The organism is Streptomyces sediminimaris (assembly GCF_047049295.1).
Lineage (GTDB): Bacteria > Actinomycetota > Actinomycetes > Streptomycetales > Streptomycetaceae > Streptomyces > Streptomyces sediminimaris.
This window is the reverse complement of sequence record NZ_JBJWOT010000004.1, coordinates 55620-109773: the sequence shown is the minus strand read 5'-3', so window position 1 is coordinate 109773 and position 54154 is coordinate 55620. Positions and strand designations below refer to the sequence as shown.

The following is a 54154-nucleotide window of genomic DNA, read 5'->3' as shown; positions in this document are numbered from 1 at the left end:
CGCGCCCGCCGTGTACACGAGCCATGCGCACGCGAGAAGCAGCAATTCCATTGCTTTCCCCTCACGGTCTGCGACCGGGGGAGTGAACTCGGGCCCTCGTGCGCGTACGTACGCGTGTAGGGCCGGGTCGAGTTCATCTCTCCCCCGGGTGAATGAATGGGTGAACGATTACCGTGTGTGACGAACAGTGATCTGCTGGAGGGTGTCGCTCACGTCCCGCCAGGCGCGGTTGGCGACCACCGGATCGACCCTCTGCAGGACGCCGCGCAGCCGGTCCAGCCGCTTGGTCGCGCCCTCCTTGGGCGACCGTTTGTCGGCCCGTTTGATCTCGTCGGTCCAGTACGCGGAACCGCGTGTCGAGTGGCTGTCGGTGGTCCGCTGGAGGATGTCGACGACTTCCTTCCAGACGCGGTCGGCGACCGCCGGCTCGGCGTCGTTCAGCAGTCCGCGCAGCCGGTCTATCCGCCGGGTCGCGCCCGCCTTGGGCGACCGCTCATCCGCCCGCCTTATCTGTTTTGTCCAGTACGCGGTTCCGCCCACGCTTCCGTGATCCTCCGTTCGATCGAGGTGGACATAGAGGGCTTAAACGGCCGGTCGGCTCGCAGACTGCGAGGCCTGATCACCCGGCCGCTGTTGGTGCTGGTCACCCCCCGATTCACCTTCCTGACGGGCAGGTTGGGTGAGAGGGTGGGACCCGGCGCTTCGGCGCCTTCACCGTGTCCCCGAGGTGTTGACGTCATCTCGGGGGCCGGTGGAACCGTCGAAGCAGTTCGTGCAGGTCGCTACGCGGCCATGTAGCCGCCGGCGAGGAGCTCGGCGGCCTCCTGGCGGTACCGCGAAGCGGTGTCGGTGGACGACACGGCCATCTCCCGCTGAATGTCGGCGAGCGGCACCTGATCGGCGTTGCCACCTGCGGCGATAACCATCCGGGCGACCTTGCGGACCGCCCGCTCGCGCGGCGTCAGCTTCGCGTCGTCCTCGATTTCGATCGCGCGCCGCTCAACTTCGGCGGCGGTGAGCCGCGTTTCGGCGGCGGCCTTCGCAGCTTCGGCCTCGCGCTGCCCGGCTTCCTCGGTGTTGGCCCGGGCAGCCGCCGCGCGCTCTTCTTCCTCCGCTGCCAGCCGGTCGCGTTCGGCGGCGCTGCGCCGCGTTTCGGCGGCGGCCAACTCCGCTTCGGCGGCGGCCTGGTCGGCTTCGTTCTTGCGCTGGCGGGCCTCGGCGATGGTCGCCGTCTCGATCGCCTGAGCCTCCGCCGCGGCGACCCGGTCGGCCTCCTCCACGGCCCTCCGCTTCTCGGCGGCCTGCTCCTCCAGTTCGGCCGCGCGCAGGTCGGCGGCGGCCTTCGCCTCACGCGCCTCGGACTCCTGGCGCTCCGCCTCCGCCTGCCGGGCCCGGGCCTCGAGGATGACGGCGGTCTCCAGCTCCTGCTCCTCCCGCTGAGCGGCCCGCTCAGCGGCGCTGACCTGGGCACGAGCGTGTGCACGGGCCTGGCCCATCTCGCCCTCCACCCGGGCGCGGGTGGCTTCGAGCTGGCCCTCGGCCTCCAGACGCCGGCCTTCGGCCTGCTTCTGCTCGATCTCCCGGCGGGTGGCCGCCTCCAGGCGCCGGCGCTCGGCTTCCTCCGCCCGCTTCTCGGCTTCGCGTTCCTGCTGCTCGGGCAGCGCGAGCGCCTCGGAGACGGTGTAGCCGTAGGCAGCCATCTTCATCGGCAGCCGCTCGTCCTCGGTCGCCTTGCTCAGGTCGCCGTTGTGCTTGCGCGTGAGCCACTGCTTGTAGGCGATGAGCTCCTGCTCGCGCCGGACCATCTCCGGGTAGCTGGTGACCCCGTTCAGCCTCATCCGGCGGTAGAACTTCGGGGTGGCGAGCGGGGAGAGGATGAAGCGGTGCAGCGGGATCCGGTCGGTCGCGGTTCCTGCCTCCAGCCTGGCCTTTTGGATGATCAGGCGGCGGGCGGCCTCCACCCCGACCACGAAGAGGACAGGCATGACGCCGTGCGAGGCGGCCTTGACCAGATCGGCTGTGATCTGGCCCTGCGAGCTGGCGTTGAACCAGATCGTCGCGCCTGTCATGCAGTGCGCGGCCAGCCGCAGCAGCGGCCACGGGGTGCCCTTGCGGATCAGGTAGAGGTCCAGCGCGAGGAACGCGATGATCGACGCGTCCACGCCGACCGGGAACCAGGGCGCGAGGCGTTCGCTGAATCCCCAGCTCAGGGCGACCTTTGCCAAGGTGCTGTAGGACATGGCGAAGCCGATGCCACCGACCACCGTGCCGCCGATCGCGGCGACCAAGGACAGGGTGGTCATCAGGCGGTCGCGCTTGGGCTTGATCGGGTTCCGCTCTTCCGTGCCCGAAACGGTCCCGCGTGCATCCGAAACGAAATCGGCTGTCTCCGAAGCGGGGGTCGGCGAGTGCGAAACGGGGGTCTCGTGTGCCGCCTTCTGCGGCACTTCGGTGATGGTCATGATGGCCTCCGGAAGGGGCGGTTCAGGGTGTGCTCGAAACGGTGAGGGCTGCTCCCGAAACGGCAGTCGCCGGAGCCGAAACGAGCTCCGGGGTGCCAAGGCGCCCCCGAAACCGGGCTATGACGAGAGGCCATCCCGCCCGGGGCGGGCGAGGGTTCCGGGGTGCGTCGGCAAGCGGGTGCGAAACAGCCCGCAGTTTCTGGAGGGCGGGCACGAAGCTCAGGCTTCGGTGGGGAACTGCACTCCGGGCCGGGCACGAAAGGGTCTTGCCGGGACAGCAGGACGGTCGGCCTCCCACAGGGGAGGCCGACCGTGGAGCGCGGGATCGGGGGAACGTCCCTGCGGCTCCCTGCCGTCCCCGCCCAGGTGGTCTGGCGGGGGCGACAGGCAACACAGGGAGGCAGGTCAGCTCTGGCCGTCGGGGCGCTGCTCAGTGGGCCGGTCGGTGCCGAAGAACTGCCGGAGGAACGGCTGCTTCGGGTTGGCGACCAGGACCGTCGCGGCGCCGACGACCAGGACCAGGCCGAGGACAAGGGCGAGCACGATCGGCATGACGAGACCCTTCGTGGTCGGGATAGGGAAGCCGGGTCCGGAACGGGGGGATGGTCGTACCGGACCCGGCGGCACGAGGCCGGCCTCCCACGGAGGAGGCCGGCCGTGGAGCGCGAGATCGGGGGAAATCCCTGCTGCTCCCTGCCGTTCCCGGCGACTCGGATCGCCGGGAACGACGGGCAACTCAGGGGGACGTGCTCAACCGGCCCGCCACAGGCCGTCCTTGCCGCGGCAGTACCGCTGCGACGTGAACGTCGGGCCGAGTTCGTTCTCGCCGCTCACCTCGATCGTGGTGACATCGCCGCTGGTACCCCGGCCCACAGTGCCGCCGAGCCGCATGGCGCGACGACGCAGCTGGTCGTCGGTGAGCCCGTCGTTGTTGACCTCGGCCCAGTACCGCTGCTCGGGTGTGGGGGTGCGCTCGGCGGACCGGAGGCTCCCGAAGAGCTGCTGGAAGAACGGCTGCTTCGGGTTGGCGGCCAGCACGAGCGCGGTGCCGCCGAACACGACCAGGACGAGGAGGGGGACGTTCGGCATGACAGATGCCCTTCCGTGGTCGGATCGCCGTGGAGCCGCGATCAGAGAACTGCCGCCCAAGTCGAGGCGTACTCGTCGATCTCGGCCTCGGTGACCGAGAGCTTCACTGCGGCGGCCCGGAGGTTCGAGCAGAGCTGGAGGAAGTCCTCGGGCGGCTCGACCTTCTCGCGGCGCATTGCCGCGCACCGGCCGGTCGCCATGGCCGCGAGCAGCCGAGCGTGATGCCGCTGTGCGGCGGCGCCGTCCAGACCCTGCTCATCCTCGGTGCCCGTCGGGTACAGGTGGCTGTCCGCGATCGGCCAGCTGACGACCTTGATGTGGTCGGGCTCGGTGGCGGCCATGCTCGTGGTGGCGCAGTCGCGGCGGGCGGCCTGCGCGGTGCCGAACGCCGCGATCGGCCGGCCCCGGTGGAGCAGCAGGTGCACCTGGCTGCGGTCCGGCCACGGCACCTGCACGGGCAGCGGGTACAGCGAGTACGGCATCGGCCCGGGCATCTCCGAGCAGCTGCGGTCCTGGCACCAGCCTTCCGGGGGAGCGCCGTCGGCGTGGGCCTGGCGCACGGCAGCCTCGCTCCAGCGGTGCACGGAACGGATCTGCCCCTGGTGGACGTAGACGTGCACGTAGGGAAGGTCCGCGCTCTCCCCGCTCTCGGCCCCGGCCGGAGGTGACTCCGGTTCGGCGGAGGCGGTGGGGGACGGGCTGTAGGGCTCGCCGCTGTGCAGCCGCTTCACGTCGAGACCGAGGCCCTGGGCGTGGCGGACGAGCGAGGCGGCGATGTCGAGGATGGCCTCCCGCTGCAGGGCGTCCGGCTGGGTGAGCGTCGCCGCGATCTCGGCCCCGGCCTGCCGGGCGTCCTCCAGGTCCTCGGCCGTACGCGCGGCGACGTCCTTCCCGCTCTGCGCGGTCTTCAACTTCTTGCGGAGGTCGGCGAGTTCGGTTTCGAGGCCGGGAATCCTCTCGGCCTTGGTCACCGCCTCCTGGAGACGACGGTGGGTGCTGCTCGTGATGACACGGAGCATGTTCTCCCCCTATATATCTGTGGCCGTGCCGTCCGGGCTGTCCGGCTCTCTTCGACCCCGTCCGTGCCGGCGCCAGGCCGGAACGGACGGGGGAGGCAGCCGTCAGACCGACGGGTGGTCTACAGGGACGTCGGCCCGGCCGTGCTCCGAGGTCAGGGCGAAGCGGTGCATCGCGGCGGCCGCGCCGGTCTTCCCGCTGCCGGGCGTGCCGCCGATGAGCCTGCTGGTGTCCGCGAAGCGGAAGGGGCCCGGAGCCAGCTGGCTGCCGGCCGAGCTGGGGACGGCGGGCGGGGGCGTGGGCCGGTGCGGGGCGATGACGCGGCCGTCGGGCAGCAGTTCACCGGTGTCCTCGAAAACGACGGATCCGTTGCACAGCAGGCTCCAGCCCTGCTCCGGGTGGCTGGAGACGACGCGGGCCGCCTCACGGTCGGGGCTGCTGGCGGGCGGGCAGAGCGGGGTGTGGTTGCACGGGGTGTTCTCGACCATCGGGGATCTCCCTGGGGATGTCGAAGGGGTGTGGGTTCGGGAACGGCCGCACCGCGCTCTAACGCGGCCTGGTCCCTGCGTTCTCCGCCGCCACCGGGCCAACGAGGGCTGGTCCGGTGGCGCCCGGGCAGCGCAGGGCTGCAGGTGGCGGGGCGGTCAGGCGCTGGCCTGCCGAGCGCGGTTCCGGGCCGCGCGCCGCTTCATGGCGCGACGCTCGTCCTCACTCAGGCCACCCCACACGCCCGAGTCCTCGCCGGACTCCAGGGCCCACTGGAGGCAGCGCTCCATGACCGGGCAGCGACGGCAGACGGCCTTGGCCTCCTCGATCTGCAGGAGCGCAGGCCCGGTGTTGCCGATCGGAAAGAACAACTCGGGGTCTTCCTCGCGGCAGACCGCGTTGTGCCGCCAGTCGACGCCGGCCTCGGAGGCGGGCATGTGGGCAGCGGACAGACCGACGAGGTCCTGGACGTTCTTCATGGGGCCCTCCGTTGAAATCGCAGACTCAGGCAGCCCCAGGAACATGGAGTTCCTGGGGCTGTTGGGGGATGGGGAGCGGACGGGCGGTGATCTCCGGCGCCGTCGGACGCGAGGGGGCTGCGCCCGAAGGAGCTGACCTTCCGCGCGCCCGCCCTCCCGTACGGCGGTGGTGCTACTCAGCTCGGCTGACGAGGCACCTGATCATCTTTTCGAAGGACGGCTCCGGCGACGGCTCGACGGACCAGCGGTCCGTGAGCGCGTCGAGGATGCCCAGGCCCCGGCCCGACTCCGCCTCGTCACTGTCCAGCGCGGCCTCACCGCGGTGCGGCCGACCCGGCACGGTGTCGTGGACGATCACCTCAATGCCCGGCGAACCGGCCACCGCGGCGTACACCTCGACGACCAGGCGGACGTCCGCGTCCGGGGCGCTCGCCCGCACCGCGTTGCCCACCAGTTCGGACACCAGGAGCTCCGCGGAGTCCGCGAGGTCCTGGTCCGCGCCGTGCGACGCCGGCATCGACCGGGTCAGCTTGCGGACACCGCTGACGGCCTCGCGGGACGCCGTCAGATCAGCGCGGAACCCGCGCTCGCGCTCACTCACCACCAGCCCGGGCGCCGGGGCGGGCCGCAACGGCCTCTCGTCCACGGCCACGGCGTGCAGGGTGCCGGTGCCGTAGACGGTGGCGGTCACCGCCTCCCACCCCTCTGGTCGTTCTCCCGGGCGCGGCGCAGCGCCTCGTCCTCCTGGCTCGGATTCCCGTCCCCCTGCGCACTGATCGGCCTGGGGGATGTCATCATGTTCTTCAACAAGGTCGTGTTCCTCTCGCGATGAACGACAAGCGACCGACAACGGCCCCGGGATGCGCCCCGGGGCCGTTCTCGTTACTCGGTTGTGGGCTGGGTTGGCCTTCCCTGGCGGAGGCCAACCCAGCAAGGGCTGCTGACCTGACAAGGCCCTGCTGCCCCCCGCCATCGCCGCACGTCACACGGGCGGCGATCACAGGTAACGCAGGTCCAACGGTGCTCGGCGATCAGACGAGAAGGCTCTCGCGCCGCTGGTAGCGGTCCAGCGCCAACTCGAAGTGGTACAGGATCGGTTCGCCCGTCTCGCAGTACTGCTCGCTCTGGCAAGACAGGCAGGAGTCCACGTGCTCGGCGGCGACCCGGATGCAGTCCGTGTAGTCGATGACCGCTTGTTCCGCGACCGTCGGCCCCGACGTGGGGGTCAGCTCCAGCCGCGTGACCGTGAGGTCCTTGCCGGCCAGATCCGTGAGGCGGTCCGTGAGCCGCTTGGCCAGCGCGTCCTTCGCCACCGGGTCCTTGACCGTGAGCTTGCCGCTCGACCCTCGGTAGCCGGTCTTCATCGCGGCCGGGAAGGTGACGTCGAGGGCGAAGTCGTATGTGCCGGGTTCGACGATTTTCATGGAGCCCCTCCGTGTCAGCGCGAGATGTGGACCGGTTCCAGCGGGACGCTGGTGTGGTCGTTCGGGGAGTCGGTGCCCACCGGGCGCTGCGCACGGACCTGGTCGGTACGCCGGACCGCGGGCCCCACGCGCCGCCAGTCCGTCGCCCGCCGGCTGGCGAGGCGACGATCGCGGCGACGCTCCCAGTTCTGCTCTTCCTGCTGCTCGCGGACCTGCTGGCGGACGATGTCCTCGCGGGTCTCTTCCGTCCACACCTTGCGCTCGGCCAGCTCGTAGCCCAGCGGGCAGAACTCGCCTCGCCGGCAGTCGTCGCACCCGACTCGGTGGCGGGCGACCGCACGCAGCGCACGCTCCAGCGCCGCCAACCCCGCCCGGCCCGCCTCGTGTTGGGCGAGGAGCACGGTCATCCGGCACTTCTTGCCACCCGAGCAGATCTTGCAGTCGACCTGGTGACGCGCGATCGCCTGACGCGCACGTTCAAGCGGCGTCTGGGTGGTACGGGGCAGGCGGTGGACTGCCGACCCCGAGGGCGGGGTCGGCTTGCTGAACTGCTGCTTACTCCGCCGCGCGCCAGCCTCAAGAGCGCCCTCGACCAGAGCGGCACCCCACTCCTCGACGGTCATGTCGAACTCGATGCGCCGCGCGCTTCCCAAGCACCGCTTCCCGGGCTCCGGGTAGTGCGGCGTCAGGAGACTGCGCTTGATCGAGTGCCAGGCCTCGCACTCCGGGCAACGGAGAGTCGGAACCTCGCCTTCGCGGAGGTTGACGTTCTGGGGCCGGAAGTCGCTGAGCCGGTACGGGGGGAGCTTGCTGACACGCAAGACGGGCTCCTTGGCGGGGGACTGACATGGGCTGCGTTCCCTGCCAACCAGGAGCCGCACAGCGGAAACCCGCAGGTCGGATCGTGGAGGACAGGCAGCGCAACTGCTGTCTTGGCTGCCCTGCTCAACCCCGTCGGGGGACATCGTGTCGACCTCGAAGGTCGGTCACCCCGGCGCCGCATGTAAGCGATGGCGAGCAGGCTGCGCTATTTGGATGTGGCATGAACTAGTTGAAGTAGATTGACTAGTCAATGCGTGATGAGACGATGCTGACACCGTCAGTAGGTGATCGTCAAGAGCAAAACCGAGATCAGATAGATTGACTACTCATTGCGCCCACCTGTAGATCTGTCCTATGGCAGTCAGCGGGAGGCCTCGAGCCCTCTACCAGCGCATCGCGGACAAGATCCGCACCGAGATCGCTCAGGGTATGCACGGACCAGGCGCACGGCTGCCGACAGAAGCCGAGATCGCGACCGAGTGGAACACCACTCGGTCGACTGCTGTTCAAGGGCTGAAAGTCCTGGTGAACGAGGGTCTGATCATCAGTGACCGTCCGCGCGGGTACTTCGTCCGCAGCCGCCGCCCCATGGTCTACCGCCCTCAAGCAGAGTTCTCGAAGCGGCCGCTGTCGCCCGAGATGGACGCATTCCTCTCCCAGATGACCGAGGACGGCCGGGAAGCCAGCCAGCACATCGAGGTACGAGTCATCACGCCGAGCCGTGAGATCCGCGAGCGGCTCCGGCTGCCCGAAGGGGAGCTCGTGGCTGTCCGGCGTCGTGTGCGGTTCGTTGACGGCATCCCGTACAACACCAACGACTCCCATTTCCCCCTGTCCCGGGTTCAGGACAGCGAGATCATGAACCCTGACGACATCGCCCGCGGCGCCAACACCGTTCTCGCCGAACTCGGCTACGAGCAGGTCCGCGCCTTGGACGAGATCCAGATCCGTATGCCGACTCCCGATGAGGCGGATCGGCTCCAACTTGGCCCTGGGACACCGGTCGCCGTACACGTCTGCACCGGCTACACCGAGGACGGCACGCCAGTACGCTCCGTCGTCAACGTGCTGCCGGGAGATCGTCACGTCATCACCTATGAACGCAGCCGCCCCTCGCTCGGCTCCGACCCTGTGATCCGCCCCGCCACGGAGGACGACCTGGGGACCGTCATCGACCTCTGGAACCACGCAGCCTCCTGGCTGCGAGACCGCGGAAGTGATCAGTGGCAGTACCCGCCCCGCGCTGAACGGATCCAGGAGAACATCGCCGCTGGCGAGTGCTGGATTGTCGAAGACGATGGCCTCCCCATCGCCACCGTCACGGTCGACGAACACGCAGACTCCGATTTCTGGAGACCCGATGAGGCTGCTGAACCGGCCCTGTACGTACATCGCATGGCCGTACGCCGCGACGTCAGCGGCCTGGAACTCGGCTCCGCCATGCTCGACTGGGCAAGCCGACTTGCCGCAGATCAAGGCAAGCAGTGGCTGCGTCTCGACGCCTGGCGGGACAACGGAGGCCTCCACGACTACTACAGCTCGCGCGGTTTCACTCATGTGCGAACCGTCGAAGCAACGGGCCGTCAAAGCGGCGCTCTCTTCCAGCGACCCGCAGGCGAAGAGCGCGGAATCGGCCCCAAGCTGACCCTCCGCGGATGAACCACGGACCTTCAGCCATGAGAGCAGGGGCCTGCCCTCATGCAAGGGCAGAGCAGCTCGACGCTCCCGAATCATGCGACGCCGCATTGCAGCTCGGTCATGGCGCCCTCCCGGAGCAGAAGTTGCTTGTTGCGGCTGGATACGCCGTCAGCTCAGGTGTAGGCCCCGGTTCCGGTTTCTTCTACGGTTGGCATGTAGCCAAACCCAGTTGGCTACATAGGACACATCCGGGGGGAGTGACGTGGGACAGCGGCCGGCCGAGTTAACGCCGGAGAAGTCGCCGTGGCACCGCTGGGGTGCAGAGCTGCGAGGCATGCGTGAGGCCCGCGGACTGTCTCTGGAACAGCTCGGTCAACGAGTCCACGCCACACGCTCGTACCTTTCGAAGCTCGAGCGGGGACAGCAAGCTCCGTCGCGTCAGATCGCGGCGGCTTGCGACCGCGAGCTGGACGTGTGCGGCGCGATCTTGCGTGCCTGGGAACAGGCTGATGCCGAGGTACGTGGTGTTTCCACGCCTCGTGTCCATGTGTCCAATCCGGCCCACCATGTTTCCAAAATGCCTTCGGACCTGGTCACCGCCGTAGCCGAGCAGGCAACGTCGGACGATGCGGGGATCTGTGTCCCCGCTCGTCTACGGGATGGATCGGTGGTATTCGTGGCGCTCGATCGACGCGACGTGTTGCGCGGCGGAGTGGGCATCGGTGCGGCGGCTGCATTCGGCGTGAGCACTCCGGCGGCCGCGGACCCAGGCACCGTGCCGGGGCTCGTTCGGAGGGCACGATCTGCGGCCGCGTACGGCGGCACGCCGGTTGAGCATCTGAAGCACCTGCGCCGACTGCTGATCGACAGCGACAACATGCTCGGGCCCGCACGGGCCCTCGAGGACGTTCGGGACTACATCGAGGTCATCAAGGAGCTACGCCGGGAGGCCAAAGGTGTCGACCGGCACGACCTTATGGAGCTCCAGACGCAGTTCGCGGAGTTCGCCAGCTGGCTCTACCAGGATCTGGGCGACTTCGACCATGCTCGCTTCTGGCTGGACCGGGCGTTCGACTGGAGCCACACGGTGGGAGACGGGGACCTGACCTCGTATGTCATGGCCCGTAAGGCTCAGTTGGCCGGTGAGACGCGCGACCTGGTCGACGTGATCGATCTGGCTGAGGCTGCTCAGCGGCTGGCGCGGCCGCGGTCCCGACTCGCGGCGGTCGCCCGGACATACGAGTCCTACGGACACGCGCTGCGCGGCGACGCCTCGGAGAGCCAACGTGCGATCGACGACGTCCACGGCGCCCTGGACCGTATCACCGGCGATCCGACCCCCTGGGGTGTATGGCTGAACTCCCAGTACGTGGAGGTGCACCGCGCGCAGAGCCTGGAGGCGCTGGGCAAGCACGACCAGGCCGCGGAAATCTTCATGTCGGCGATCACAGCGCTGCCTGAGGGATACCACCGCGACAGGGGGGTGTACCTGGCACGCGCAGCTGTGGCTCATGCCGGGGCCGGCGTTCCCGAACAGGCTGCCGCGGTTGGGCTTCAGGCCCTCACCGTGGCTGAAGACACCGGATCTGGTCGGATCTTCAAGGAACTCTCCCGCCTGGACTCGGCGCTCCTCCCGTGGCAGCGCCAGCCGGAAGTAGCCGAGTTCCGCTCGGCCTTCGACGCTGTGCTCCCGCACGAAGTCTGAAACGAAACGGAATGCGAATCTGATGACCACACGCCCCTACGTCCTCCTTTCCGCCGCCACGAGCGTCGATGGCTACCTGGACGACGCCACGCCCGAACGGCTGCGCCTGTCCAACGCCGAGGACTTCGACCGTGTCGATGAGGTACGCGCCTCGTGCGACGCGATACTCATCGGCGCGACCACAATGCGCAAGGACAACCCTCGTCTGCTCGTCAACAGCGAGGCCCGCCGTGCTCAGCGGGTCGCAGAGGGCAAGCCTGCGTACCCGTTGAAAGTCACAGTCACGAAGTCCGGCGACTTGGACGCCAACCTGAACTTCTGGCACCACGGGGGCGACAAGCTCGTGATCACCGTGGACAGCGCAGTGGACAAGGTTCGCGCGACGCTGGACGGACTGGCCGATGTGGTCAGCGTCGGACCGGAACTCGACTGGGAGCAGGCCCTCGATGAGCTCGGTCGCCGCGGAATCGGTCGGCTAATGGTGGAGGGCGGTGGCACCATCCACACCCAGCTCATGGCCCAGAACCTCGCGGACGAGGTGCATTTGGCTATTGCTCCGCTCCTGGTCGGCCAGCCGGAAGCGGCCCGCTTCCTGGGCCCGGCCGACTACCCAGGCGGCACGACCGCACGGATGAAGGTGCTGGAGGTCCGGTCGATCGACGACGTGGTGCTTATCCGCTACGCGCCCAAGGAGCGCGCCTGATTTTTGCAGCCGACCGAGGCCAGGCTCTCGGTCGACGCGGCCATCGCACGCGAGGCGCGAGCCTTGGTACTAGACGCCGAGGAACATGACCATGAGTTGTTGTCCGCAGCCGCAGTGTCTGTCGTTGCAGGAGTGCGTGGCCTCGGGCTTCAGCTTCTCGTTGATGACCGCCGAGAGGAACTCCCGCGGTGCTGGACGCCCCCGCCCTGTCATCAACGGTCAGTTCGTACCAGCGGCGAACGGAGCCACCAGGTGAGCCTGCGCGCGCTCGATCACATCAGGCTCCTGCCCGGTGGCGCCGTTCGGACGAACGGCGTCCAGTGCTGCGTGGAGCGTGGCCGAGTCGCGGTCCCAACGTTTCGGAGCGACCAGTTTGAGCCGCGGCGCCTCGGACGGGGGCATGACCTGACTCAGACAGTCGATCGCCGGCACCAGGCCGAGGTTGTGCGTGAACAGCAGGACGGGCTTGCTCGCGATGAGCGAGCGGAGTTCGAGGCGCGCGACGGGGCCAAGGACGTGTACGCGGCTCCCGAGACGTTTGGACCGGCCGATGACGACGAGCCCGTCGAGCTGGCCTGCGAACGAGTCCCAGTCGTACGAGTTCTCCTCGAATGCGGTGCGGTAGTGGAGGAGTTCGACACCGGCGGGCAGGTCTTCGGTGATGCGCTTCAGCAAGCGCGGCCAGTTCGAGTCGTTGACAGTCTTGGGGCCAGCGCTGACGTAAACACGAACCGGAGTGCCAGGGCAGCGCTCAGCAGCGATGCGCTTCATGGCCGCGACATAGCGGCGCCGCTGCTCAGGGCGAGCGAAGGTCTCCACGTCGAGGGGATCGTCGTGCCTGGGCGTCTGCGTCACATGCATACCGCTCATCATGCCCGGGTGACGCCTTGGCTGGGGAGCGGGGCAGGTCATCGGGGGGTTCTGGCGACCCGTCAGGAGACGGAATCCTATTGGCGACACGAGCGGTACCGGGGTGTCGCCGTGGGATCGCAGAGGGGTACCGTGTCCCTGAATAAGATCGATATGGACATGGTTAAGCCCCGCGAGGTGGAGCTCCGGGGCACGGCCGCAGACCTATCCAGGGAAGGTCTCGACACGGTGCAGGATACCCGTACCCACCGACAGGCACCCCCCGTGGCAGCGATGACTCGTGCGTCGCTCCGGCTGGGTGCCCACTCTGTCTTCCCGCGCCTATCCGGCTGCGGGCGTACCTCGGCCCCGGAAGGGGGCGGGATGAGGTAGTTGCGATGGCGGCGCCCGCTGAGCGGGTCTTCCAGCCGCCGGGACGCCCGGCCACCCAGGTGATTCGCCGTCACCTCGGCTGATGGCGTCCCATCTGCCACCAGGGAGTTTGCCGACCCCCTGAAGGGATTGCTCGTCCGGTAGCCGCCGGCCGAACAGTTCGATCTTGGTTCGGAGAGAACCGACGAAGCGCCAAAGAGCCCTTCGTTATGCCCACCTCGATATCGAAGCGAGGCACTCCCCAATGTTGCAGCATGCGCTGCCCTTTGTCAGCCCATCCATGCCCGATTGGCGCATATTGCGCCGTTGGACCGGTCACAGTTTCCCCATCGACCGCCCACTCCGCCATGTGAGCGGACTGGGACGCGGTCTTGTGCGCGCTTTTCCTGGGGCACCCAGGTGAGCGCCGTTGCTGTGCCGGTCGACCGCCAGTCGTCGGGGCGTCGTCGGCCGCATTCGGTTCCGGAGACCGCTGATCCGGTTGTGGAGCATGGGCCTGGGCATCCGCTGGCACTCGGCGGGGCTAGTCGCGCTCGTTCGGCGACCGGCGTGCGGCTTGTGCCTGTTCTGGAGGCAGGGGCATGAGCGGCGCTGCGGCATCGGCCGCGGTGCCGCCGGCGTTCCTCAACTCTCCCGTGGTCGACGCTCCGGACCTTCCCACGCCGCGGGAAGGTCTCCGGTTGCTGCCGGGTGGGGGTCTGAATGACGCGCTGCGGTTGGGTCGGGGGATGCGGCTGCGGTTGCTGGCCGCGATCCGGGCTCTGTTGGCGGATCCTTCTCTGGCTGGGCTCGGGGATGCTGCGCGGTTGGCGGCGGTGGTGCTGTACGCGAAGTCGCGGGCACCGGAGGGTCGCAAGGATGACCTCCTGTCGTACATCTGGGGGGCGGAGCTGGGCCGGTGGCTGGGCATGACGGAGTCGACGGTCCATCACGACGTGCTGCCCGTGCTGCGGGAGGCCGACGCCCTGCACACCAGGATGGTGATCAACGATGAGGGGCATCCGGTCGGGCTGGACTGCCTGGTCATGCCGCTGTGGCGTGCGCATCAGGACGTAGGAGCGGCGCATCCGCTGGCGCTGTCGAAGGTGGAGCTGGCGGTGCTGCTGCGCCTGCTGGAGGCGTTGTTCGGGCCGGGCTGGGCACCGGAGGGCAAGGAGGCGACGCCTCCGGGGCTGCTGGCCGGCCGTACGGGCAAGGGTGCGGCGACCGATCGGCTTGGGTTGCTGTTGATGGTTCTGAATACCCGGGCGTCGGGCTGGCTGCAGCTGTGTGGCGGCTCGGTGCGGAAGAAGGAGGGGCGTGGGGCGGCGACGCTGTCGCGGCTGCTGGGGTGCTCGCCGTCCGGTGCGCGGAAGGTGCTGGCGCGGCTGACGGAGGCCGGTGTGGTCTCCCGGGGGCGGAAGGCGACGGTGACGCGGATGAATGGTCGTGGCCGGGTCATGCTGCTGCCCATCGCTCGCGCGTACGGCCGGATTCCGACTCCTGTGAAGGCTGTCCAGAGCCCTGAGTCCGATTTTTCGCAGCGTCCCGATGGTGCAGGCGGAGATCTTGCTCCTGGCCAGGACGCGAATTCCCTTGGTACACCTGGGGTTTGTGGTGCCGAAGGGGCCGTGAAGGCGGGAGATCAGGAGCGTCCCGATGGTGCAGAGTTCCACGCAGACCACGCTTCTGTGGTTACTCCCGTCGTTCCTCTCCCGCTCTCTGGGGGCTTTTCCGGCGAAGGCCGTGGGGGTGAGGGCCGTCGGCCGGAGCGCGCGTGCGTGCGTGAAGACCAGGCCGTCAACAGCGAGGATTCCGCTGCCGAGGCAACGTCGGCGGTAGCCGAGGTAGGCCCGCTTCGCGGGGAAAAGCCTGACAAGTCCGCGGTCGAAGAGCACGGTGGGCAACATGCTGCCGGGGCCCCGGCCAGTGGCGGACCGAAGGCCGTGGCGGGTGGAAAGACGCGCCAGCAGGGGAGGGTGGACCTCCCCAAGGATCTTGGTCTGCGGGTTGCTCTGGGGCCGGTGGCGTGGCTGTGGGCGGGGCTGAACCGCTGGCAGCAGGACCAGGTCGTGGCGGCCGTGAACGCCGAGCTGGAGCGGCTGAAGGACCTGTTGATGCAGCCGGAGGGTGCGCCGCGGCTGCTGGCCGACCGGCTCACCGACCGCCTGGAGGAAGTCGGGGGCGAGGCGCGGGTGAGCAGCCCGTTCGGCTGGATCACGCGGCGGGGCCTGGTGCAGCGGCCGGCGTGCTCGGACGTGCGGTGCGACGACGGGATCCGGCTGGACACCGGCGGCGACTGCGACAACTGCGGGAACGTGATCCACATCCGCCGTGCTCGCCGGGTGCAGCTCGCGGCCGACATTGACCGGGAGCTGCCCGGCCTCGGTGTGGCGGAGCGCCGTCGGGTCCTCGAGGACCGGTTGCGTGAGTACGCCGTGGTGGAGGCGGAGGACTTCGTGCGGCGCCGTGAGCAGGCGTTGGCGGAGCGGGCCCGGCGGGAGGCGGCTCGTGCGGCTGCCCGGGAGCGGGGGGAGCGCGAGCGCGAGGAGGCGGCGGCCGCCGAAGCGGTGCGGCAGGAGCTGCCGTGCGGGGACTGCGGGCAGGGCCGGTCGGCCGGGCTGTGCGAGGCGTGCGGTCTTCGGCGCCGGACTGAGGCGGCGATCGTGGAGGCCGGGCTGGTCGCGGCGACCTGGGCGGCCGACCTGGACGATGCCGCCGACGTCGCCACGGTGGCCGCGCACGTCCGCTCGACGTTGGAAGCCGACATCGAGGCGACCCACCAGCAGTTCCTTGGGCTGATGGAGCCGGGCGAGCTGGAGGCGGACCCGGTCGCGGCGGCGTCCGTGCTCGCGTTCAACGCCTGCCAGACCGTGGAGCAGGCGCTGCCGGAGTACCGCAGCAGCGCGCTCCGCCGACTGGGCCACACTCCGGAGGCGGAGGAAGAAGCCCGCCGGGCGTACAGGACCGAGCAGAACCGCAGGTGGTTCCGCGCGAACCCGAACGGCGCGGACGCGGTCGCCGCCGCGACAACGGCAGCCGACGCCGCCCGGGAATGCACCGCCGAGTACCTGCTCACGGTGCGGCTAGAGCAACTGCGCGAGCGGACCGCGGACCGTACCGAGCAGCCGGCGGCCGCGCCGTGGTCGGCCCGGCTGACCGAGCTGGCCGCGCGCCCGCTGGACGGCGAGACCGCTGGGGCGGTGATCGCGTGACCGGAGAAATGAGCGGGGTCGACCTCGCCCGCCAGGCCCTGGCCGCAGCCCGGGAGGCGGCGAAGAAGAACGGCGGCAGCACCCAGAAGACGAAGCCGAAGCGGTCCCGGACGCAGGTGGTGCGGCGCGACGGCCGCGAACCGCTCGGGCTCGGCACGGCGATCACGATGATGATGACCGAGCGCGGCATGGTCGCCCCGGCCGCCGGCGGCAGCGTCCTCGCCCAGTTCGGCGACATCCTCGCCGCGACCGCGCCCGAACTAGCCGGTCACGTCCAGGCCGTCGCGTTCGACGCGGACACCGGCCGCCTCGACGTCGCCCCCGAGGCCCCCGCGTACGGCACGAAACTGCGCTGGAGTACGCCGAAGCTGATCGAGGCGGTCAACACGACGGTGCCGGACGCGAACGTGCGCACCCTCAACGTCCTCACGCCCACCGGCAAGGCCGGCCCCGCCACGGCGGCCGCCGACCCGGACCCGCGCCCGACCGAGCCCGCCGGACCGGTGCATACCCGGGAGACCGCCTCGGACGGCTACCACCAGGCGCTCGCCGCGCACCAGGCAGCCCGGCCCGATCGACACGTCGACCCGGCCATCGCCGAAGCCATCGAGTCACAGACCCGAGCCCTGCGCGAACAGAGCCGACGTGCGTTCCCCGATCCGGACCCGGGCTCGGTCGAGATCACCCAGGCCAAGCGCCGCCGCGAGGCCAAGGTCACGCACGCCCAGGCGCTACGCCGTGCCCGCGACGAGCGCGCCCAACGAGCCGGCACCACAGCTGGTGACCAGACTGCCGCTGACCGGCGTACTGCATGAACGCGCACACCAGGGCCGATTGTCAGTGGCGACCTCTACAGTTCCCAAAGTCCCGCCGGGCATGGCGAGTTGGTCCGTACGGGTGAGGAGCGACCGCGACTACAGCGGGCATTCCGCCCGCTCGACGGTTCAGCCCAGAGCCGGCCGAATCGGAGGCGCCCTCGCAGTCCGCAGCTGTTCCGTTCGTGCATGCGGAACGCGAACCAACCACCCGAACGAGTGACCGCGGTGCGTAGGGAGGGTGGCGTGGAGGACATCCCCACCCCATGCGGCAGGCGAACACACATCCAGAGAACGCTGATCCGGTTTGCATACCCTGCATCGTCACGGCGGTCCGGGCCGGCGACCAGGAGCGGACTGACGCCCTGATCCGCCGACTGGCGGCAGGCCCAGACCTCCAGGCGCCCTACGCCCTGAGGACAGCTCTCCTGGCCGACCCCGACCACACGCAGGCACACCAGTGCGGTACACCCGGGGCCAGCCACCAAGGAGTTCCGGGCCCTTCGGCGAGTCCGGCGCGCGAGCCACTCGCGTGCGGTTAATGGTGGTGCCAGTGGCGGTGGACTTGCTGGGCGTCTGCTTCGAGTACGTCGCGCAGGTCGTCGTCCGCGGGTACGTGGAATAGCTGCACTGGCGTGACTACCCGTCACAGAACGTCACAGATCGGCGGATACGGCACGGCTTCCACGCAGAGCTGGCTGCGGTGTCGGTCGCGGTGGACTTGCCGTACGTAAGCGTTGACGACGGATAGGTTCTTGGCCGATTGCTGCCCGTCGATGCGGGCCACGCCACGGCATGGGGGAGACTGCGTCAGTGCCCCGGCGGTGCGGGCTACGTCCGGCCGATGCTGCCCGCCGCCGGGGCCCCTCGCCTTGACGTGCGGGCTGCCCGAGCCTGCCGCCCCCCGGGCCCGGCTCTTCGGGGAGGGGTGGCGGGCTTGCGGGCCGGGTGCCGATCCGGCTCTACTTCGACCAAGTTCCCCAGCCCGTCGGCTGACGCGGGCACCATCCCGACGCGTCGTCCCGGCCGTCTGCAGCCCGGGTCGCCCACAGCCTCCGGTTCCGCCCGTCGTCAGCCGTGTCCTCGCGGAGCATGCCCTTCGTACGACGGCAGGTCGGCGGGCGCCCCGGCGGCGGGGACGAAGGACCACCCGAGAGCCTGCATGGTCTCCGACTCCCAGTCGTCGAAGAGCTGCGGCAAGTCGGCGGGGCGCCGGTCGGAGTCGCGGATCCAGGCGATGAGGGCAGTCGCGGCGGGGCGGCTGGCGTCGCAGATCGGGCACAGCTCCAGCCAGACCCCGGTCATCGCCGGCCCGTTCCAGTACAGGAGCAGATCCTGCGCACACCGAGAGCAGGGGGTCGGCTCCGTCTTCTCGGGCGTGCCCACGTGGGGCAGGCGGGCGAGGTCCTCATCGCTCATCGAGTCGAGTGACCCGTCGATGTTCATGAGGCGGCAGAAGGAGCCGTCGGGGCGAACGTAGTAGCGCCACGCAAACGTCACAGCAGGCCCCCTTGGTGCGGTTTCCGATCGAGGCGCCACGATGCGCTCAGATCCGGATCAACGTCAAGAGGCTGTGCGCCGGCGGACGGCCCGGACTGAGACCGTGCGCTCGGGGCGACGGCCTCGTTGGGCCTGTGGAAGTCGCCGCGATTCGGATGGAGTTGTGATGGGACGGGTGAAGGCGAACAAGCCCCGGCGGGAGCGGCCGGTGGATCTCGGGCAGGTTTCCGAGGAGCACGTCGAGGCGTCTGCTGGATGGATGGTCACGGCGGTCGATCAGGAGCAGGCCTCCGCGGCCGACATGCACGCGAATCTCCAGAACGGGCCGGGTGGATTCGCGAACTACGAGCGGATGACGGGCGATCAGTGGCAGGTGACCGTCATGGTGGTCGGGCGTCCTCCTGAAGACGCAGTACGGTGCACGGAGATCCCCACCCTTGAGAAGGCCTTCGACATCGCGAGGGATATGGCGGCCACACTGCTGCCGAGCGGAGCGGCCCTCCTGCACTGCCTGGACGGCAGCGCGGACGCGTGGATCCCCACCTATCTCGCCGCGTACGGGCACCTGCCCGCGGCCGGGGCATGGACGGCCGTGGCGGACGTCGGCGGCACGACCGCGGACCGCTCTCGTTCGTACATCTCCACCGCACGGTCATAGCACCGGACGTACGGTCCAGGAGTGCCTCCGCACTTCCCGCCTGAGCTGATGTAGTACGTCGAGGTCGTACTACGCGTCGGTGAACTGGATCTGACCGAACCAGGCCCGGAAGGCGTACGTGAGCGCGAGCATCCCGGGAGAGAAGAGGCTGGCCCACGCGACCCCCATCACGATGGGGTTGATGTTGGCTCTGTGGACGTCGCTGAACATCAGCCCGAACCCGACGGTCATGAGGAGGACCACGGGCGGGGCGATCAGGATGGCGGGGGCGGCGGGCAGTTGCCGGTGGCCGTAGAAGCTGCCGATGAACAGGTGCGCGCAGATGATCGACGGGGGCAGGAGCCAGAAGGTCGGCTCGCTGGCGTAGGGGGAGAAGTAGGCCACGTTGCCGGTGATGAAGGCCACGCAGGCCAGGTGTCCGAGGGCGACGGTAGTGAGGGCGATCCGGGCGGCCCGGCTCGTGATCGGGTGAACGACCTCGGTGGGCCGGGGTGCGGGCGTGCCGGCGGTGGCCGGGGCGACGGGGGTTCGATCAGGACCGTCGTCCCTGTCGGCCGTCTCCTCCCTATTCCCTTCTTGCTCGTCGTCGGCGTCCTCGTCCTCGTCCTGGTCCCAGTCGAGGTCGTCTTCGTCGGACGCGTCGCCGTCGCCGTCCAGGCCGTCTTCGTCCGGGCCGTCGTCGATTCCCGGTTCCTCTTCGGGCTCGTCCCGTGACGGTTGCTGCTGATCGAGGGAGTCGAAGTAGTCTCCCAGGCCGGTCTCGACCTGGGTGAGGGACGTGCTGACCAGGTTGGTGGCCCAAGTGTGGAGGTCAGGGTCGGCGTCCGGCTGCTGGGCGCGCTCGTCGAGGGCGTCCTGCAGACCGTGCAGCCAGTCCCGTGCGATGTCGGTATCGAGTTCGGCGGCGACCGTTTGGGCCGCGAGGGGCAGGAGCTTGTCGGGTGCGGCGGCGACCGCACGGGCCGCGCCGGCGGCGAGTACGGGCTGTGTGGGGGTGGCGCGGGCGAGGACGGTCAGGGCGCGGTGCTGCTGGTGTTCTTCGAGGTAGGGGTGGGGCAGCAGTCGTTCGATGAACTGCCCGCCGCTGGTGTCCTCGACGTCGGCGACGAGGGCCGCGCCGAGCAGGTCGGGGCCCATGGAGCCCCAGTGGGCTCCGTCGCCGGAGGGGTAGGCGGCGGTGAGGATGTCCTCGTACGCGGCCAGCAGGCGCCGGTCGTTGGGTGCGGCGTCGGGGAAGCCGGCGTGGTGGACGTCGAAGCCGGCGGTGACCGCGGCCTGCGCGTTGTGGAGTTTCGTGGCGCCGGTGACGGTCTGGACGGCGACGAGGGTGCGCATCAGCTTCTCGTCGAAGTGCTCGCCACGTGCTTCGACGATCCGTTTCCAGTAGCTGACCTCGTGGGCGATCAGAACGTCCATGGGGTTGTCGTAGCGGGCGAAGTCGTCGTGGAGGGAGGCAAGGACGTCGGCGAGGGCGGCCATGTGCAGGGAGATCACCGTGTCGTCGGCCGGTTCGGCGGCCGCGGTGAACACGGGGCCGGTGCTGGTGTCGGGGGTGTCCGGGAGCAGGGGAGAGGTGGCCCAGTCGTCGCCGAGGCCGGCGCTTCGCAGCGTGTGGATCCGTTCGGCGAAGGCGTGCTTGGCGGTGTCGAAGGCGTGCTCGGTGGTGGTCTCGGCGAGCGCGTCGGCCGGGTCGACGTCGACGGTGGCGCCGGTGCTCATCACGGCGGTGCCCTGGCGGGCGCGGCGCAGTGAGGGCCACCAGTTGTCGCGGCCGCGTGCCAGGAGCAGGACGCGTACGGGCTGGCTGGTGTCGCGGGCGGCGAGGACGTCGAGGACCTGGTCGACCTGGTCGCGGCGGGTCTCCGCGTAGTCGACGGCCAGGAGCAGCGGGTATTTGCTGGTGGCGAGCATGCGGTAGTGGGGCGGCTGCTGGAGGGGGTTGTCGGCGAGGAAGCCGCCAGTCCATCCACGGGCCGTGGGGCTGCCGGGGCGGGGCTGGCCCAGGCGGTGTATCAGCTCGGTGATCAGCCGGGTCTTGCCGATGCCGGCGATCCCGGTGACGGCGGTGACGTCGGTGGGGCGGCTCGTACGGCACCAGGCTTCGAGGGCGTCGAGCTGCGCCGTCATGCCGGTCAGCGGCACGACGGCGGAACGTGCGTTGAGCAGGTAGGAGGTGGACAGGCGAGGGTCGCGGACGTCGTCGAGGAGGAGGCGAAGGTCGGCGGGCTGCAGCTGGGGGGTCATGCCGGTCACCGCGGTGACGGTGTCGGTGAAGGCGGGAGAGGCGAACAGGCGGGCGGCGGGCATCAAGTGGAGCAGGCCGCCGTGCCGGAAGTCGGAGGCGAAGGTGGCCACCCCGACAAGCCGCTCGTTGCAGAAGGCTCCCGCACCGGACATGCCCTGCCACAACTCGGCCGAGTCCAGGGACGTGTTGGTCAGCTCGAAGCCGTAGTAGCCGCGCCGGGAGGAGGTGGCCGGCTTGATGTTCCCGTCGACGGCCAGGACCTCGTCGACGAACGCGTCCGGGAGTGTGGGGTGCGGTCTGCGCAGGGCCCGGGGGAAGCCGGTCATGGAGCACACCGGCCGCGCGTCCGGATAGTCGCAGGTCAGCTCACCGAAGCGGACGATGGGGAGGCTGGCCCCCAGCACCGTGCGGTCCGTCTGCAGCAGGACGGCGTCCAGGTCCGCGTCCGCCCACGCGATGGTCGCTTCGGCTGCCTGGCCGCGCTTGTCCCGGACGGTGACGGGCTCACGGTCTCCGCCCGGGCAGGCGACGTGGTAGGCAGTCAGGACCAGTCCCGGCGCGACCAGGACGCCCGAACCGAACGTCGGGACACGGGGGTTGATGACTTCGACCGTGCGTACTTCCACCAGGCTGCCCCTGCCCCGGGGCTACATGCCGCGAGGGGGAGCGGGCACCGGGTCCAGACCGCGACCCGTGTCGCCGATGAGTACGTCCCGGCCTGCCGGGCTCGCCTCGACCTGGAGGGTGACGGTCATCCGGTGCGTGGCGGTGCTCGCGCGTTCGCCGCGGGCATCGGCGGAGACGACGAACGCCTTCACCCCGCCGCCAGCCGAGGCGCTCTGCCGCAGTTCGATGCCGAGATCCAGCACGATGTCCTTGACCGTGAACCGGATCGGGGAGCCGTCCCCGTCCTGCTGCGCGGCCGCCAGCCCGGCGCGAACCGCCTTGATGGCCTCCGACAGCTCGGTGGGCTCTAACCCCATGTGTCCCCCTGATCACTAGGCCTGGTGGCCAGTCTGACGGGTGGCTCTCGGTCACGGAAGACGGTCTTGCGCCGAAGATCACCGCGCTGAACAGCAGGTCGACGAGGGGCAGGACGGGGACACCCGGTGGGCGAGGTGCCATGGACGGCCCCGCCCATCAGGCGTACCCCAGGGCGGGGCCGTCAGCGTTCAGGGCGGGCGTTTACCGCATCGCGGCGTAGTCCTGCGGTGCCTTGCGGAGGATCTCGACCATCTCGGCCTCGGTCAGTTTCCGGAAGGCCATCGCGGAGGAGTTCGCGATCTTCCGGAACAGGACGTCGGCGGGAATCGGCGGCAGGTCGGCGAAGAGCGGGTGATCCTCTGTGTCGGCGCCTTCGCAGAAGTCGCGGTGCAGCAGCCACACCGTCTCGGCGAACATGGGGTAGCTGGTCTCGTGCTTGCTCCACAGGCACCGCAGCGCGTCGCCGCCGAAGTCCCGGTTGATGAAGCCCCAGACGTACGACTTCTCGGCCGTCTTGTCCGGGTACTTGTCGTCGTTCAGGTATCGGACCCATTCGTTCAGGAGGTCCCAGCGCAGCGCGCTGACGATCACCCCGGTCGGTGCCTCGCTCGGTCGTAAGCCGGTGGCCAACTCATCATTGAAGGTCATCCGGCGACGGTAGCGAGAAGCACCGCCAGACCGCCACGACGCCCACGCGCCACCACGCGCCTCAGAGCTAGGCGGCGTGCCCGGGATTCGCGGCCGCGTCGTCGTTGCCTGCGGCCGCGGCAGCGACCTGATCGCGGACGTAGTCGGCCAGGGACCGCACCGTTGACGCATCGGGGAGCTCCCCGTGGCAGAAGCGCAGGTCGAGCCCTTCTTCCTTGAGGTCCCGCAGGGTGGTGAGTACTTCGATGTGGCTGAGGAGCCTCGTGCAGGCCTCGTCGGAGAGGACGGCCTCCACTGCGATCCCGGGAAGATGGCCGGCTGTCTCCTTCAGCTCCGCCGGGCCGAGCACCAGGCGGTGACCGTCCTGCAGGTGAGCGAACCAGGTGGGTGCCGGAGCGGCGCCGAGCTCGTCGAGATTGACGCCGGCGGCGGCGAGGGCTGAGCGTACGCGGTCGACCCGGGCGAGGAGGGCAGCGTCGGCCACCACCGGGGAAGCCGGGGCCGGATGCGGAGCGGGCAGAGCCGCTGCGCGGGGGCGACGGCGGCGGAGCTTGTCGAACATGCCCCGATCATGCCGTTGTGGTCGCGCCCAGGCCACTCTGTACGGTCCTGACCTGGTGTGATGGTGCCCACTGGCGGGCTGTCTGATTGTCGTCATCAGTGCTGGTCGGCATCTGCCAGGATGGAGGGCATGGCGGGAGATACGAAGACGCACGACGAACGCCTCCGGGATCTGGAGGCATCGGCGTTCCGTACGGGGCGAACCCTGGCCGAGCATGGGGAGCAGCTCGGAGAGATCCGCGAGCAGCAGACCACCGCGTTCGGGAACATCGACTCGCTCGCCAACGCCATCGGAGCTCCCGGGGACCGCACGATCGCTCAGAGGCTCGATGGCATCGAGGAGCAGCTGGGTGGCATGCAGCGCGTGTTGTTCGCTCTGGCCCGAGCTCAGGGCATCGACCCCGACGCTCCGGCCTGATCCTGGCACGTCCACTCCGTAGCGGCCGGTTGAGATGGAATGCGGCTGGGGAGCTGGTGGGTGTGTCATCGGCGGAGGGGACGAACGTGACCGCGGACAAGGAGCGCATCGGCTGGTCCGGCAAGGCGTGGCGTGCATGGGAGTCGCTGCGTGGCCGGGGCTGCTGGTATGTCGTGTTCTGGCCGAAGGGCGAACCGTACGACGACGAGACAGCGGTGGTGCTCCGTCGTGAGCGGTACCGGTGGCAGGCTTCCCGCTGGGTGCGGGACTTCGCTGGGGGTCTTCGTACGCCGATCCTGGTCACGCCGCACGACCAGGATCCGCAGTACGCGTCCCGGCGGCCGCTCTACCCCTACCCTGACAACCCTCTGAGGATGGACGACCAGCGCGTGGGCCCCATGCCCGGCAAGCCCGACGCCCCAGGAGCCTGAGACGGAGTCCCTCCGTAAGGGAGGCGTCCGCCTCCAGCGTTTGTCAGCTGGGCCGCCGGGAGCGGCGCACCTTCCGCAGCCACCGCCCCAGAGCCGAGTCACGGCCATCCTCCCCAAGCGCCGGGGGAGGGAAGGGCGGAAGTGGAGGAAGCGGGGGCTGTGCGGGACGCGGTGGCAGCGGGCCGGGCTCTGCTGCGGGCTCGACGGGATCCTTCGGACCGCGCTGTGACGCCTCCTGATGCTCCGGCTCCGGAGACGGTGCGGGTGGAGACGGCGGCGCGGGAGGTTCAGGCTCCGGCTCCGGCTTGGGAGGTACGGCGCGGGTTGGTTGTTGGGCCGGGCCGGCGGCATATCCGCCAAGAATGATCTCGGCCAGGTCTGGATGTTCAGTGCGGGGCGGCGGCGCGGCCGGGGCGGCGCGGTTGGCGCTACGGCCGGGTTCCGGCTTCGGTCGGTGGGGGCGGGGGATGGGTTTGGGGAGATCCACTGTGGTGCCGTCGGTGTCCCAACGGGCCGCTTGCCAGGGCTCGTTCACCCACAGCTGCAACTCGATCCAGCCCTTCCTCAGTGCCCGTGCCGGGTCGTCGGGGAAGAGCTTCCAGTAGCCGTATCCGAGGACCTGTCCCGACCTGGTGGTGGCGCCGATCCAGTCGGGCCGGTGGGAGCGCACGGCGACCTTCAGCTTTACCGGTTTGCCGTCGATGCGGACGGGGTTGCGCGCCACGTACATGACCACGTACGAGTCGTGGCTCTCGCCGACCGCATCCGCTGTGCTGACGGGTCCCCATACCGCGCGGGGGATCGTTTCGGCGGTGCCGTCGAGGAGCGCCTGGGCGAGCTGGTCGGCGTCGGCCCGGCCGCGGCAGAAGTCGTTCCATTCGATGTTGCGCGTGCCGTTCGGGGCGACGGCGGCGAACTCCGCGGCCACCTCGGGGGCCTGGTCGAAGTCCTGCAGGATCTGCACGATGCGGCGGGCTGAGGCGATTGCCTTCCCGGCCTGCTTGCTCGTCGCCCGCGGCCCCGATCCGCCCGTACGGCCGGGGCGGGCGGGCCCGCCCGGCTGGCCCTTGCCCTTCCCGCTCGTTCCAAGGTGGTCGAGCGGCGGGCAGAGCAGCCGCCACTGGCCGGCACGCCGCACCACAGTGCCGGCCGAGTTGTCGACGAGATTCTTGCCCCGCTGGTCGAGGTCGTACTTGCAGTCCGGCGTGTGCGGTTCGATCTTGAAAAAGTGGGAGGTGCGACCATCCGGGTCGTCGGCGTTGCCATGCCGGGCGCCCACTCGCGTTCCGCAGCCCCCGCACTTGAGGGGGATCACGTAGCGCGGATGCGGCTGGCGGTCGATCTCAGACGGCTCGTAGTCGTCACCCCGGGCGTCCTTGACCCACGGAATGCGCACCCCACGCTTCTTCTTCGCCACGCCAATCTCCCCACCAGCAGCTCACCTTGTGGTGCTCTCTCCTCGATCTTCCCCCCACCAGCCGGATCTGCTCGTCGACTTGGGCCCGGCCAGCACGATGCCGCAGGCCTCGACGGAGGTGCAGGCCAGTCGCTGCAGACATACGAGTGGCTCCGAACCGCGTGGTACGGGTTCGGAGCCACTCGTACGCCCGCTCTACGCAGTTGGGGTCCGGGTCGGCCCTGCCGCCGACAGGGGAGTGACGGCTGTGCCGTCGGCGAGGGCTGCACGGTGTCGGCGGGCGACCGAGTCGGCGCCCACCAGCAGCGCCCCCGGGGTGAAGTGCGGTGCGGCAAGGCGGAGGTCGAGCGCGGGCAGGTAGTTCCAACGGACGGCGGGGTGGGCGGAGTGCGCGTAGTGGTACAGGTCGCCGTACGGGAGCCAGGTGGAGGCGGCGATGGCGGCCAGTGCGCGGTTACGCGGATACAGGCGCAGGCAGCGACCGGCCTCGACTTCGGCGGGGCTGCCAGTGCGGTGGTCAGGATCGAACCAGGTGTGCTCCACCAGCAAGCTCAGCCAGGCGAGTTGCGGGTAGAGAAGCAGCCGCGGAACGAGGAGTCCGAACAGCAGGGCGGGCCAGCCCCCGGCCAGGTACGCGGCCGCGGCGAGAGCGGCCGGGACGGCGGCGCGGTGCCAGGCGCCCGGGCCGCGCAGGCCCGCCGCGATCCCGGCGACGGTGGAGTAGATGCCGCGCGGCGTGAGCGGGTGGATCAGCGCGGCCGCGAACTGGGGGCCGGTGGTGCCGGGGCGCAGGCCGGCTCGGCGGAGTTCGGCGAGGTTGGGATCGCTGTCCAGGGTGGCGTTGGGGTGGTGGTCGCGGACGTGACGGCGGCGGCGCACGGCGACGGGCCCGAGCGCGAGGGGGTGGTGGACGAAGGCTTCTGCGAGGAGCCGGTTGGCGCGGCCGGTCCGGGCGAGGACGCCGTGGACGGCGAAGTGGCTGATCTCCTGCAGGTGGCGGAACTGCACGGCGATGCCGGCCGCCGCGGCCGCGGTCAGGAGCGGCCCGTGGGCGGCGAGCATCCACCAGCCGATGACCTGCACCCACTGTCCCGTCAGCAGCAGGAGCGGCGTGAGGTTGCTGGCGCGGGTGCGCTGGAGGGCTATCAGCTCGGCGACGTCGGCGGCTTGGGGCCGGTCGCGGGCGAAGTGCACTCGGTCGGCCTGGCGGAGTACGACGCCGGCGGTGACCACAGCTAAGGCGAGCAGCATGACGTTCCCCGTGCGGACATGGGGCGGGCAGATCCCCGCCGATCGTCACGCACGGTACATCTAGTGAACTAGCTTTGGAGAGGTGCCCCACAGCGAAACGGCCTCCACCCCGGGCGGGGCGGAGGCCGTGCGGTGATCGGTGTTCGGTTGGGTTAGAGGGCGTCGACGGCGCGCGTGGCGCGCGCCTCGTCCCAGGAGCCGGCGTCCAGCATGGGCCGGGCGGTGCCCTCGTACGCCTGCAGGACGCGGGGTGCAGAGTCGGCGCCGGTACCCCAGACGCCTTCGAAGCGAGTGCGCCAGCGGTCGATGCCCTTGAAGTACACCGAGGAGCGGCCCTTGGTGTAGTCGGCGTCGCCCTGCTCTTCCTCGACCAGGACGGCGGCGCCGGCGAAGACGACGTAGTCGACAGCCTCATCCGCGCGCAGACGGTCGCGTACGGCGAGACCGCAGGTGACGCCGATGTCGCGGTGCCGGCCGATGAGCTCCAGGAGGGCCGACGCGAAGTCCTGCTTGAGCAGATCGTCGCGGTAGGCGATGAAGAGGCGGTTGATGGTGCCGCCAGCCTCGGTGAAGCGGCGGTTGGCAGCGAAGTACTCGCGGCGCAGATTCAGCAGCTGGGGGTTGGTGGTCAGGTCGGCGGCGAGGATCCGCTGCGGCTCGGAGTGCGCGTCGGTCAGGGTGGTGACCAGCAGCGCGGACAGGCGGGGGACCTCGCTGGCGTAGACGCGCAGGTGTCCGTCGGCGATCTCCCCGTAGTCGGATATGAGCTCGCGCTCGAGGTGGGCACGGACCAGGTCGTAGTACTGGGCGTCGTCCATGGCCTTGAGATTATTGGCCCGGCGCAGGTGGATGTAGGCCCGGCGCGTCCACAAATGACCGGCGGCCAGCACCAGGATGAGCACGCCCTGGACGACGAGCAGGACCTTGAGGTTGACGCGGTCGACGGCCCAGCCGATCACCGGTGTGACCAGTCCGGCGATGCCGATCACGGCGCCGAGCACGGGTGAGCCGAGCGCATTGGTGATCCTCGTCAGCGGGTCGCGCCGCTGGTCCGGCATGAAGGTCCTCCCCCTTTCGGCGGCCGCGGGGCCGCACCGTGTGTCCTGCCCGGCCAGCCCATGCGGCCGGGCGCTGTCAGGTGCCCGGCACGGCCAGGGCGAAGTCGTACTCGATGTCCCAACTCCCGGCCGGGACAAGGATGTCGGCGGTCTCCACCGCACGTCCGGTGGTGTCGTAGTAGGTGCGCTCGATGAGCGTGGCCTGCGCCCCGGTCGCGATGCCCAGCAGGTGGGCCTGCTCGCGGTCGGCCTGAACCGGGCGCGGCCGCTCGACGACCCGGGCAACGGTGATCCCCAGGTGCGCCATGCGCGCGACGACGCCCGCCCCGGCGAGGGGGCCGCCCTCCGGCAGGACGACCACGGTGCCGCCGGTGATCGCCATCGGCTCCCAGCTGGTCGCCAACATCACCGGATGCCGGTCGGTGAGGAACTCGTAGACGGTGCGCACGCACAGGTCGCCCGCCGGGATGCCGAGTCGGTCGGCGACGGCCGGGGGTGCAGGGACCTTGGCGGTGGAGTCCGCTTCCCAGGTGCCGGTGAACCCGGCCGGAGCGATCCCGGCCCGCCCCTCACCTGGGGGTGCGGTGCGGTGGAGGGTGCGGCGTACGGCGGGGGTGCGGACGTAGGTGCCCGAGCCGGCCCGGCCCTCCAGGAGGCCTTCGGAGATCAGCAGTTCCTGAGCACGGCGTACGACGTTCTCGCCGACGCCGCCGAGCTCGGCGCCGAGCTCGCCACGGGAGGGCAGTCGGTCGCCCGGGCTCCACGTGCCGTCGGCAATGCGGTCCCGCATGGCGGCCGCAACCTGCAGATACGGCGCGCCTGCTGAGCTGGAGTCAGCCATCGCTCCCCTCGGGCGCGTTGATCACCAGTACGCATTGACAACCTAGTCCACCAGCTGAAAGCTAGTTAACTAGAAGTGCTTTCTGTGATTTCTGTTGATCGAATGCGAGCCGACGTGGACCACGACCGCCCGAAGGCCGCGATCGACACCATCACCGCGCAGTTCGCCGCCCTCACCGGCACCGAGCCCCGCGTCATCCACGAGCCCGGGGCCATCCGCATCGAAACCGACGTCACCGAGACCGCGCAGCTCCACTGGGAGCAGCTGCTTGCCGTCCTCGACCTGGGCACCACCTTCGGGCTCAGCGACACCGATACCGGCCAGATCGCCTGGCTGCGCCTCGACGAAGGAGAAACCTTCCGCTGATGTCCGCCCGCGTCGCGCGTCCCGCCCAGCAGCCCTTCGCCAAAGGACACGGAGCCGGCAACGACTTCATCGTCCTGCCCGACCCCGACGGCCGCCTCACCCTGTCCGCCGCCGACGTGGTGAGCCTGTGCGACCGCCGCACCGGCATCGGCGCCGACGGCGTCCTGCGCGCCGTACGCTCCGCAGCCGACCCCGAAGCCGCCGCCATGGCCTCGGACACCGAATGGTTCATGGACTACCGCAACGCCGACGGCACCCCCGGGCAGATGTGCGGCAACGGCATCCGCGTCCTGGCCCGCTACCTCGTCGACGCCGGACACATCCAGCCCGGCACCCTCACCCTCGCCACCCGCTCCGGCCTGCGCACCGTGCACGTCGCGCACCGCACCGCGGACTACGACGGACCGGTCACCGTCGACATGGGACGGCCCCGCCTGCCCGGCCCGCCAGGCATCACCGTCTCCGCCGGCGCGCACTCTTGGCCGGCACTCCACGTCGACATGGGCAACCCCCACGCCGTCGCCTTCGTCGACGACCTCCGCCACCCCGGCGACCTCAGCTCGCCGCCCAACGTCACCCCGCCCGACGCCTACCCCCACGGCGTCACGGTCGAGTTCGTCGTCCGCCGCGGACCATACGACCTCGCCCTGCGCGTCCACGAACGCGGCGTCGGAGAAACCCGTGCCTGCGGAACCGGTGCCTGCGCCGCAGTCGCCGCCACCCTGCACACCGGAGCTCCAGCCGGCATCTACACCGTCGGCATGCCCGGCGGACAACTCCGCGTAGACGCCCTCGCTGACGGTTCCATGGAACTGACCGGTCCCGCCGCGATCGTCGCGTCCGGCACCGTACGCCTGTAGCCCGACGCGTCACCCCCGGCCGCCGTAGCCATCGCAGCAACACGTCGACCTCATAGGCCAGTTCAGCCAGCAGCTCGACAGCTGTCCAGCACGTGCTCCGTCTTCAGCCCGCTCACCAGCACCTCGTGACCCGCGCGGCCGGTGAACGAGTGGCAGTCCGGCCACGGGCTCCGGGGCCGCTTCGAGCCCGGAAAACCAATGTGATGATCTTGTCGGGTGAGCGATGAGCAGAAATCTGAAGTCCGGCGGGGTCGGCTGACCCGCTTCCTTACGCGACTGCGGAAAGAGGACCCGGCTCGTCCTCACCGCAGGCGGAGGCTGTCCTTGGCGGAAGCCGCCGAACGCGCTGCTGCCGATCTGGAGGGACGGTAGGCCCACGGTCTTTGACAAGGTACTTCTGAGCTGCACGAGAATGATCCACCGTGCGAGTCGGCGATCAGCGGGACCGCGGCACAGACGCGCCGATGGCGGCCGGGAGTAAGGGAGGGACGCGGAAGTGACAGCTCCGTGCCTTGACGAGGCCCTGCAGGTGGGCGACTACCTTCCGGTGGCCACGTACCGGGTGACGCCCGAGGACCATCGGCCCGGGGAGGGGTACGCGCGCATCGAGTGGCTGGAGCACATCCACGCCCCCTCCTTCTTCGACCCCGACTCCACGGACCTGTACACCAAGATGGCGGACACCCTCGTTGCCGTGTGCTGCCAAGGGCTCCCCGGACCGGTACTGCTTCGGCCGGGCGACCACCGGGTGCTCACCGAGGTGGACCCTGAGCGCCTCGCCTGGGACGCCGCACACCCCACCTGGTCGACCAACGCTCCGGTGTTCGTCGGCGGCCGGGTGCCGCAGGAAGTGCACTGGGGCCGAGGCGACCTTGCCGGCCCGGCCGGTGCGGTTCCCAAGAAGGCCGGTGTGCCGCCGGCCCGCCGGGCAGCCTTCTTCACTAAGCCGGCCAGCGCCCTGCGCGTCGGGGACTATCTGCAGACGCACGTGCGGTTCCCGGAACACGACATGGGGATCGACGAGGGCTACCAGCGCGTCGAGTGGATCGGCCATCTCACCGGCGAGCAGCTCGCCGGCCTCCTCACCGATCCCGCGTGGGCGAACGGCACCATCACCCTGGTCACCGTCCATGGGCTGGGCGGCATGCTCGTGCTGCCGGAGAAGGATGTCCACGTCCTGGTCCAGCCCAACGTCGAGCGCGCCGGCTCGGACAAGGAAGAGATCTGGCACGGCGGACCCCACTTCGAACTGGTCGGCGTCGTCGACCCCGACCCCGACGTCCAGCACGCCAAGGACGCCGACTACCGGCCTGTCGCACCCGACGACGAAGCCGACCTGTATCCCACCGTCTTCTCCACCCCCGAGAGCCGAACCCTCCACCTCGAAGGCGTCACCGCCGTGCGCGCGGTGCCGGCCGCCGCACTGCCCTGGCCACACGGCCTGTTCAAGTGCGAGTACGCCCAGCGCGGCAAGCGCATCGCGCGTACCTATCCCGGAGGGCACCACGAGAACCAGACCGCCCACGCCGAACTGTTCGCCGAACTCACCGAGAAAGAGTTCGCCGCCTGCCCCTACCACCAGGGCGACTGGCAGGCCATCGCCGAGGCCACGCTGGCCTACACCGAGGTCGACGAGGATGCAGAACCCGAACGGGCCGGCGAGCTCTACGAGATGGAGCACCTCAGCCCCCGGGACCGCGAGTGGGCCCAGGCCATGGTCGCCGACCACATCTGGTGGGATGAGGGAGACACCTCGCTCACCAACGGCCAGCACCGCCTGTGCGCGATGCGAGCGGCCGGCGTCGTACGCGTGCCGGTCTACGGCCGCCACCTCCCCGGCAACCAGCTCCCCGACGCGACGGACGCGCAGGAACACGCCCGCAGGACCGTCGAGACCTACTGGATCGGACGCCTCACCGAGCTGTGGGGATCAGGTCCGTGGACGGACCGCCTTGGCCCGCTCCTCGCGCGCCACCGGATTCTCCGGTGGGCGCTGCCGCGCCCGGACCGGCGACCGGAGTAACCGGCGGCGGATCATGCGGCGGCCGCGACCGGAGAAGTGCCTGCGCTCATTAATCGCTCCCATACCGGTGTCCGGGACTCCAAGATGTTCCTCATGACGAGTCGTAGCGTGTTCTCCCGTTCGCAACCGAGCCCGTGGACCGACAACTACGCGGTCCTCGGCGGGCGGCCCACCTCTTCCACTGGGGCCGCGCCTGAGCTGGAGACCGACGCGGAGCTCGCGTTCGCGTTCCGTACGGCCGCCGACCTTCTGGCCGAACGCTGGTACGACAACCGCGAGGACGACTCCCTGGTTCTGGTCGTGCTGTACAACTACCGCCACGCCCTCGAACTGGGGCTCAAGGTGGTGCTGCGCGCCCTGGTCGACAGCATCATGTTCGAAGTCGCGCCGGGGGAAGCGCCGCCCGAGGTCGTGGAGAAGGTCGGCAAGAAGCTCGCCCATACCCATCAGCTCAGCGTTTTGTCCGACTATCTCGTCCAGCTCGTGCCGATGTTTCGGATGCGCCTTCAGGGCGACGTCACCTCGCTGTGCGACGAGGTCCACGCCCTGGATCCGAGCGGGCAGGCACTGCGATACAGCATGGTCAAAGGACAGGGCGGGACGACGGTGCCGGCCCGCCCCGATCCCCTCTACGTCGACGTCCCGGAGTTCGCTCGCCGGGCAGGCGAGGCTTACACCGCGCTGGACGTTCTTCTTGATCAGATCACCAACGTGCAGGACTGGCAGGTGAATCTGGGTCCCGACTACGCGCGGGAGCGAACCTAGTCATCTGCGGGGACGGCGCAGGTTCTCCTGGGAGGACAGCAGCGCGAGGACCGCGTGCTCCTGGTGGTACTCGCGCCACCGCTCGGCCAGTTGGCGGTCGGCGAACTGGCCTCGTCCCGGGTTGCTCGACGTGGTCAGTTCGATCGCGTCCCATCCGCCGGCGTCTGCGGCGAACGCCTCGGCGAGATCCACGAATGACGGGCCCCGGTAGTAGCTGACGTGGGTGTCGGTGATGTCCAGCGTTTTCCCTGATTCGTCCGAGACCAGGGTGTTGGCCTCCGCACGGGACGTGAGGTAGGCGGTCGCATTGACCTCGGCTTCGACGCGCATCGCGGCCAAGACCTGCTGGCGGTAGCTCGGGGGCTTCAGGCAGGCCAGGTAGGAGAAGTCGATCCGGGTGCCGTCGGTACGGATCACCTCGAAGCCCGGGTAGGGGCCCTTGAGCGGTGGCGCGATCGCGAAGGCCTCCACGCCCACGCCGATCTTCGCGTCGGCCTCTTCGTGCAGGTCGAGGAGGTCCAGCAGGAGCAGGTGATCCTCCTCCTTGTCCACGATGCTGCCCACGCTGTAGCCGTACAGGACATCGCGGACAGCTTCCTGCGCCGCCTTCTTCGACGGGTACTCCCGGGATCCGATCCAGAACTTGGGCAACGGGTCCTCTCCTCTTCTGTGTGGGGCAGTGCTGCCCGTCCGCGCTCGGGTCTATTCGGTCTCGACGAGCTGGCCCGACGGGTTGACCCGGCACTGGAAGAGGTGGAAGGGGCCGCCGCGTTCGGACAAGGCGGTGGGGTGAGCGGTGAGCTGCAGGACCCGCTCGCGGTAGCGCCAGCCGTTCCCGTACTGCGCCTGCCGCACGCCGGCGGGGTTGGTCTCCCATTCGGCCAGGTGCTGGACCAGGGCCTCGAGCGTCGCGGCGTCCTGGGCCGTCGTGCTGGGGGAGTCGGGCGCCTCGTTCAGGACGGCGACGATGGTGTGTACGGTCTGGGCGCTGAGCCAGGTGGCCGGGTTGGCGTCGGCGGCGCTGGTCCGCAGCCGCACCAGGGTGTTCTCCAGCGGATCTGCTGTCCACGGCTTGCTGGTGGCGAGGGCCGGCTCCTCGGTCAGCCAGTGCAGCAGGACGGCGCACTCGTGGCCGTTGAGGCCGAGCCCTTCCACGCCGGCGAGCAGGGCGTGGAAGGCGCGCAGCAGGACGTCGCGGCGGCGCGGCTGCTGGCGGCGCTGAACCAGGCAGTGCCAGCACAGCCATCCGATCGGCACGTACGGGAGGTCCTCCGTGAACGGCGGGCGGCCGATCAACTCGCCCACGCTGTAGCCGTCGCCGCACAGTGCGCACGTGCCCGGCGCGCTCGCTCCCTTCACCGACCTGGGCCGGGGCAGCCGGCCGATGCCTCCCGGCCGGTCGACCCGGGTGACCCGCCGCAGGCGAGCGCGGTAGACGCGCCGGCCTTCCTGCTCGCAGATGCGGAGCTCCCGGAGAACCTCTCGCAGGTCGTGGTCGTCGGCGTCGTCGAGCCGGGGCAAGTTCAGCAGCTTGAGGACCCGCCCGTACAGGGTCTGAGGATCCTCGCCGACGGCCGCGGACAGCGCGTCGACGGCCTGGGCCGTCTGCTCACGGATTGCCGCCCCGGCCAGGGCGTCCGTCTCCTGGTCGCGGGGGAGGACGTGCTCGACGCCGAACAGGGTCATCTGGGGTGGGTCCGTCTCTCTCCGCGGGATCGTTCCCCGCACACCCTGCACCCGCCGCGGTGCCACCCCTGGGTGCCGTCACTCGATCGACGGATCCGGCGTCACCCGATTGGCTCAACCCGGGGCGAGGGCACGGAGTCGGCAGGTCCCGGTGCCACTCCGGTGCGGGTTCGCCAGTCGGAGTTCAGCTCGAAGACCATCCGGGCGATGTTCAGCCCGGTCTCGAAGGGCATGTCGTAGAAGCGCTCTCGATAGTGCGGCCTCCGGTGGACCATTCCGCCGATGTTCAGCGCGACGTGTTCCAGCGGCTGGGCATCGTCCACACCGGGCGACGCCCAGCCGGCCAGCAGTCCGTAGCCGTGAGGTTCCGCAGCCCTGCAATGCTCCACCACACGGTTGATCAAGTCGGTTGTGCGTCCGAACATGCAGTACTGGCGCGCTCCTTGGAACTCCAGGACGTAGATCCGGGCTGCTCGCGGGCGATCGGCTTCGACGTAGCCGGCCAGCTGCTGCTGGACACAGTCCTGGGCCAGGTGGCTGGCTTCCGGCAAGGGCGCCTGAGGGTACTCGGGCAGGGTGCCGGCGCGAAGTTCCGCCCGGGCCATCTCCACGAGGTCGGGCACATGCGGATGGATGGGCGGGAGCACCGGCGTGGTGAGCCGCACCCGCCGGAAGTCAACATCCAGTTCCAACGAGCCGCGATAGCCGGGCTCCCTGGGTCCGAACAGGACCTCCATAACGTTCTGAGCCTCAGTCACGAGGCCAGCATGTCGCAGGGATCTGACACGGACGCGCCGTCGTCTGCAGAGGAACCCGGTCAGTTCGAGGGGGCGTTGTCCGGCTTGTCGCCGTCGGCCGGCGGCGAGGTGGCCTTTCGCGGCCGGCCGCGGGGCTTTTCGGCAGGCCAGTGTTCCTTGAGCTGTTCCAGGAAGCCGTCCGGATCGGCGACCAGTGCGTTGAGGCACGCCACGACGAAGCCCTGCATCTCTTGGTTCCGTGCGCTCAGCGCCTGCGTGGCCTGCGCTTTGAGGGTGGCGTCGGGACGGACGTTCAGGACTGGGTCTCTGTGCCGGTCGCGTCGCTGAGGGGGCATACCAAGAACCTTTCCATAAGTGGCTTGCCACTTTCAAGGTATGGCGCTACCTTAGAAAGTGGCAAGCCACTTATTGGATGTGGAGGAACCTGCCCGTGAAGATCAGCGAACGCAGCAACCCCGCCCGCTACCAGGCCGCCCTGATCAGCGCGGCGCTCCGCTCGGGAGTCGCCCACGACGCGCCCGACGCCGACCTCGACCAGGCCGCCACCGCGGCGGGCCTGCGGCCCCCGGCGATCGCCGAATCGCGCGAGACCGTGCGCTACGCGCTGGAGTGCCCGGTGGACTTCATGGACGTCACCGACAGCCCGGACGCCGTCGTCGGCGGCAACGACATCGGGCAGGCCGTGTTCGACGCCGCCAGCGAGCTCCGCCCGCTGGTCGTCTTCGACGGCGATGGCCGCCCGGTCGTGATGGTGCCGCAGCGCGTTGAGGAGTCGGCGTGAGCGCCGGCGTCAGCCAGGCCGCCGGGGAGCGCGAGATCGCGTTCGCCCCGGCGTTCCCGGACGACCTGAAGGTGGAGACGGGCATCGGCTACCTCCAGCCGGGCGGCCTGGTCGTGCACACCGGCTGGTCCCGCCCGCACGACGGCGCCCCGAACGAGCGGAGCCAGATCCCCGCCTACGAGGGCAGCAGCGTCCAGTGCTGGAACATCTCCACGCCGGACGGATACCGCGCGAGCCGCTTCCCGTACCTGACCCGCCCGGACGCGGCCGCGGCGGCGGCGCGCATCGTGGCCGGCCTGCCCGGCGGGCTGTGGCCGTCCGGCGCCGACACCGCGGTGCTGCTGCCGCTCGCCCTGGAGGCATCCGGCATGCCGGACATGCTGCCCCTCACCCACAAGGGCAAGCTCAACTGGGGCTCCGGGCTCGGGGGTGACCTCGCCGACTTCTGGATGCCCGACACCCGGGCCGCGTACGAGCGGATGATCGAGGCCCACGGGCGGATCCCGAAGAACTGCCAGGCGTGTGCCAAGAGGGTGCGCGCGCAAAAGCGCCTCGGCTGGCTGCCCCGGACCAGTCACTGGCCCCAGTGGTCGGTGCAGGGCCACCGCGGACAGCTCGTCCGTCCGCACTGCTACTGCACCGCCTGCATGCGCATGGACGTGACCATGGGGACGTTCGGGCCGGGCGTCGACCAGGACGGCGAGACCGTCCCGGGCTCCATGGCCATCTACCCCTACAGCGCCGTCCCGGGCGTGGTCGACCCCGACATGGATCGCGGCGAGCGGCCCTTCGCCTGGTTCGCCTACTTCCTCAGCGAGGGCGGGTGCGTCGTCATCGACGAGCGCCCCAGCGTGAGGCTGTGGCCGGTGGGCGTACGGCACGACGACGCGCTGTTCTGCGAGACCGGAGTAACCGGAGAGTTCGGCGTCGACGCCGCCGCTGCTGACTCGTAGCACGGATCACGAAATTCGAGCGGCGACGCGGGCGGACGCCGGATCCCCTCCCGAGAGTGACCCGGCGTCCGCCCGCCCCGCAGCGCAAGGGCACCGATTCCTTCCCATCCACGGAGGCACTCTGATGATCACCGGAACCTCGTCGACGATGACCGGCCAGCCAGCCGCCCCCGTAACGGCGGGAAGCAGCGAGCCCGCGTCGTACCGGCTGCCCGCGTGGTACGACGAGCAGCACGCCCGCGAGAACGCCACCCGCTACCTGCCCCGCACCGAGGTGGAGGCGGCGATCCGCCGCTACCTGGAGGTGAAGCGCACCAGCGAGCTCCTGGGGAACATCCCGGGCAACGAGCTCAACACCGCGCAGTGGCGGGCCCTGTGGGACGCGGACGTCGAGCTCAACGACCTGTACACCCGGCTCGACCACGCGTGCGCCCTGATCTACCTGCCGGGCGGATACCGGCCGTCACACCTCGACCACTTGGCCGAGGCCTACCGGACGGGCGAGATCGTGCCGGTCCGTACGGTGCCGATGGTCGGGAACCTGCCCGTCGTCCACCACGCCTCCCTCGGCGTCTCGCAGAAGCCGCTGTCGCGGGTGCCGGAAGGAGAGCGCGTCGAGGCCACCGTGTCGATCGCCTCGATCCGGCAGGGCAACGGGTACGTGCGCCTGCTGCTGCAGGACGAGGCGGGACAGGCGGCGCACGCCCGGATCCGCGACGACCGCAGCGCCGCGGCCGACCAGGTCCTCGGGCGCCTGCTCCAGGTCGGCGACCGGGTCCTGGTGCGCGGCTACGCGGAGCAGGAGCAGGTGCTGCCCGCCGGGATCAAGACCATCGACGTCTACACCGTCCAGGCCGCGGCATGAGCGCGGCCGCCGTACTGCATCCGCGGGCCTTCGGCATCAAGGAGGCCCGCGGCAGGCTCGCCGGGTGGCGGGATGCCGGCCGACGGCGCCGCGCCGAGGCCCGGGCCTGGTACCAGGCGGGCACGATGGAGGAGTTGGCGGCGCTCACGGCCCGGTGGCTGAGGGGCCAGATGCTGTGGACCCCCAACGGTCACGCCGGCGGCCCCGACCCTGAGACGCTGCCCCTTGTCGACGTCCTCGCGGACCTCAACCTCGCCGGGATCCTCACCGAGACCAGCCAGCCCGGCGAAAAGGCCGCCTTCCACGGCCGGCCCTGGCGGCAGCGGGCATACGTCACCGCGTTCGTCGCGGACCCAGGGCTCGCCCGGGGTCTGGCCGCGCAGGCCATCTCGGCCGGACTGGTCGTACGGGCGTACCGGCCCGGGCGCCGTGTCGACGAGAACGGGGAACGCGACGCCGTCGACGTGACGACCTGGGAGGGCCACGGCGTCATGACCGGGATGGGGGACCGGATATCGCCGCGCGCGATACGCCGGACCTTCCCCGGCTGCGACCGCCAGGCCGTACGCGAGGTCATCCGCGCCTGGCAGGTCACGCTGATCGACCCGGAGTGGGGCCGCGACACACTGCTGTGGCCGCTCCTGACCCGTTTCCTCAACTCCCGGCCGCCGCACTCGACATGACCGGAAGGGACACGGCTGACGTGGATGTCACCCCCGAGTTGCTCGACCGGGCGCGCGCGGAGGCTGACCGATGTGGTCGGAGCGTTCCGCTCACTCTGCTCCAGCGGCGCCTGCGGGTGTCGTTCCAGGTGGCCGTCGCGATCGCCGAACAGCTCGAAGCCGAGGGGCGTATCGCTCCGGAGTGGCGCGCGCGGGAGATGGGGGAGGCGTTGGAGCACTACGGTGCTGCCGCCCTCGCCCTCGATCGCATGTCCGTGACCGGCACGGTCGAGGACGGCTGGCCCGCCCCCGCGGACATCCACGATGCCCTCGGCTCGTGGCAGCGGATCGCCGCCCGGCTGGGGGCCGGTGCGCAGGAACTCGAGGACGCCGTGGAGGCGGCCCGCAGGCAACGGCAGGCGGACCTGGCCGAGCTGGAGAACGAGGTCCGCATCCGAGACGCCGTCCGTACGGACGTCCTCGACCAGGTCGCCGAGGCCATCAACTACGACCCCGACAGCGCCCCCTGGTAGGCGCTCCCGGAACCTCCCGCCTACACCGGCGGCACCGACTGACCACATCCCGCACCACGGACTCCGGCCAGCCGCGGTGCCGCGCCGAGAACGACACCGACGAGGAAGGGAACACCGAAGTGAGCAGCCACATCGACACGACGGCCACCGACAGCGAGGACGCCGAATGGATCGCCCGCCAGATCGGGCCCCAGCAGGTCGGCGGCCGGTACTACAACGGGTACTGGGGCCAGGAGTACGAGGTCCTCGGGATCGACGACCAGCCGGACAGCTGGGGAGCATGGGAGATCGCGGTCCGGTGGGCTGACGGCCGCGAGGACACCCACTGCACGGCGTGGGACGACGAGTGCGACCGCGTCATCGCCCAGCCGCCCACCCCCGACGTGACGATCGTGTCCACGGGGCGCCTGCATGACGCGAAGGAGTCCGAGTACGCCGACATCCTGTCGCGCGCCACGGTCGCGGTGGACCTGCGCTTCCACTTCCGGGACCCGCACATCAGCGCGGACCTGCGTGAGCTGACCGCGCACGACCAGGTGGTGATCGACACGGTGATGGGCACCCCGGGCGTGCGCGAGCTTCTCGCGGCGACCGCGCTGCAGATCCTGGCGTTCCTGGCCGGCCCCTCCAAGGCGCCGGTCACCGTGGTCACCCAGTGCGCCGGCGGACGTCACCGCGCCGCGGTCACGGCCACGGCGCTGCACGCCGTCGTTGCCGGCGACCTGACGGAGGCCGCCGTGTACGGGCTGGTCGACGCGGCGAAGGCCTTCGTCGACCGGGGCCTAGTCGTGCACCTGGCCCACCGTGACATCGACCGGGACATCGTGCATCGCTGACCGGCAGCCACGGGTAGTGGTCCGCTGCCCCTGAACTTCGGCCGGTCGTGCTCAGTCGACCTGGAGGATCTCGTGGCGCAGGGCGCGCAGCAAGGTCAGGGCGTCCTGGTTGTCGGCGTCGGTGAACGCGTGGATCGCCAGGAGGACGGATCCGGCGATCAGCTTCGCGGCGGCGGGGTCGTTGCCGGCGAGTGCGGCTTGATTGTGCAGGGCGTCGGTCAGGACGAAGACGACGCGGGCCATCGGATCACTGTTGATCTCTGTGACCAGGCGGCCCGTTTCGTCGTGGTCCATGGTGGCGTCGATGCCGAATGCGGCGATCAGGATGCGGTGAAGCGTGTGCTGACCGTAGGCGGCCAGCAGCGCAGGCAGCGGCCGCTCACCAGGACCATTCGCCAGGACCGCCAGGGCATCGTCGTCGTTTCCGACGGTGGCCTCCAGCGCAGCCAGTGCTCGCAGGTGCTCATCGTCGGTCAACTCGATGTCCATGGCACCGGAGCGTAGGGCAACGCCTGCAAGACACGGCGGTGTTCACCGTGAAACCACCCACCGGGGTCTGGAACTGGCAGCTGCTGGTCAAAGTCCGGGGACAAGCGGTCAACGGGGGCGAGGTCGGGTCAGGCCGACGCGTCACCTTGGTGGCGGGTCCCTTCGATCCGGTCCCGCAGGTCCAGGGCGTAGGAGCGTGCGGTGCCGTGACGGTGGATGGACTCGTACCCGCCGCCGCGGCGTGCCTGCAGATCCTGCACGAGATACGCGGCGAGGGCGCCGGGGCCAAACGGTGCGGAGACGGCCTGGACGTACTCCAGCAGGTGGGCGATCGCGTCGAACTCGCTGGCGCGCAGCGGCAGATCGACCACCGGGTCAGGGCCGTGAACAGCGAGGGAACCGAGAGTGCGGTCGTGGTAGGCGGTGGCCTGGGCCTGAGTGAACCGCTGCTCGGCCGAACGGGTCACGGAGCCGGGTCCGGGCACGTACGGGGCCAGGCGCTCCAGAAGAGCCGGGAAGTCGAGGCCCTGCTGGCGGTAGTACGGGCGCTCCACCTTGCTGGCCTCGGCTGCGTCGAAGCGCACGTTGTCGAAGAAGGCGGCGACGCGGCGCGGTTCGGGCAGCAGGCTGTCGCCCATCCAGCGAGCGTGAGTGAGGAAGTCGCTGAAGGCGCCGCGGTTGTTGTGGAAGCACCAGCCGGAGACGCCGCTCCAGTGCAGGCCGCAGTCGTTCCCGCCGAACAGGTCGTCGAAGCGGTCGGTGAAGCTGATGCCGCCCTCGACGTCGTCGAAGGCGGCATCGGGCTCGGTGTACGGCCCGCAGGCGTGCACCAGGCGGACGGGGATCTCCTGGGCCAGCAGTTGCTCGGCGACCGCGGTGATGTAGTGCCGCGCGTGGAAGGCCAGGTCCTGGGCCGTACGGGGATCAGTGGCCATTCGGGAAGCTCCGATCGCTCGGGAGGAGTCCGGTGTCAACCGTTCAACGCGCCCAAGGGCTTCTGGCGACGAGAACCCCGTCCCGTCAGCGGCCGACGGCTCCAGGGCCGCGTGCCTCGCGAGTCCTGGCGCGCGGATGAGCCAAGTCGGCGCGCGAATCGGCCAGTTGTCCCCGGCACTCTTCCGTGGGTCAAAAATAGCCCGGTACATTTTTGCCCCATGGAAGCACGTTCCCCTAAAGAGGCGGCCCTCGCTGCGTTGCGCACCTGGCGCAGCTTCATGGACGACCGGGACCCGCTGGTTATCGCAGCCGCCCGGGCAGGCGCATCACAGGCCGAGATCATCGAGGCGAGCGCCTTGGCCAAGGGGACCGTCCGGACGATCCTCAACTCCCGCCAGGAGGACACCCAGGTGACCACCACGACGACCGACCCGCTCGCCGGGCTGCATCACCCGCACTACCTGCGGACCGACCGCGAAGGCGTCTTCCGCAAGTTCGTCTTCCGGCCGTTCACCGGCGAGGAGCCGGAGCCGACCAGCGGCGACGACATCTACGCCACCCACCGCACGGCCCTCGGTCCCGACCTCGCCCAAGAGCTGACCGACGAGTACCGCGTCGCCCGCCAGCAGTGGCAGATCGCGCGCTTCAAGACCGCGCTGCGCCCGCTCGCCAAGCAGGCGCCGCCGCTGTGGACCGCCTACGTGACGGCCAAGACCGCCATGGAGGAGACCTTCGCGGCCTTCGACACCACGCCGGACACCATGTGGAAGTCGCAGATCCTGAAGCTGTCCCGCGCGCACGACGCCGCCTGGGAAGCCGCGGTGAACTGGGACAACCACGCCGAGCGCATGGCCGCCCTGGCCGACCAGCACCTCAAGGGAGTCTCGGTCACCATCGCCCTCATCCAGGAGGCCGCCGCCGAGGCCGGGGTCGACTCCACGGACTGGAAGATCGAGTACTCCGCCGAGGTGTACCGCTCGTCCATGGCCGGTGTCCACGACGGCGTACGCCGTCTCATCGACCGCCACAAGACGGAGCTGAAGGCCGGCGGAATGCTCCGCACGGACTGACCAGCTCCCGCACTCAATGCCCCATCTCCCAAGGAGGACAACGCACATGACGCACGAGGCCTTAACGGTTCCGGAGGTCACGGTCGCCCGCTACGCGGCACCGCGAGTTCGTGCCGTACCGGTGACCGAAGTGATCACGGCGAAGCCGCTCGGCGGCCGGCGCCCGGGTCACTACCAGCAGGTGCTGCTGGACACCCGCAGCGGTGAGCTGCGCTTCCACGAGATCCCGGAGAACTGGGAGCCGTGGAACCCGGCCTGGAAGTCGATCAGCGACGTTCCGCGCGAGACGTACAAGCGGTGGCACCCCGGCACGTACTTCTCGGGCGTCGGACCGCACCAGTGGTTCGAGCCGGTGCCCGAGCTGCTGTCCTGGACCATCGACTCCGGAGTGCCCGAGCTCCCGTACCTGGACGTCGACGCCGCCAACGCCCTCCTTCAGGAGCTGACCCCGTACGCGCAGGCCCTGCTGGACGGTCTCTTCGACGCCGGCGGTGATCTCGACTGGTCCGCCGCCTCCGGCCACGCCGGGCTCAACATCACGCGCCTGTGCAAGCGGGACCGGAAGGCCGCCGGCCCCGAGGCGGACGCCCGTCTGGTCGACTACGGCACGATCGTGGCCCGCTTCCCGCAGGTGTACCGGCCGAACCTGCTGCGCAGGTCGCTGGAACAACTCGCCGGGGACTGCGAGTACATCACCCGGTACCTCGGCTCCAATGAGCACTGGCACCCGGAGGTCAACGAGGCCTTCGGCGTCCCCTACCGCGACGGCAGCGGCAAGGGCCACGACGTCCTGGGCGCACGCGCCTGGTACCGGAGCGTCCTCATGGCGGGCGACCCCCGTCCGCTCAAGGAGTTCCCGGACTGGGACACCGAGCACAGCCGCCTGGCCGCCAGCGACATCACGGCCACCTCCACGGACGCCGACCTCGACCGGTGGGCCGACCGCGAGGAGGAGGACGCCGCCCGGCAGGGCTGGCGCCTGCTGGGAGCACGGGAGGCCGCCGCCGATCACCGGGACCACCTGCGCGACCGGGGCTGGGACCGACTGGCGGTCCTCGGAGCCGACATCGCCGAGCTGGAGAACTCGGACTCGACGGACACCGTGGACAAGGAGTTGGAGTCGACCCGCCAGGAACGTCGGCAGCTGGTCACCGCCGCGATCGGCTGGGGCCGCACGGACAGCGAGATCGCCATCCGGGCCAGGCTGCCCCGGCTGACGGTGAACGAGCTTCGCGACACCGTGGCCGCAGGGCAGCAGAAGTAGAGCGTGCCCGGGACTGCCGATAACAGCCCCGGACACGAGATCATCGTCCCATCCGGAGCCCCGCCTTGTGCGGGGCTCCGGCCGTTTCCCGGTTCGTTTCCGCTAGCGAGAACAACACGGTAGTTACCGAAGGCCGCGACACAGAGCGCCGTCACCGGCACTCGGGAACGGCGCTACTCATCCTGCTCGTTCTCGATCGGTGACTCTCCTCGAACGATCTTCTTCATCACGGCTTGCAGCGAGCGCAGCAGCTCCCGCTCGGCATCCTCCGTTCTGAACTCGATGTTCCACTGCCGGACGTCGTCGACCAGGCCCTCAATGGTTTCGTCGAGCCGCTGCCGCAGCAGCCCGGGACGGAGGGCTTCGACCTCCACGGCGGTGTGCGGATCGATCCGTTCGCGTAGGCACTCCTCGCGGTAGCGAGCGAAGTTGACGTCGCGAGTGTTGACGTCGTGGGTGGTGAGCCGGCCGGAGCGGACGTCATCGGCGGTGATGGCGATCTGCCGGAACTCCAGGTCGAGTTCGCCATTGCCGTAGCGCGCCATCCGCTCGACCACCGAGCGAGGGACACACCGGCCGGTAGGGTCCCAGTCGCCGCAATAGATCACCGTCACGCCTTTGCCCTGGTGCGCGTACTGCTGAACGGCCTCGTAGACGAAGGTCTTGGAGGACTGGCCGCGGCAGGAGTACAGGCCCACACCCCAGGCCGAGGTGACCGGCCACAGCACGCCACCGACCGAGTCGCTCTCGCACCAGACCTCGACGCGGCGGGACTGCGACGCCCACAGGTTGCGCCGGTAGCTCTCCGTGTTGTGATGCAGGGCGTCGTCGAGAGAGTCGTACTGGGTCTCCTGCCGGATCATGCGGGTGCCGTCGGTGATCCACTCCCAAGGCAGCCTCCCTGTCTCACGCAGGAAGCCGACCTCACGAACGACGACGGAGTAGTTCCGGCGGGAGTGGCCGGTGTCCTTGTCCCACAGAAGCCCGATGCCGAGGTAGTAGACGTGACGGACGCTGCACGGCCGTGCTGCCTCCGCCATCTCGCAGATCGCTTCCCGTAGGGCCTCCACCTGCGCTTTTGTGCGGCGAGGCCGTTTTACGGAGCTAGCGTCATAACCCGCCATGCTTCCAGTGAACTCCCGGGGCGGTGCCACCGTCACCGTCTCGCGGACCCGCGTTTCTCAGCTGATCCCGCGCTTCTTACCCCACGCGCCGGCCGAGGCCTGCGGTCCCGTCTGGTCAGGCGCTCGCCTCAGCGACAGCCGCGCGGAACTCTTGCGTCATCAGGGCCGCTGAGCCGCGCTGAACGGGAGCCTCGCCGGGCTTAGACGACACCCTGGCCACCGCGGCACTCATGCGTTCGTACCTCGCGGCGTCAACGACAACCCGATGCTCTTCGGGGACCTCCCGGGTGTCCCGAACGGCGACCATCGTGCCGAAGCGTGTGCCGATCCACCCGATCGTCTCGACCTTCCAGTCGAGCTGCCGGGCCGCCTTGCGCATCGCAGCCCGGATCAGTTCGACTCCGCCGAGCCCGACTGCTTCCTCGTCGTCCAGGTTCACCTGGTAGGAGCCGCCGAAGCCGCCGGCACCCTCGGGGCAGGAGCGGCGCAGCAACGGGACCAGGGCCTCGGCCATGGCGATGCAGCGCGGGTCGTTCGCGTAGGAAGCCATCGGCGCCATCGTAGAACCGCCCGGGCGCCACGAAACGCCGTTGTGCGGGCGTTCCCTCGAAGGGGACCGCTCCAAGCGGGCACCGGCAGACGACGGCCGCTTCCGTGCCCAGCCCCTGCCTGCTACCACCCTGCTACCATGAGGTGTGGCTACGAATAAGCAGACGCAGGTCCGGCTGGACGAGGGCGTGTTGGAGGCCGGCAAGGCTGCCGCGCGCTCCCGCCGGCTCGACTTCAACAAGTACGTGGAGCGGCTCATCATCGAGGACACCACCGGCGCCCGTGCCGCCGGCATGGCGGCCGCCCAGCGGCTCATCGATGAGCACGGCGCGTTCCTCGACGACCTGGAGGAGCAGCTCGACGCCCCGTACGCCCAGCAGCAGCCGGGCGCCGCCGCGTGATCCTGCACGTCGACGAATCCTGGGTCCTCGAAGTAGCGGAACGGGCCGGGCACCGCGACCCGGCCGCCGACGACTACGGCGTGCCCATCGCTGCCGTCGCCCGCCACCGCGGTGAACTCCTCGACACTCCGGTCTACGACGGCGCCTTCGCCCGCGCCGCCGCCCTGGTGCATACCCTGGGCCGCTGCCGCTGGCTGGAGCGCTCCAACCTCACCGTCGCCTGCGCCGTCGCCGTCATGTACCTCGAGGCCAGCAACATTCCCGTCAACCCCACCCGCGAACAGCTCACCGCACTCGCCCACGAGCTGAACAACCCCCGCTGCACCGCCGAGCGAATCGCCTCGTTCCTGCGTACCTGGAAGCCCTGACCGGACCGGGCGACGTTCGCCGGAGACTTGAAGGGGCACCCGCGGTCCGTCGGTCGCTGCCCCTCTCTTCTTGCTCGAACGCCTTCGGCGGGGGCTGTATCCGCTGGTACCGTCGCGCGTATGGACCAGAACGGATCCCAGGTGCCGCCCTTCGAGCCGGAGGAGTACGCGCGCGTCGCGGCAGCCGCCGACATCGTTGGAAAGTCCACCGAAGACTTCGTCCGCGACGCGGCGCTCAAGGCTGCCGATGACCCGTTCCTCAAGGCCCTCGGCCGCACCCGCGACCGCGTCCCGCAGCTCGCCGAGGTCTTCGCAGCCCAGGACACCCACAGCGCCGGCACCAGCACGGCCGCGTGGCCCGACCCTGCGCCCATGGGCAGCCGTGACCTGCATGAGTTCCCGCGGCACGGTCACGCCGCGTGACCCGGTTCCTCACCCCGCAAGAGCTCCTTCAGATCGCGCAGACTCTCCCGGGCGACCCGGCCTGCCTCGACCTGGGTGTGCTGGACGCCGTCTGCGCCCGGGTGCAGGCCCACTACATGGGCCGCGACGTGTACGCGAGTGACTGGCTCAAGGCCGCGGCCATGTTGGAGACCATCACGCTGCACGAGCCTCTGGAGGCGAAGAACGAGTTCTTCGCTTGGCTGGCCGCCGAGACATTCCTCAACACGAACGGCATCTCGCTGGAATACGAGCCGGAGGAGGCTCTCGCGCTCGTCATGCGCGCCAAGCACAAAGGCGCCCGGGTCCAGGAAGTTGCCGCACAGCTGCGCGCCTGGTCCACCGGCTGAGGCCCGGCCAAGCCCAGCTCTTGCAGGTTTTTCCGGACCTCAACGGCATGCACGTACCGGACGGAGAGGAGCGGAGAACCACCCTCAACCCGTCGGTCAATGCGTTGACCGGTCAAGCCGTTGACCGGTACGCTTGGTCGCCAAGCCGGGCACACCAGAGGGGGACCACCATGCTCTTCCACGCCACCGTCGAAGCCACGGACAATGCGGAAGACCCCATGTGGTACGTCGTCCACGCCGGGGACGACACCGAGGAGTACGACGGCACCTCCGCTCAGTACGGCCGCGACGTCCTGGAGAACTGGATCACCGATCAGGCTTCCCTGGATGACGGGGATCCCGCCCCAACCACCGACGAATACGGCAACCCCTACCTCCGGGTCGTCGTCCGCTTCTCCGACGAGCCGGACGAGCACGACGACCGGATCGCCGTCGTGGATTCTTCCGAGCTGGACACGCCTCCTGCTGAACTCAACGCCGTGGACGCGGCGCGGGACGCCAAGCTGTACGCGCGGTACCTCGACCGTCTCGCCGACGACGAGCTCGAAGGGGCGCTGGCGGCCGCCCGTAAGGCCGGGCATGGCGCAAACGATCTCGCACGCCGGGCAGCGCCTGCAGTATCTCGACCGATCGCCCTGCGCATGATGGCCTCGTGAGCCTCTGCCCGTGGATCCGCCGCCGTCGAATTTCGCCTCGGCTTTAAGCTCCGTGCGGTGGAGACGTTCTGGATCACTGCAGCGGCAGCCCTGTGGGGTGCCGGCACGGGGCTGCTCATACCGCGCCCCGCGTACCGGCTTTCCGTGCCGCCCGAGGAACCGTGGCGGGCAATGTGCCCCGCCGGACACGCCTTCGCCGGCGCCGGGAACGGGTGGCTGGGGCGATCCCGCTGCGCCGACGGCGACTCGTACGGCCCCCGCACACCCGCGCTCGCCGCAGCCACGGCCGTGGTCTGCGCCGCCGTGGCAACTGCCGTCGGCGCCCGCCCCGAACTGATGGTCTGGCTGGTACTCATCCCGATGGGCGTGCTGCTCGCCACCGTGGACGTCACGGTGAAACGGCTGCCTGACGTCCTCACTCTGCCACTCGCCGTGAGCACGCTGGCCCTCCTCGGCGTGGCGGCAGCGCTGCCCGGCACCGACGGCAGCTGGGGGAGGGCGCTGCTCGGTTCTCTCGCGCTCGGCGCTTTCTGTCTCGTGCTGTTCCTGGTCAATCCGGCCGCGTTCGGCTTCGGCGACGTCAAGCTCGCCCTGACCATCGGTGCCGTCACCGGCTGGTACGGGTGGGACATCCTCATCGCCGGCACGTTCGCGGGGTTCGTGCTGTTCGTGCTGTACGGCCTCAGCCTCATCGCCGCGCGCCGCGCCGACCGAAAGACCGCTCAACCGCTCGGTCCGTTTCTCCTGGCAGGAGCCGTATTCGGCGTGCTCCTCGGCTCCTCCGCCAGCTGATAGGCGACGTCACACCCGGTCACGCGCCATTGCGCACGAGCTTGACCAGCAGCTCGACATCGCGCAGATCAGGGAGGACCACCTCTGCACCGGCGTCGCGGAGAGCGGTCTGGTCGCTTCGGCCCGTGGCTACGGCGATCACCCGCACTCCGTTGGCGTGGGCCCCTTCGATGTCCGCCGGGGTGTCGCCGATCAACACCGCGCCGTCCGCGGTCGTGTCCGCACGCTGCAGAGACAGACGGACGAGGTCGGCGCGCACGTCGTGGTCCTCCCCATAAGCGCCCAACTCCCACAGGATCGGGGTGTCGAGACCGAAGACCTGCAGCTTGATCTCGGCGACGCGCCGGATGTTCCCCGAGACCACGGTCTGCCGCACCCCAGCTGAGTCCAGCGCGTCGACAGCCGCGGCCGCGCAGGGCAGTGCGTGGCCGCGCTCCCGGAGCTCGGCGGCACGCTCCAGGTGCGCGGTCGTGAGGGCACGGGCGAATCGCTCGAAGTCCGCCCGGTCCGTGGACAGGCCGTGGAGTTTCGCCGTCTCACGGAAGATCACCGGCTCGGTGATGCCGTCGATTCGTGCTTGCTGGCGCATGGGCTGCCCGGTGGTCTGCAAGAACGCGGCGGCCGACAGCTCGCGGCCCACACCGCGCGTGTCGATCAGAGTGTGGTCGACGTCCCACAGGACCAGCTCGGCCATCCGTGCCTCCCCAACTCCCCAGCTGACACTGGCCTACAGCGTGTCATTCGAACGTGGGCGGACCGTAGGTGCGGGCCTGGTCCCAGCCTCTACGCTGACGGTACGAGCACGGCCCGGGAAGGGGGGCGACGGATATGACGTCGACTCCGCCGCACCTGTCCGTGGGCCGCAAGATCCGGCGGTTCCGGCAGGAGAAGGGCGACCGGCCGGTCGCCGCAGTCGCCGGGCTGTGCGGCATCTCCCCGCGCTACTTGCACATGATCGAGGACGGCACGAAGATCCCCTCCATTGACGTGCTGGACCGGATCGCCACGGTGCTGGGTGTGCCCCTGGCCGCGCTGCTGTCCGAGGACCCGATCGAGGAACCCGCGGTCCCCGTCAGCGTCGCGCCGGCGGTAGCCCGGGCCCTGCTGGGCCACACTCGGTCATCGGGGCTGGAACCTGCGGATCCGGCGCAGCTGCGGGAGCGCGTCGAGCGGGCATGGCACTCCTGGCAGGCCGCGAAGGACCGGTTCACACAGGCGGCCAGCCACCTGCCGGACCTGATCCGGGACGTGGAGGACGCCGTACGACGTCACCGTCACGGCAGCGATCCCCAGGCGCGGCGCGAGGTGCTTCGGGTGGCCGCCGATCTGTACGGACTGCTGCGCTCGTACTGCCGCCGCGTCGGCCGTCTGGACCTGGCCCTCATGGTTGCCGACCGTGCCAAGCACGCGGCCGAGGAGGCCGACGACCCCGTACGGCGGGCCGCCGCAGCATGGAACCTGGGGCACGTACTGCTCTCCCACAACTCACCGGACACAGTGGAAGAAGCCAAGGAGGTTGCCCTCCTGGCCGCCGAGCAGCTGCGCACCGTCCCATCAACTCCCGCCTCCCAGGCTGTCGAAGGAGCTCTCGAACTTGTCGCCGTCGTCTCCGACGCCCGGCGCCGCAGTTGGAGGGAAGCCCGCCAGCGTCTGGAGCAGCAGGCCCTCCCACTTGCTCGGAAGGCGGGGGAGGGCAATGTCCAGTGGACGGTGTTCGGCCCCACCAACGTGGAGCTCCACGCGATGAGCATCGAAATGCTTGCCGGCGAGGCGAGCGAAGGACTGCGCCTGGCCGACCAGGTCGACATCAGCCGACTGCCCAGCATGGAGCGACAGTTCACGTTCGGACTCGACGTGGCCCGCTGCTACGACCTGCGGCGCGAGGACGCAGCCGTCCTGGTGCACCTGCTCAGCCTGGAAGACCTCGCTCCCGAGGACCTTTCCCGCAGCCCTCTCGCCCGGGACATGGTCCAGGACCTGCAGCAGCGGGTACGACCCACCTTCCGTCGCCAGGTCGACGCCCTCGCCGATCGACTCCAGCTCGCCTGAGCAGGGAACTCACGGTTCTGCGAACTCTCAGTTCGCCCAAATCGTCCTGCCCGGGCCTACCTTCACGCGCACCGTGGGTGAAGGAGGGCGCTGTATGGGCGACGAGGGGACAGCCCGGGCGATCGGGCAGGGCACGTCGGCAGTCTACGAGGGGGACATCGACGTCATCAGGGTCTGCCGGTTCCTCGCGCTGCAGGCGCTGGAGGGGCTCGCCGCGCCGGGCGCGGTCACCGTCGACCCGTTCCCGGCCGCTCCCGCGTTGTTCTTCCTCGTTCCTGCGGGTGCCGCCGTCGGCTGGCGGCTGCCGGACACCACGGCGTGCGGGCCCTCGAAGGTGGTGTTGCCCCCGGACGGCAAGGAGGCGCCGCCGGGGCCGTACTGGCTGATTGGGCGCTCACACGGTCTGACGTCGGCGGTCGCGCTGCGTGCGGCGCTGGAGGCCGTCGCAAGGAGGTGGCCCGTGCGGGAGTTGAGGGCTGGCGCCTTGGTGCGTGATCTGTGGGTTCCGGCCGCACGGGAACGAGGTGGGGTTCCCCGTGGCGAGGGTCGGTGACAGCGTGGCGGACCGTACAGCGCTACCGGGCGTCGACCGCGAACTCGTAGGCGACTTCCCAGCGGGCGTCCGGGATGGTGATGTCGGCGGTCTCCACCGCGCGGCCGTCGCCGTCGAAGTAGGTGCGCTCGATACAGAGGACCTGGTCGCCGCGGCTGATGCCGAGCAGGTTGGCCTGCTCCTGGGTGGCCCGGGCCGGGCGGGGCACCTCGAGCGCGGTGACGATGTCGACTCCGATGGATCTCATCCGTTCCACGACGCCCATGCCGGCGAGCGGGCCCATCTCGGGCAGCACGATCGGGGTGTCTCCCGTGATCGACATCGGCTCCCAGGAGACCGAGAGCTGAGCGGGCTGTGTGTCGGCGAGGAACTCGTAGCTCGTGCGGACGCACAGCGCGCCGGGGTCGATGCCCAGTCGCTGGGCAATGTGGTGCGGGGCGGGGGTGCGGGCCTCGGAGTGGGCTTCCCAGGTGCCGGTCCGGCCGAGTTCGGCCATGTCCGCGCGGAACGGACTGCCGCCGCGGCGTTCCCGGTGCCGGGAGCGGATCATGCGGCGTCGCTCGCGGGGCTTGGCGACGTAGGTGCCGGATCCGACGCGGCCCTCCAGCCGGCCTTCATGGATGAGGCGCTCCTGCGCCTTCTGCATCACGTTGGCGCCGACGCCGTACTCCTCGGCGAACTGGGCACGGGAGGGGAGCTTGTCGCCAACATCCCATTCGTTGCTGTCGAGTCGGCGGCGCAGGTCGTTGGCGACCACCTCATGCTGCGGCGGCTCGTCTTGGCCCATGCAAAGGCTCCGTACTGGTCAGCGGCTCCCGGATCGCCGGGTTCGGGCGACCCGATTGACAATTTAATGCATCAGGTTCAAGCTAATGCATTAAAACTACGGTACGTGATCAGCTGTGCGCGGGGGAGATCCGTGAAGTCGCCGAAAACTCAGGCCACCGCGATCGCCTCGATGCTCACCTCGCTCGGCGCGACCCCGGTCCAGGACGAGACGGACGAGCACGTCCGCATCGAGGCCGATGTGCCGCCCACGATCGGCGAGGCCACCCTGGTGAACCTCCTCCACCTCCTCATTCGGGCTGCCGACCGCTTCGGGCACAGCCTCCAGAAGGACGGCACGTCGGTCATCTGGGCCGAAGTCGACCTCGACGAATCGCAAGACGACCGAGGTGCGTCGTGACCCACTTACGCCCCCGCACCGACATTCCCGAGCACGTCGCGCCCCTCCCGCCCGCGTGCAGCATCGTCGGCAGCGCCTCCGCCGGAGCACGCGTCGTGCTCTACACCTGCACCATCGACTCCGCGATCGCGACCAGGACGCTGACCGTCCTGCGCACCTTCGCCTCCGCTCAGGGCTGGACGGCCGTCCACGAGGCGTACGACCTGGCGCCGCTCGGCACGCCACGCCACTGCCGTACCGGCTGGCGAGCCATCGAGCAGGCCTTGATCCGCAGCGAGGCCACGGGGTTCGTCGCCCCGTCCGAGCAGGAGATCGCCTGCCACCCCGCCGACCGTGCTGCACTGCGCGGCTGGATCATCGACCAGTCGGCGTTCGCGGTCTACCCCCGGCCCGCGACGCCTTCCGCCGGCCCCGCCTCGGTGTGGTCCCGGTCGTTCGCCCTGGCCCCCGTCAGCGTGAGACGGCTGCTCGGAGCGGCCCGCACCCGCCTGGCCCTGACGCGGTGGTCCGGGGACATCGACTCCGCGGCTGAGGTGCTCGCGCGACTCGCGTTCAACGCTGTCGTGCACGCACAGCCCGCCAACGGGACAGCGGCCCAGATGCACGTCCACCTCGCCTTCACCGACGGGGACGGCTTGATCATCGACGTCGAGGATCCGTCTCCCGCCTTCCCCGACGCGCAGGCGGCCCTGCGCGGAGAGAAGGGCCGCGGCCTGCGCGAGGCACGCCAACTCGGCGCGCGTCTTGAGTGGTTTCTCGCCGAAGACGGACGCCGCAAGACGGTCCGGGCCACCCTGCAACCAGGGCAGGTGAGGGCATGACCCGCCTGCCGGACTGCTGGCGCCAGTGGTGCCCGCAGACCCTGACCGCCATGACGGTCGCCGCCTTCATCATCCCCATCCTCATGACCTACGGAAGCTGAGACCCATGGCCGAGGCCCCTGAACAACTGGAGGAAGAGCAGCTCCCCCACCGCGACCCCCAGGCCGCACTGAACGCGCTGCCGACCTTCCCCGACGAACCCTCCGCCGTGAACCTCTTCGGTGTGCCGCTGGGGGAGGTCGTCGACCGACGCTTCGATCCGGGCCGGCTGCACCGCATCCGCGTCGTCGCCGAGCCGGACGGCACACCGTGACCACCACCGACCAGCGGCTCACAGCCGACGACTGGGACACCTGGCACGCATCCGGCTGGCCTACCGTCGTCACCGGCAAGGAAGCCGAGACCTTCCACCGGGCGGTCCAGCCGCGCCCCGGCATGAACGCCGTCGACCTCGCCTGCGGCAGCGGCCAGTGGACGCGGCAACTCGCGGCCTGGGGCGTACGCGTGACCGGATACGACTTCTCGGCCACGGCCCTGCGCCAGGCGGACGCAGCTGGCCTGCGGGACGGACTGTCGTACGCGCGCTGGGACATCGACGCCGATCCGATCCCACCCGCCCTCAAGCCCGGCAGCCTCGACCTGGTGACCTGCCGCCACGCCCTGCCCTTCCTTGAATACGCGCGGGTGCTGACCGACGTGGGGCGCTGGCTCAGGCCGTCCGGAGTCTTCTACGCCCTGGTCCGCGTCGCTGACGACCAGGACAACGACAAGACGGACATCAGCACCAAGGCCAAACCACGGAACGACAGCTCCCTGAAGCCGTTCCACCGCGGACTCAGCGAAGCCCGGATCACCGGCCTCGGCATCGGCTGGGCACGCTGTACTACCTACCGGCTCAGCCCTCGCAACTGCGCGATCGTGCTCCGGAG

General features: G+C 69.9%; 63 protein-coding genes and 1 pseudogene (2 of these 64 only partly in view). 32 read left to right on the top strand and 32 right to left on the bottom strand.

Going from position 1 to position 54154, the window contains the following annotated elements; all coding sequences use genetic code 11:
- The 11 genes and pseudogenes from ACJ9NR_RS41105 to ACJ9NR_RS41055 all read right to left on the bottom strand — a co-directional run.
- Positions 1–51 carry the start of a hypothetical protein gene (locus ACJ9NR_RS41105; protein ID WP_412512908.1) on the bottom strand. It extends 1410 nt beyond the left edge of the window, so the window shows 51 of its 1461 coding nt (coding positions 1–51); it begins with the start codon at positions 49–51; its stop codon lies off the left edge, out of view.
- Positions 52–168: 117 nt separating this feature from the next.
- Entirely contained in the window at positions 169–540 is a 372-nt protein-coding gene (locus ACJ9NR_RS41100; protein WP_412512907.1) for a hypothetical protein, read from the bottom strand.
- Between the two features lie 242 nt (positions 541–782).
- Entirely contained in the window at positions 783–2462 is a 1680-nt protein-coding gene (locus tag ACJ9NR_RS41095) for a DUF2637 domain-containing protein (protein ID WP_412512906.1), read from the bottom strand.
- A 405-nt stretch (positions 2463–2867) separates the two neighbouring features.
- A complete protein-coding gene (locus ACJ9NR_RS41090) occupies positions 2868–3014 on the bottom strand; it encodes a hypothetical protein (protein ID WP_412512905.1) in 147 nt (48 codons plus the stop codon).
- A 198-nt stretch (positions 3015–3212) separates the two neighbouring features.
- The gene (locus ACJ9NR_RS41085) at positions 3213–3551 is read right to left on the bottom strand and encodes a hypothetical protein (RefSeq protein WP_412512904.1); all 339 of its coding nucleotides are present in this window, start codon (positions 3549–3551) and stop codon (positions 3213–3215) included.
- A gap of 41 nt (positions 3552–3592) precedes the next feature.
- Positions 3593–4570, bottom strand: a complete 978-nt coding sequence (locus ACJ9NR_RS41080; protein WP_412512903.1) for a hypothetical protein — start codon at positions 4568–4570, stop codon at positions 3593–3595.
- Between the two features lie 267 nt (positions 4571–4837).
- A pseudogene (locus ACJ9NR_RS41075) lies at positions 4838–5056 on the bottom strand (DUF5999 family protein); the annotation flags it as partial.
- 156 nt (positions 5057–5212) lie between these two features.
- Positions 5213–5491, bottom strand: coding sequence for a WhiB family transcriptional regulator (locus ACJ9NR_RS41070; RefSeq protein WP_412513008.1), 279 nt, complete (start codon positions 5489–5491; stop codon positions 5213–5215).
- Positions 5492–5705: 214 nt separating this feature from the next.
- Positions 5706–6224 carry an ATP-binding protein gene (locus ACJ9NR_RS41065; RefSeq protein ID WP_412512902.1) on the bottom strand — a complete coding sequence of 173 codons (519 nt, stop codon included), beginning with the start codon at positions 6222–6224 and terminating at the stop codon, positions 5706–5708.
- 340 nt (positions 6225–6564) lie between these two features.
- Complete coding sequence (locus tag ACJ9NR_RS41060; RefSeq protein ID WP_412512901.1) at positions 6565–6957, bottom strand: hypothetical protein; 393 nt, start codon at positions 6955–6957, stop codon at positions 6565–6567.
- A gap of 14 nt (positions 6958–6971) precedes the next feature.
- Positions 6972–7778, bottom strand: coding sequence for a hypothetical protein (locus ACJ9NR_RS41055; RefSeq protein ID WP_412512900.1), 807 nt, complete (start codon positions 7776–7778; stop codon positions 6972–6974).
- A gap of 355 nt (positions 7779–8133) precedes the next feature.
- Here ACJ9NR_RS41055 and ACJ9NR_RS41050 point away from each other — a divergent pair, with 355 nt between their 5' ends.
- The 3 genes from ACJ9NR_RS41050 to ACJ9NR_RS41040 all read left to right on the top strand — a co-directional run bounded on the left by ACJ9NR_RS41050 (position 8134) and on the right by ACJ9NR_RS41040 (position 11825).
- Positions 8134–9438 (top strand): GNAT family N-acetyltransferase, encoded by a 1305-nt coding sequence (locus tag ACJ9NR_RS41050; protein WP_412512899.1) that lies wholly within the window; start codon positions 8134–8136, stop codon positions 9436–9438.
- Positions 9439–9679: 241 nt separating this feature from the next.
- Entirely contained in the window at positions 9680–11122 is a 1443-nt protein-coding gene (locus ACJ9NR_RS41045; protein ID WP_412512898.1) for a helix-turn-helix domain-containing protein, read from the top strand.
- A gap of 22 nt (positions 11123–11144) precedes the next feature.
- Positions 11145–11825: a RibD family protein gene (locus ACJ9NR_RS41040; RefSeq protein ID WP_412512897.1), complete on the top strand. Its 681-nt coding sequence runs from the start codon at positions 11145–11147 to the stop codon at positions 11823–11825.
- A gap of 69 nt (positions 11826–11894) precedes the next feature.
- Here the strand turns inward: ACJ9NR_RS41040 and ACJ9NR_RS41035 are convergent, their stop codons facing one another.
- Both ACJ9NR_RS41035 and ACJ9NR_RS41030 read right to left on the bottom strand, forming a co-directional pair.
- The gene (locus ACJ9NR_RS41035; protein ID WP_412512896.1) at positions 11895–12041 is read right to left on the bottom strand and encodes a hypothetical protein; all 147 of its coding nucleotides are present in this window, start codon (positions 12039–12041) and stop codon (positions 11895–11897) included.
- Between the two features lie 3 nt (positions 12042–12044).
- Positions 12045–12686: a hypothetical protein gene (locus ACJ9NR_RS41030; protein ID WP_412512895.1), complete on the bottom strand. Its 642-nt coding sequence runs from the start codon at positions 12684–12686 to the stop codon at positions 12045–12047.
- A 962-nt stretch (positions 12687–13648) separates the two neighbouring features.
- On the opposite strand from ACJ9NR_RS41030, the gene ACJ9NR_RS41025 reads away from it, so the two are divergent.
- The gene (locus tag ACJ9NR_RS41025; RefSeq protein ID WP_412512894.1) at positions 13649–16261 is read left to right on the top strand and encodes a hypothetical protein; all 2613 of its coding nucleotides are present in this window, start codon (positions 13649–13651) and stop codon (positions 16259–16261) included.
- Positions 16258–17076, top strand: a complete 819-nt coding sequence (locus tag ACJ9NR_RS41020) for a DUF721 domain-containing protein (protein ID WP_412512893.1) — start codon at positions 16258–16260, stop codon at positions 17074–17076. Before ACJ9NR_RS41025 ends, ACJ9NR_RS41020 begins: the two co-directional genes overlap by 4 nt.
- Positions 17077–18147: 1071 nt before the next feature.
- Here the strand turns inward: ACJ9NR_RS41020 and ACJ9NR_RS41015 are convergent.
- Entirely contained in the window at positions 18148–18576 is a 429-nt protein-coding gene (locus ACJ9NR_RS41015; RefSeq protein ID WP_412512892.1) for a DUF6300 family protein, read from the bottom strand.
- A 166-nt stretch (positions 18577–18742) separates the two neighbouring features.
- Here ACJ9NR_RS41015 and ACJ9NR_RS41010 point away from each other — a divergent pair, with 166 nt between their 5' ends.
- Entirely contained in the window at positions 18743–19234 is a 492-nt protein-coding gene (locus ACJ9NR_RS41010; protein WP_412512891.1) for a hypothetical protein, read from the top strand.
- 69 nt (positions 19235–19303) lie between these two features.
- On the opposite strand, the gene ACJ9NR_RS41005 is transcribed toward ACJ9NR_RS41010, so the two are convergent.
- The 4 genes from ACJ9NR_RS41005 to ACJ9NR_RS40990 form a co-directional block, all read right to left on the bottom strand.
- On the bottom strand, positions 19304–22105 hold the full coding sequence (locus ACJ9NR_RS41005) for a trypsin-like peptidase domain-containing protein (RefSeq protein WP_412512890.1): 2802 nt from the start codon (positions 22103–22105) through the stop codon (positions 19304–19306).
- A 21-nt stretch (positions 22106–22126) separates the two neighbouring features.
- Complete coding sequence (locus ACJ9NR_RS41000) at positions 22127–22462, bottom strand: trypco2 family protein (protein WP_412512889.1); 336 nt, start codon at positions 22460–22462, stop codon at positions 22127–22129.
- 202 nt (positions 22463–22664) lie between these two features.
- Entirely contained in the window at positions 22665–23111 is a 447-nt protein-coding gene (locus ACJ9NR_RS40995) for a hypothetical protein (RefSeq protein WP_412512888.1), read from the bottom strand.
- A 67-nt stretch (positions 23112–23178) separates the two neighbouring features.
- A complete protein-coding gene (locus ACJ9NR_RS40990; RefSeq protein ID WP_412512887.1) occupies positions 23179–23673 on the bottom strand; it encodes a hypothetical protein in 495 nt (164 codons plus the stop codon).
- Positions 23674–23802: 129 nt separating this feature from the next.
- Here ACJ9NR_RS40990 and ACJ9NR_RS40985 point away from each other — a divergent pair, with 129 nt between their 5' ends.
- Positions 23803–24090, top strand: coding sequence for a hypothetical protein (locus ACJ9NR_RS40985; RefSeq protein WP_412512886.1), 288 nt, complete (start codon positions 23803–23805; stop codon positions 24088–24090).
- Between the two features lie 86 nt (positions 24091–24176).
- On the top strand, positions 24177–24521 hold the full coding sequence (locus ACJ9NR_RS40980) for a hypothetical protein (RefSeq protein WP_412512885.1): 345 nt from the start codon (positions 24177–24179) through the stop codon (positions 24519–24521).
- 43 nt (positions 24522–24564) lie between these two features.
- Here ACJ9NR_RS40980 and ACJ9NR_RS40975 read toward each other — a convergent pair whose 3' ends face one another.
- From ACJ9NR_RS40975 to ACJ9NR_RS40960, 4 genes are all read right to left on the bottom strand, one after another.
- Positions 24565–25938: a hypothetical protein gene (locus ACJ9NR_RS40975; RefSeq protein WP_412512884.1), complete on the bottom strand. Its 1374-nt coding sequence runs from the start codon at positions 25936–25938 to the stop codon at positions 24565–24567.
- 195 nt (positions 25939–26133) lie between these two features.
- Positions 26134–27189 carry a fatty acid desaturase gene (locus ACJ9NR_RS40970; protein ID WP_412512883.1) on the bottom strand — a complete coding sequence of 352 codons (1056 nt, stop codon included), beginning with the start codon at positions 27187–27189 and terminating at the stop codon, positions 26134–26136.
- A gap of 152 nt (positions 27190–27341) precedes the next feature.
- Positions 27342–28247 carry a hypothetical protein gene (locus tag ACJ9NR_RS40965; RefSeq protein WP_412512882.1) on the bottom strand — a complete coding sequence of 302 codons (906 nt, stop codon included), beginning with the start codon at positions 28245–28247 and terminating at the stop codon, positions 27342–27344.
- Positions 28248–28323: 76 nt separating this feature from the next.
- The gene (locus ACJ9NR_RS40960; RefSeq protein ID WP_412512881.1) at positions 28324–29088 is read right to left on the bottom strand and encodes a GntR family transcriptional regulator; all 765 of its coding nucleotides are present in this window, start codon (positions 29086–29088) and stop codon (positions 28324–28326) included.
- A 102-nt stretch (positions 29089–29190) separates the two neighbouring features.
- Between ACJ9NR_RS40960 and ACJ9NR_RS40955 the strand changes: the two genes are divergently transcribed.
- From ACJ9NR_RS40955 to ACJ9NR_RS40940, 4 genes are all read left to right on the top strand, one after another.
- The gene (locus ACJ9NR_RS40955) at positions 29191–29454 is read left to right on the top strand and encodes a hypothetical protein (RefSeq protein WP_412512880.1); all 264 of its coding nucleotides are present in this window, start codon (positions 29191–29193) and stop codon (positions 29452–29454) included.
- Positions 29454–30314 carry a diaminopimelate epimerase gene (dapF, locus tag ACJ9NR_RS40950; RefSeq protein ID WP_412512879.1) on the top strand — a complete coding sequence of 287 codons (861 nt, stop codon included), beginning with the start codon at positions 29454–29456 and terminating at the stop codon, positions 30312–30314. Before ACJ9NR_RS40955 ends, dapF begins: the two co-directional genes overlap by 1 nt.
- Positions 30315–30810: 496 nt before the next feature.
- A complete protein-coding gene (locus ACJ9NR_RS40945) occupies positions 30811–32337 on the top strand; it encodes a hypothetical protein (RefSeq protein WP_412512878.1) in 1527 nt (508 codons plus the stop codon).
- 93 nt (positions 32338–32430) lie between these two features.
- Positions 32431–33102, top strand: a complete 672-nt coding sequence (locus tag ACJ9NR_RS40940; RefSeq protein WP_412512877.1) for a hypothetical protein — start codon at positions 32431–32433, stop codon at positions 33100–33102.
- Here the strand turns inward: ACJ9NR_RS40940 and ACJ9NR_RS40935 are convergent, their stop codons facing one another.
- The 4 genes from ACJ9NR_RS40935 to ACJ9NR_RS40920 form a co-directional block, all read right to left on the bottom strand.
- Positions 33103–33753, bottom strand: a complete 651-nt coding sequence (locus ACJ9NR_RS40935) for a DUF3223 domain-containing protein (RefSeq protein WP_412512876.1) — start codon at positions 33751–33753, stop codon at positions 33103–33105.
- Positions 33754–33804: 51 nt separating this feature from the next.
- A complete protein-coding gene (locus ACJ9NR_RS40930) occupies positions 33805–34788 on the bottom strand; it encodes a hypothetical protein (protein WP_412512875.1) in 984 nt (327 codons plus the stop codon).
- A gap of 101 nt (positions 34789–34889) precedes the next feature.
- Entirely contained in the window at positions 34890–35546 is a 657-nt protein-coding gene (locus ACJ9NR_RS40925) for a hypothetical protein (RefSeq protein WP_412512874.1), read from the bottom strand.
- A 59-nt stretch (positions 35547–35605) separates the two neighbouring features.
- Positions 35606–35773 (bottom strand): hypothetical protein, encoded by a 168-nt coding sequence (locus ACJ9NR_RS40920; protein WP_412512873.1) that lies wholly within the window; start codon positions 35771–35773, stop codon positions 35606–35608.
- 203 nt (positions 35774–35976) lie between these two features.
- Here ACJ9NR_RS40920 and ACJ9NR_RS40915 point away from each other — a divergent pair, with 203 nt between their 5' ends.
- The 6 genes from ACJ9NR_RS40915 to ACJ9NR_RS40890 all read left to right on the top strand — a co-directional run bounded on the left by ACJ9NR_RS40915 (position 35977) and on the right by ACJ9NR_RS40890 (position 40176).
- The gene (locus ACJ9NR_RS40915) at positions 35977–36327 is read left to right on the top strand and encodes a hypothetical protein (RefSeq protein WP_412512872.1); all 351 of its coding nucleotides are present in this window, start codon (positions 35977–35979) and stop codon (positions 36325–36327) included.
- The gene (locus ACJ9NR_RS40910) at positions 36324–37280 is read left to right on the top strand and encodes a hypothetical protein (RefSeq protein WP_412512871.1); all 957 of its coding nucleotides are present in this window, start codon (positions 36324–36326) and stop codon (positions 37278–37280) included. Before ACJ9NR_RS40915 ends, ACJ9NR_RS40910 begins: the two co-directional genes overlap by 4 nt.
- A gap of 124 nt (positions 37281–37404) precedes the next feature.
- Positions 37405–38145: a hypothetical protein gene (locus ACJ9NR_RS40905; RefSeq protein WP_412512870.1), complete on the top strand. Its 741-nt coding sequence runs from the start codon at positions 37405–37407 to the stop codon at positions 38143–38145.
- Entirely contained in the window at positions 38142–38828 is a 687-nt protein-coding gene (locus tag ACJ9NR_RS40900) for a DUF6919 domain-containing protein (protein WP_412512869.1), read from the top strand. Before ACJ9NR_RS40905 ends, ACJ9NR_RS40900 begins: the two co-directional genes overlap by 4 nt.
- Positions 38829–38848: 20 nt before the next feature.
- Positions 38849–39340 (top strand): hypothetical protein, encoded by a 492-nt coding sequence (locus ACJ9NR_RS40895; RefSeq protein WP_412512868.1) that lies wholly within the window; start codon positions 38849–38851, stop codon positions 39338–39340.
- Between the two features lie 119 nt (positions 39341–39459).
- Positions 39460–40176, top strand: a complete 717-nt coding sequence (locus ACJ9NR_RS40890; RefSeq protein WP_412512867.1) for a RapZ C-terminal domain-containing protein — start codon at positions 39460–39462, stop codon at positions 40174–40176.
- Positions 40177–40227: 51 nt separating this feature from the next.
- Here ACJ9NR_RS40890 and ACJ9NR_RS40885 read toward each other — a convergent pair whose 3' ends face one another.
- Together ACJ9NR_RS40885 and ACJ9NR_RS40880 are read right to left on the bottom strand one after the other, a co-directional pair.
- Positions 40228–40665, bottom strand: a complete 438-nt coding sequence (locus ACJ9NR_RS40885; protein WP_412512866.1) for a hypothetical protein — start codon at positions 40663–40665, stop codon at positions 40228–40230.
- 128 nt (positions 40666–40793) lie between these two features.
- Positions 40794–41600, bottom strand: coding sequence for a DUF6292 family protein (locus tag ACJ9NR_RS40880; protein ID WP_412512865.1), 807 nt, complete (start codon positions 41598–41600; stop codon positions 40794–40796).
- A 219-nt stretch (positions 41601–41819) separates the two neighbouring features.
- Here ACJ9NR_RS40880 and ACJ9NR_RS40875 point away from each other — a divergent pair, with 219 nt between their 5' ends.
- Both ACJ9NR_RS40875 and ACJ9NR_RS40870 read left to right on the top strand, forming a co-directional pair.
- On the top strand, positions 41820–42671 hold the full coding sequence (locus ACJ9NR_RS40875) for a hypothetical protein (protein ID WP_412512864.1): 852 nt from the start codon (positions 41820–41822) through the stop codon (positions 42669–42671).
- 46 nt (positions 42672–42717) lie between these two features.
- Complete coding sequence (locus ACJ9NR_RS40870; protein WP_412512863.1) at positions 42718–43935, top strand: hypothetical protein; 1218 nt, start codon at positions 42718–42720, stop codon at positions 43933–43935.
- 173 nt (positions 43936–44108) lie between these two features.
- Here ACJ9NR_RS40870 and ACJ9NR_RS40865 read toward each other — a convergent pair whose 3' ends face one another.
- Together ACJ9NR_RS40865 and ACJ9NR_RS40860 are read right to left on the bottom strand one after the other, a co-directional pair.
- The gene (locus ACJ9NR_RS40865; RefSeq protein ID WP_412512862.1) at positions 44109–45059 is read right to left on the bottom strand and encodes a hypothetical protein; all 951 of its coding nucleotides are present in this window, start codon (positions 45057–45059) and stop codon (positions 44109–44111) included.
- 115 nt (positions 45060–45174) lie between these two features.
- A complete protein-coding gene (locus ACJ9NR_RS40860; protein WP_412512861.1) occupies positions 45175–45609 on the bottom strand; it encodes a hypothetical protein in 435 nt (144 codons plus the stop codon).
- Between the two features lie 145 nt (positions 45610–45754).
- Here ACJ9NR_RS40860 and ACJ9NR_RS40855 point away from each other — a divergent pair, with 145 nt between their 5' ends.
- The 6 genes from ACJ9NR_RS40855 to ACJ9NR_RS40830 all read left to right on the top strand — a co-directional run bounded on the left by ACJ9NR_RS40855 (position 45755) and on the right by ACJ9NR_RS40830 (position 48616).
- Positions 45755–46009, top strand: coding sequence for a hypothetical protein (locus ACJ9NR_RS40855; RefSeq protein WP_412512860.1), 255 nt, complete (start codon positions 45755–45757; stop codon positions 46007–46009).
- Complete coding sequence (locus ACJ9NR_RS40850) at positions 46006–46377, top strand: fic family toxin-antitoxin system, toxin component (RefSeq protein ID WP_412512859.1); 372 nt, start codon at positions 46006–46008, stop codon at positions 46375–46377. Before ACJ9NR_RS40855 ends, ACJ9NR_RS40850 begins: the two co-directional genes overlap by 4 nt.
- 120 nt (positions 46378–46497) lie before the next feature.
- The gene (locus ACJ9NR_RS40845; RefSeq protein WP_412512858.1) at positions 46498–46800 is read left to right on the top strand and encodes a type II toxin-antitoxin system TacA family antitoxin; all 303 of its coding nucleotides are present in this window, start codon (positions 46498–46500) and stop codon (positions 46798–46800) included.
- Positions 46797–47168, top strand: coding sequence for a type II toxin-antitoxin system death-on-curing family toxin (locus tag ACJ9NR_RS40840; protein WP_412512857.1), 372 nt, complete (start codon positions 46797–46799; stop codon positions 47166–47168). The genes ACJ9NR_RS40845 and ACJ9NR_RS40840 overlap by 4 nt, the downstream gene beginning before the upstream one ends.
- A 170-nt stretch (positions 47169–47338) precedes the next feature.
- Entirely contained in the window at positions 47339–47824 is a 486-nt protein-coding gene (locus ACJ9NR_RS40835) for a hypothetical protein (protein ID WP_412512856.1), read from the top strand.
- 171 nt (positions 47825–47995) lie between these two features.
- Positions 47996–48616 carry a prepilin peptidase gene (locus tag ACJ9NR_RS40830; protein ID WP_412512855.1) on the top strand — a complete coding sequence of 207 codons (621 nt, stop codon included), beginning with the start codon at positions 47996–47998 and terminating at the stop codon, positions 48614–48616.
- A 19-nt stretch (positions 48617–48635) separates the two neighbouring features.
- On the opposite strand, the gene ACJ9NR_RS40825 is transcribed toward ACJ9NR_RS40830, so the two are convergent.
- Positions 48636–49310, bottom strand: coding sequence for an HAD family hydrolase (locus ACJ9NR_RS40825; protein ID WP_412512854.1), 675 nt, complete (start codon positions 49308–49310; stop codon positions 48636–48638).
- A 134-nt stretch (positions 49311–49444) separates the two neighbouring features.
- Between ACJ9NR_RS40825 and ACJ9NR_RS40820 the strand changes: the two genes are divergently transcribed.
- Positions 49445–50665, top strand: a complete 1221-nt coding sequence (locus ACJ9NR_RS40820; protein ID WP_412512853.1) for a helix-turn-helix domain-containing protein — start codon at positions 49445–49447, stop codon at positions 50663–50665.
- Between the two features lie 94 nt (positions 50666–50759).
- Positions 50760–51218 carry a hypothetical protein gene (locus ACJ9NR_RS40815; protein ID WP_412512852.1) on the top strand — a complete coding sequence of 153 codons (459 nt, stop codon included), beginning with the start codon at positions 50760–50762 and terminating at the stop codon, positions 51216–51218.
- A gap of 22 nt (positions 51219–51240) precedes the next feature.
- On the opposite strand, the gene ACJ9NR_RS40810 is transcribed toward ACJ9NR_RS40815, so the two are convergent.
- Positions 51241–52005, bottom strand: coding sequence for a GntR family transcriptional regulator (locus tag ACJ9NR_RS40810; protein WP_412512851.1), 765 nt, complete (start codon positions 52003–52005; stop codon positions 51241–51243).
- A gap of 132 nt (positions 52006–52137) precedes the next feature.
- Between ACJ9NR_RS40810 and ACJ9NR_RS40805 the strand changes: the two genes are divergently transcribed.
- The 4 genes from ACJ9NR_RS40805 to ACJ9NR_RS40790 form a co-directional block, all read left to right on the top strand.
- Positions 52138–52404, top strand: coding sequence for a hypothetical protein (locus tag ACJ9NR_RS40805; protein WP_412512850.1), 267 nt, complete (start codon positions 52138–52140; stop codon positions 52402–52404).
- Positions 52401–53225, top strand: a complete 825-nt coding sequence (locus ACJ9NR_RS40800; RefSeq protein ID WP_412512849.1) for an ATP-binding protein — start codon at positions 52401–52403, stop codon at positions 53223–53225. Before ACJ9NR_RS40805 ends, ACJ9NR_RS40800 begins: the two co-directional genes overlap by 4 nt.
- A 106-nt stretch (positions 53226–53331) precedes the next feature.
- Positions 53332–53538, top strand: coding sequence for a hypothetical protein (locus tag ACJ9NR_RS40795; RefSeq protein WP_412512848.1), 207 nt, complete (start codon positions 53332–53334; stop codon positions 53536–53538).
- Positions 53535–54154, top strand: partial view of a class I SAM-dependent methyltransferase gene (locus tag ACJ9NR_RS40790; protein ID WP_412512847.1) — the 5' portion only. Its footprint extends 97 nt past the window's final position; only the first 620 of its 717 coding nucleotides appear in the window; the start codon lies at positions 53535–53537; its stop codon lies beyond the right edge, outside the window. The genes ACJ9NR_RS40795 and ACJ9NR_RS40790 overlap by 4 nt, the downstream gene beginning before the upstream one ends.

Bases quoted from the DNA above. Each gene is read 5' to 3' on its own strand.
- ACJ9NR_RS41025 (WP_412512894.1), top strand. From the start codon at position 13,649: ATGAGCGGCGCTGCGGCATCGGCCGCGGTGCCGCCGGCGTTCCTCAAC.
- ACJ9NR_RS40885 (WP_412512866.1), bottom strand. From the start codon at position 40,665: ATGGACATCGAGTTGACCGACGATGAGCACCTGCGAGCACTGGCTGCG.
- ACJ9NR_RS41000 (WP_412512889.1), bottom strand. From the start codon at position 22,462: ATGGGGTTAGAGCCCACCGAGCTGTCGGAGGCCATCAAGGCGGTTCGC.
- ACJ9NR_RS41085 (WP_412512904.1), bottom strand. From the start codon at position 3,551: ATGCCGAACGTCCCCCTCCTCGTCCTGGTCGTGTTCGGCGGCACCGCG.
- ACJ9NR_RS41010 (WP_412512891.1), top strand. From the start codon at position 18,743: ATGGGACGGGTGAAGGCGAACAAGCCCCGGCGGGAGCGGCCGGTGGAT.
- ACJ9NR_RS40860 (WP_412512861.1), bottom strand. From the start codon at position 45,609: ATGGCTTCCTACGCGAACGACCCGCGCTGCATCGCCATGGCCGAGGCC.
- ACJ9NR_RS40795 (WP_412512848.1), top strand. From the start codon at position 53,332: ATGGCCGAGGCCCCTGAACAACTGGAGGAAGAGCAGCTCCCCCACCGC.
- ACJ9NR_RS41080 (WP_412512903.1), bottom strand. From the start codon at position 4,570: ATGCTCCGTGTCATCACGAGCAGCACCCACCGTCGTCTCCAGGAGGCG.
- ACJ9NR_RS41090 (WP_412512905.1), bottom strand. From the start codon at position 3,014: ATGCCGATCGTGCTCGCCCTTGTCCTCGGCCTGGTCCTGGTCGTCGGC.
- ACJ9NR_RS40870 (WP_412512863.1), top strand. From the start codon at position 42,718: ATGACGCACGAGGCCTTAACGGTTCCGGAGGTCACGGTCGCCCGCTAC.
- ACJ9NR_RS41060 (WP_412512901.1), bottom strand. From the start codon at position 6,957: ATGAAAATCGTCGAACCCGGCACATACGACTTCGCCCTCGACGTCACC.
- ACJ9NR_RS40900 (WP_412512869.1), top strand. From the start codon at position 38,142: ATGAGCGCGGCCGCCGTACTGCATCCGCGGGCCTTCGGCATCAAGGAG.
- ACJ9NR_RS40865 (WP_412512862.1), bottom strand. From the start codon at position 45,059: ATGGCGGGTTATGACGCTAGCTCCGTAAAACGGCCTCGCCGCACAAAA.
- ACJ9NR_RS40985 (WP_412512886.1), top strand. From the start codon at position 23,803: ATGGCGGGAGATACGAAGACGCACGACGAACGCCTCCGGGATCTGGAG.
- ACJ9NR_RS40825 (WP_412512854.1), bottom strand. From the start codon at position 49,310: ATGGCCGAGCTGGTCCTGTGGGACGTCGACCACACTCTGATCGACACG.
- ACJ9NR_RS40810 (WP_412512851.1), bottom strand. From the start codon at position 52,005: ATGGGCCAAGACGAGCCGCCGCAGCATGAGGTGGTCGCCAACGACCTG.
- ACJ9NR_RS40920 (WP_412512873.1), bottom strand. From the start codon at position 35,773: ATGCAGGGCTTCGTCGTGGCGTGCCTCAACGCACTGGTCGCCGATCCG.
- ACJ9NR_RS40990 (WP_412512887.1), bottom strand. From the start codon at position 23,673: ATGTTCGACAAGCTCCGCCGCCGTCGCCCCCGCGCAGCGGCTCTGCCC.
- ACJ9NR_RS40905 (WP_412512870.1), top strand. From the start codon at position 37,405: ATGATCACCGGAACCTCGTCGACGATGACCGGCCAGCCAGCCGCCCCC.
- ACJ9NR_RS40965 (WP_412512882.1), bottom strand. From the start codon at position 28,247: ATGCCGGACCAGCGGCGCGACCCGCTGACGAGGATCACCAATGCGCTC.
- ACJ9NR_RS40995 (WP_412512888.1), bottom strand. From the start codon at position 23,111: ATGACCTTCAATGATGAGTTGGCCACCGGCTTACGACCGAGCGAGGCA.
- ACJ9NR_RS41070 (WP_412513008.1), bottom strand. From the start codon at position 5,491: ATGCCCGCCTCCGAGGCCGGCGTCGACTGGCGGCACAACGCGGTCTGC.
- ACJ9NR_RS40830 (WP_412512855.1), top strand. From the start codon at position 47,996: ATGTGCCCCGCCGGACACGCCTTCGCCGGCGCCGGGAACGGGTGGCTG.
- ACJ9NR_RS40940 (WP_412512877.1), top strand. From the start codon at position 32,431: ATGACGAGTCGTAGCGTGTTCTCCCGTTCGCAACCGAGCCCGTGGACC.
- ACJ9NR_RS40820 (WP_412512853.1), top strand. From the start codon at position 49,445: ATGACGTCGACTCCGCCGCACCTGTCCGTGGGCCGCAAGATCCGGCGG.
- ACJ9NR_RS40955 (WP_412512880.1), top strand. From the start codon at position 29,191: ATGCGAGCCGACGTGGACCACGACCGCCCGAAGGCCGCGATCGACACC.
- ACJ9NR_RS40835 (WP_412512856.1), top strand. From the start codon at position 47,339: ATGCTCTTCCACGCCACCGTCGAAGCCACGGACAATGCGGAAGACCCC.
- ACJ9NR_RS40880 (WP_412512865.1), bottom strand. From the start codon at position 41,600: ATGGCCACTGATCCCCGTACGGCCCAGGACCTGGCCTTCCACGCGCGG.
- ACJ9NR_RS41050 (WP_412512899.1), top strand. From the start codon at position 8,134: ATGGCAGTCAGCGGGAGGCCTCGAGCCCTCTACCAGCGCATCGCGGAC.
- ACJ9NR_RS40845 (WP_412512858.1), top strand. From the start codon at position 46,498: ATGGACCAGAACGGATCCCAGGTGCCGCCCTTCGAGCCGGAGGAGTAC.
- ACJ9NR_RS41030 (WP_412512895.1), bottom strand. From the start codon at position 12,686: ATGCATGTGACGCAGACGCCCAGGCACGACGATCCCCTCGACGTGGAG.
- ACJ9NR_RS40970 (WP_412512883.1), bottom strand. From the start codon at position 27,189: ATGCTGCTCGCCTTAGCTGTGGTCACCGCCGGCGTCGTACTCCGCCAG.
- dapF (WP_412512879.1), top strand. From the start codon at position 29,454: ATGTCCGCCCGCGTCGCGCGTCCCGCCCAGCAGCCCTTCGCCAAAGGA.
- ACJ9NR_RS41095 (WP_412512906.1), bottom strand. From the start codon at position 2,462: ATGACCATCACCGAAGTGCCGCAGAAGGCGGCACACGAGACCCCCGTT.
- ACJ9NR_RS40960 (WP_412512881.1), bottom strand. From the start codon at position 29,088: ATGGCTGACTCCAGCTCAGCAGGCGCGCCGTATCTGCAGGTTGCGGCC.
- ACJ9NR_RS40930 (WP_412512875.1), bottom strand. From the start codon at position 34,788: ATGACCCTGTTCGGCGTCGAGCACGTCCTCCCCCGCGACCAGGAGACG.
- ACJ9NR_RS40815 (WP_412512852.1), top strand. From the start codon at position 50,760: ATGGGCGACGAGGGGACAGCCCGGGCGATCGGGCAGGGCACGTCGGCA.
- ACJ9NR_RS41040 (WP_412512897.1), top strand. From the start codon at position 11,145: ATGACCACACGCCCCTACGTCCTCCTTTCCGCCGCCACGAGCGTCGAT.
- ACJ9NR_RS40875 (WP_412512864.1), top strand. From the start codon at position 41,820: ATGGAAGCACGTTCCCCTAAAGAGGCGGCCCTCGCTGCGTTGCGCACC.